Origin of the sequence: Gluconacetobacter tumulisoli (assembly GCF_014174155.1) — a bacterium.
GTDB lineage: Bacteria > Pseudomonadota > Alphaproteobacteria > Acetobacterales > Acetobacteraceae > Gluconacetobacter > Gluconacetobacter tumulisoli.
Genome location: NZ_JABEQM010000006.1, coordinates 170,019 through 227,480 on the forward strand (window position 1 = coordinate 170,019; position 57,462 = coordinate 227,480).

Below are 57,462 nucleotides of genomic sequence, written 5' to 3' on the forward strand. Positions count from 1 at the left end.
GCGGCTCGCGGACCCCGCGCTGTATGCGGCCGGCCGCGCGGACGAGGTCACGTCGATCAATACCCGGCTGGCCGCCATCGGGCGTGAAGAAGCGCAGGCCGAGGAGGAATGGCTGGAGGCCGAGGCCGCGATCGAGGAGAGCGTCGCCGAATAGGCGAAATGCCCCACGGGCGCGCACGCTTCGGCCCCGGCGTTCATCGCGTATGCCTTTTCGTTTACCAATCCGATCCAGGATGCCGTTGCCGGCTGGCGGCGGTCACGTCGTTATATCCGGCACTTATCATCATGTTGTCGGCACAAGGCCGGCACATCGATGGAATCGACGAAGGCCGGCGGATATGCCTACCATCTGCTCCCGCCCCCAATCCGGATGCCTCATGACCCTTTCCCCTGCGACGAATTCCCGGCCTGCCACGCCGCCTCTCCACCCCGAACCGGAGGAAGACGCTCGGGCGGTGCAACTCGGCAGAATTCATCAGCTGTTGCAGATCACCATCCTTCTGACCGTCCTGGTCGTCTCGATCTGGCTGATCGGCGACGTGCTGATGGTCGTGTTCGCCGCGACGCTGATGGCGGTCATCCTGCATAATCTGGCCGCCATCGTCGAACGACGCATGCGCCTGCCGTACTGGCTGGCCCTGAGCCTGGTGGTTGTCGCCCTGCTGGCCGCGATCGGCGGCGTGTTGTGGAGCAGCGGTCCAGCCATCTCCGAACAGGCGACGCGGCTGCGCGTCGCCCTGACGACCCAGGCCCATTCCCTGCGCGATCAGTTGAATGCCAGCTCGCTGGGCAGAACGGTGCTGGACCATCTGCCGCAATCGCTCGGCGGAAACCAGGCCGAAGGCGGCGACAGCGGCATGGGGACGCGGATCGCCGGGTCGATGACGGGCTTCCTGTCATCGGCTTTCGGTGCGGCGGGCACGCTGGCGGTGATCCTGATCGCGGGCCTTTATTTCGCGCTGGCACCGACGCTTTACGTCAATGGCGCGCTACGCCTGATCCCGCCGACGCATCGTCCGCTGGCGCGCACGCTGCTGCTGACGGCCGGGCGGACGCTGTGGGCCTGGACGGCGGGCCAGGCGCTGGACATGCTGGTGGTGGGTATCCTGTCCTCGCTGGGCCTGTGGTTCATCGGCGTACCCCTGGCCCTGGCGCTGGGGATCGTCGCGGGGCTGGCCAATTTCATCCCCTATATCGGCGCGTTCATCGGCGCTGTCCCGGCCATCCTGCTGGGCTTCTCCCAGGGAACGCGCGAAGGGGTGATGGTCGCGGCCCTGTATGGCGCCATCCAGTTCTTCGAAGGCAATGTGATGGCGCCCCTTATCCAGCGGCATGCGGTGCAGATGCCGCCCGGCCTGACCATCCTGTCACAGACGGTCTTCGGCACGATCCTGGGCATGCCCGGACTGATCCTGGCCTCTCCCCTCACCGCCGCGCTGCTGGCCGTCATGGACGAGGCGACGCCCAAGCTGAACGACGAGGACCGGGTATGACCTGTCGCGCCTGAAATTCAGCCCCCGGACGAGGGAAGGAACGGCCGGACGTCCAGGCCGCGCATGCCGGCATGCGCGGCGGCGGCCAGGCCTTCGGTGCTGTCTTCCAGCACCAGGCAGGCGGCGGGGGAAACGCCCAGCCGTCGCGCGGCCTCCATGAACAGGTCGGGCGCGGGTTTCGGCCGGGCCACGTCGTCGATCGTGACCACGGTATCGAACAGCGACAGCAAGCCGGTGCGGGTCAGCGACGCGGTCACGACTTCGCGCGATCCGCTGGAGGCGACCGCCATCGGCAGTACCGTCCGGAAGCGGCGCGCGACATTCGCGACGACCGCGATTTCAGTCAGGCTGCCCATGTCCGCCAGCGCACCGGCACGTGCCGCGCGCACAACGGCCGTGCGGTCGACCGCACGGCCGATCTCGGCCTCCAGCACGTCCAGCACCATCTGTTCCGACAGGCCGCCCCGGCCCCGGAACCAGTCCGGCGCCACGGAATGGCCGACGACCGTGTCGAAGGCGCCCAGCCACGCGCGCAGGTACAACGGCAGCGTATCGACCAGGGTGCCGTCGCAATCGAAGATCAGCGCCCCTGTATCCGAGGGGACGACGATCATGGGAAGGCGGACCGTTCATAGGGCTGCTGGTCCACCATGCGGCGCAGGGTGGCGAAATCGCGGTCCGGGAATTTCTGGATCCGGATCACGCTGCCCGGCCTGTCTTCCAGGAAAACGGTATCGTTCCAGTCCGCGGCGCTGATTCCGGTCCAGAGGGTGATGGTGTACGGCGCCGCCTTGCCGTCCGGCCCGGCCGGGCGATCCGCCGTCAGCACCATCGTCGCGTCGCCGCTGGACGGCGGCGTCTGGCCCAGCGGCCCCCAGCCGCCATGATGATGGTCCAGCCAGTCATTGACCGTCCGGATTTCGTTGGCCGACAGCACGCGCTGGGTCCGCATGGGGCCGACGCTGATGGTGCCCGCCGTCATCCGCGGGAAATTGAGCGGCCGGAAATTCGGAACCGCGAACGACCACAACACCGCCGAGGTACCGACTGTGATCGCCAGGAAGCCCAGCAGATATGCCGTTTCCCGTTTCATGTCTCGTCTCTTTTCTCGTCTTATCCGCGAACGGCCGCAATCACCCTGGCAACGTCCGCGTCCGTCAGTTCGGGGTGGATGGGCAGCGCGAGAATACGGGCTGACAGGTCTTCGGCAACCGGTAAAGACGTACCATCATGATGCGCCTGGTATGCGGGCTGCAGATGCAGCGGGCGCGGGTAATAGATCGCCGAGGGCACGCCGCGCGCGCGCAGGCGGTCCTGAAGGGCCGCGCGCTCGGCCTCGTCCTTCAACAGGATCGCATAGATGGCCCAGGCGCTGCGGGAGTCCGGCACCCGCGCCGGCGTTACCACGGCCCCCTCCAGACCCGAATCGTACGCCGAGGCGATGGCATCGCGACGGTCCAGTTCGTCCTCGAACCCGTCCAGCTTCGCCAGCAGGATGGCGGCTTGCAAAGTATCCAGCCGCCCGTTCATGCCGGTGCGCAGGACCTCGTACCGGGTCTTGCCCTCGCCATGCGTGCGCAGCGACCGGTAGAGATCGGCCCGTTCCGCGTCGTCCGTCAGAATCGCGCCTCCATCGCCATAGCCGCCCAGCGGCTTGGACGGGAAGAAGGACAATGTCGTCGCGGTCGCTTCCCGCCCCAGCTTGCGTCCCGCCAGGGCGCCGCCGAAGGATTGCGCGCAATCGTCCATCAGGAACAGGCCCTCGCGTTCCGCGATCGCACGCAGCGCCTGCCACGGTGCCGGCTGGCCGAACAGGTCGACGCCGATGATCGCGCGCGGACGCAATTCCCCACGTGCGCGGACATCGGCGATCCGACGTTCCAGGCTGGCCGGGTCGATCTGGAATGTCCGAGGGTCGACATCGACAAAAACGGGGGTGGCATTCAGCAGCAACGGCACCTCGGCCGTCGCAGTGTAGGTGAACGCCGGCAGGAACACCGCATCGCCCGGTCCGATTCCCTCGGCCATCAACACGATCTGGATCGCATCGGTACCCGACGACACGCCCACGCAATGGCCCGCCCCGGCATAATCCGCCAGCGCGTGCTCCAGTTCCACGACCTCGGGCCCCATCACGAAACGGCAATGATCCAGGACGGTATCGATCCGCTTGCGGATCGCATCCCCCAGGCGGGCCTGCTGGGCCGGAAGGTCGAGGAAGGCAATGGTGGGCGGGCAGGCGGACGGATCGGGGGCGGTCATGTCGTCATGGTCCTTTCGGCGGCGGTACGCCCGGCAAGGTTATCGCGCACGTCCCCCGACGGGTTATGGGCGAATTCGGGAACGAGGCCTTCGATCAGCGCAAGGATCCGCGTGGTGTCGGCGACGTGGCAGGCGGCTTCCAGCCGGTCGATCACCATCCCCACATCGTGCCGGTCCACCATGCGCGGGGTCGCCATCTTCAGGCCGGGATGGTCCGTGGGAACCGGGGCCTCGCGTCCATGGAACAGTTCCTCGAACAGTTTTTCGCCCGGCCGCAGCCCGGTGAACCGGATCGGCACGTCCTCGTCGGGGCGCAGTCCGGCCAGGCGGATCATCTGGCGGGCCAGGTCGACGATCTTCACCGGCTTGCCCATGTCCAGCACGAAGATCCCGCCCCCGCGCAGTAGCGTATCCGTCCCGCTGCCCTCGCGCAGGCGGATCGTCCCGCGCACGCTGGCCTGCAGGACCAGGCCGACCGCTTCGGACACCGTCATGAAGTAGCGCTGCATGTCGGGATGGGTGACCGTCAGGGGGCCCCCACGTTCCAATTGCCGGCGAAACAGCGGCACCACCGATCCGGTCGAACCCAGCACATTGCCGAAACGGACCGTGACGCATCGCATCGCATCGGGCCGTCCCCCCGCGCGGGCCTCGACATCCAGGGCCTGGCAATACATTTCGGCTGCGCGTTTGGAGGCCCCCATCAGGCTGGACGGATTGACCGCCTTGTCGGTGGAAATCATCACCATCGCCTGCGTGCCATTGCGCGATGCCGCATCGGCGACGATCCGCGTGCCGACCACATTGGTCAGCGTGCCCTCGCACGGGTTGGCCTCGACCATCGGCACATGTTTCAGCGCCGCCGCGTGGAAGACCAGATGGGGACGGTACTGTGCACAGACCTGCTCGATCCGGTCGCGATCACGGATATCGGCCAGGATTGCCTTCCGGCGGATATCCGGCGCGCGTTCCGACAGTTCCAGGTCGATCTGCCACAAGGCGAATTCGCCATGATCCAGCAGGATCAGATGGCCTGGCGCATAATGGGCGATCTGCCGCGCAAGTTCCGAACCGATCGACCCCCCGGCGCCCGTCACCAGCACGGTGCGGCCGCGCAGTAGCGCCGCCATCCCCGCATGGTCCAGCCCGACCTGGGGCCGGTTCAGCAGGTCCTCGATCGCAACCGGACGCAGCTCCAGCCGGTCGGCCGGGGTCAGGTCGGTCAGCACCGGCGTGCGCTGGACCGCGATCATATGGCGTTCGGCGGCCCGCATGACCTCCGCCAGGCCTTCGCCGCGAAAATCGGTGTCGGTCACGATCAGCCGCTCGGGCGCGCCGCCGTCGGCGATCACCCGGTCCAGGATGTCATCGATCGCCTGGACATGGCCCAGGATCGGAATGCCGTGGATACGCCGCCCCGCCTGCTGGCGGCCCTGCGTCAGGATGCCCGTGACCCGAAATCGCGGGGCCGGATCGCGTTCCACGGCCCGAATGAACAGGTCGGCGGACACGTCTGCACCGATCAGGATCACCTGGCTCGACGCTTCGTGCCGGGAGGGGCGGCGGTGGGACAGCCGGTAGACGATTCGCACCCCCCCCATCAGCACCAGAAGGACCAGTGCGTGGATGATGGGGAATGTGGGGCTGGGAATCGGAAAGCCGGTCAGGCGAAGGCCCAGAGTGAACAGGATGGCACTGGCAATCGACGCCCCGGCAATTCCCAACAGATCTCCGACGCCGGAAAACCGCCAGTATTGCAGCGGCACCCGGAAGGGCAGGCCGCTGATCACCAGGGTGATCGCCCCGCCCGCCAGGAACCATAACGGATGCAGAAGCCCGCCATGCGGATCGGCCAGCCAGCGCGCCAATGGCGCCGACAGTGCAGCAAGAGCGCCGTCCAGCAGGATATTGACGGCGATTCGGTTGACCGGACGCAGCCTGTCAGCAGACTGCCGGGTATCAGGGCATTGCGAGGCCATTATCCCGTCCGTATAGCCGAGCCACCTCCATGCTAGAAGCAGCCATCATGACAAATTCCCGCGGCGCATGAACGATCCGTCCCTGCCCCCCTTTATGCCCTTCGCGATTCTTCTGGTCGCGACCTGGATTTCTGCCGCCCTGATGGTCCTGGGCGCGATCCGGCTGAATGTGCTGGACCATCCCGGCCACCGCAGTTCCCATACGCGGCCGACGCCGAAGGGCGGGGGAATCGGCATTACCGCCGCCTTTGTCGTGGCGGTTCCGATCGGGCGGCACCTCGACGGCCTGCCCGTCCTGTCGGTCGCCGCCTTCGGCATGATCGCGGCGACGACCGTCCTGGCCGTCATTTCCTGGCTGGACGACGTGTATCAATGGCGGGCCGCCATCAAGCTGGCCACCCAGTTCGTCGCCGCCGCGATCCTGGTCGTGACGGGAACCCGCCTGTCCGGCGTGGCGGGGCAAGCAGGGGACGTCGTCCTGTCGGTGGTCTGGGTGGTCTATGTGACCAATGCGGTCAATTTCATGGATGGGCTGAACGGCCTGGCGTCCGGGACGATCATGATCGCATGTCTGATCATGGCCTGCGTGGCGCCGATCCCCGCCGTCGCCGTACCCGCCCTGGTGCTGACGGCGGCGATTGCGGGCTTCATTCCCTTCAATTTTCCCTCCGCGCGCATCTTCATGGGCGACGTCGGGAGCCAGAGCTGCGGTGTGCTGATCGGCGCCTTCGGCCTGATGTTCGCCGCCAATGGATCGGAGGCCGGAGTAGCGGTGCCGGGAACCTGGGTGCCCGGAGAGTGGGGGCACGGAGCTTGGGCGAGTGTACCGCTTTTGATGTCGGGCCTGCTCTATGACGTCACCCTGACCTTGTTTCGCCGCTGGCGGGCTGGAGCGCGCCTGACAGAGAGCCACAGGGACCATCTCTATCAACTGGCGACCCAGCGGGGCATGGCCCCTGCCCTGGTGACACTGATCCATTGGGGATTCGTCATATGGGGCGGGGTCCTCATGGTCGCGGTGTTGCAGGGCTGGTGCGGCCCGGGCCCGGCCCTGCTGCTGGTCCTGCCGCCGCAGATCCTGTGGACATGGTTGGTCCTCATCCGGATGCGACGCGGAACGCCTCGAAACGCATGAAGCCGGGCCGGGCCGGGTCGAACGTTACTTGACCAGCGTCAGTTCCAGCCCCTGCGCCGCGCCGGCCAGCCGCGCGCCCTTCGAAACCGTATCGATGCGGATCGTGACGCCGTTGCCGTTGTGCAGCAACGACCCGCCGACCCCGTTGCCCAGAGTCGCCTCGCCATTTCCGGCGACGTAGCTGCCGTTGAAATCATGCAGGTGCTTCAGGTTATAGACCGTGCCCGTCCCTTCGACCGAGGAATAGCCGACCGCGGCGATCGATCCGCCCTTGACCGAGAACCGATAGGTATGGTGCCCGTAGGTCAGGGTCCCGGACCCCCAGGTCCAGCCGACGCCGACATCGGCGGATTTGGCGACCAGCCGGATGTGCCCGGAAGGCGTGCCAAGTTCGTCGGCCGCCAGCGCGGACGCGCCCAGAAGCGGAGTCGCAAGAATAGCCACGGCGGCCAAGCGTGATGCCAGTCGCATGTTCGGATGCCTTGCTTGTTGTCTGGATAAGCGGGCCCGTGCGACGCGCAGACGCGACCGCCGGGCCTTGTTCGTCAGGCTGCCCGGCCCTCGATCGGGCCAGTGGCCATCCGTCCCATGCGTGGGGCGGATGGCCTGTGGCGATGATCAGCCGGCGGCGCGACGCGGTGCGCGTTCTTCGCCCCGGGCGGCCTTGCCGGCGCGACCCGTGGCCGGCACGCCAGCCGCCTCGTTCATGATGGACCGCAGTTCCCGCAGATAGGCCGCGCCCTTCAGCGTCCGCTGCACCAGGACCGACCGGCGATCCATCGGATCGACCTTGCGGCGCGCGAGGTCGAGTTCGCCGAGGCGATCCAGGGCGCGCGTGATCGCGGGCTTGGACACGTTCAGGGCCGAGGCCAGCCCCCGCACCGTGTGGGCCCCTTCCTGCAGGTAGCAGGTCAGGAAGACGCCCAGCTGGCGGGCGGACAGGTCGGGCCCGTCACGACGCACCATGGAAACCACGGTATCGCGGAGCGTGTTGATCAGCTGGTCGGATGTCGTCGATGTCTGTGCCATTGTAAAAAACCTTTCCTGTCGGGCCACCAACAGGCCCTGTCTGTCGTAGATCGGAGCGCCCCCTCGGGCGGCCCTTCATCCTGTCCTGACGGCTATATAGTTTCAGAATGCGGCACATATAAGTCGCTTGGTACGGATTAGTTCGTTCTCCATATCGTTACTTCACTGTTGCTGCCTGTCCGTGACATTAAGAATTCGCAACAATGATGCATACAGGGCCCGCAAGGCAGGTGTTTCACCCCCCTCCGGACGGCCGGAACGGTAATTATCGTTCCACGCATATGTATCGATATGTGCCCAGCGCACGCCTGTTTTGATGAAATTCCGCAAAAAAAGGGCCGCCGTGACCGCCCCGGCCATGGGTTTGGCCGACACATTGTTCAAATCCGCCACCGGACTCCGCAGCCAGTCGGCATATCCATCCCACAGGGGCAGCCGCCACAGGGGATCGTGGCACGCGCGGCCGGCCTCCAGAATCATGTCGGCCACCGAATCATCGTTGCTGAACAGCGCCGGCAGGTCGGGACCAAGCGCCACCCGGGCGGCGCCGGTCAGGGTCGCGGCATCCACCAGCAGGGCCGGCAGGCTCTCGCAGGCTTCGCTCAACAGGTCGCACAGGACCAGGCGTCCCTCGGCATCTGTGTTGCCGATTTCCACCGTCAGGCCGGATCGTGTCGTTACAACATCCGACGGGCGCATCGCCTCGCCCGAAATGCTGTTCTCCACGCAGCCCAGCCGCAGTTCCAGCCGCACGGGCAGGTCGCGTGTCATGATCAGCTGGGCCATCGCCAGCATCAGCGCGGCCCCGCCCATGTCCTTCTTCATGCGCAGCATCGACGATGCGGGCTTGATGTCGTAGCCGCCGGTGTCGAAGCAGACCCCCTTTCCCACCAGGGACAGCAGCGGCGCGTCGTCGCCGGCCTGCGTGCCGCGCCAGTGTGCGACCACAACCTTGGGGGCGCGGGCCGATCCGGCCCCGACATGGGCGATGGTCGGGTAGGCCTGGGCCAGGTCCCGTCCCTTCACGATCCGGACGTCCGCGCCCAGCGGTTCCAGGGCCTGGCGCGCGGCGCGTGCCAGTTCGGACGGCCCCATCAGGTTCGGCGGGGTATTGATCAGGTCCCGGCCCAGCCGGATGGCGCGTGCCACCTCGGCACCAGCCGCGCCACCGGACGGCACGATCAGGCGGGCGACGTCAGGCGTCTCCTCCACTTTCCGGCCGAACGCAGGCATCCGATAGGCGCCGAGACAGAATCCCAGCACGGCGGTGGCTGGCGCCAGCCCGTCGGGAAGCGCGATCGTCCACGGCCCCGGGGGCAATGCGCCGGCCAGGCCGCCGAACAGGAACGGGTCGGTGCGGTCGCCGGCGCCCAGCACCGCCGCCGCCACACCGCCGTTTCCGGGGACGAGGGCCAGTTCCCCTGCCCGCCCGCGGAACCCCGACTCCCGCAGGAACGCCGCCCCGGAGTCGCCGATTCGGGTCGCCAGGTCACCGGCGTCGGCCTGGCGGAGCACATGTACCGTCCGTGTCCGCGCGCGCCTGCCGCGGGTCGCCGGCAGCAGGCACGAAAAATCTTCTACGGACATGACAAACCTCCCGGATCCTTTTGGACGTCCTGTAGGCGCAGCCTGCGTCCATGCAGGCGCCGGCGCAACCATTGGCGGACAATTCCACAGAATGTCGCGGGTTTTGCTTGCATTCCGCCCTGCGTCATCTGAGCATGCGGACATGACGGGTGTACCCATGGGGGCAGGCCCCCTTCGCGCCGCGCGCCGCTCCTCCGGCCCAGCTGTCGCCTCGCGCGTCAGGGCGGTTCTTGGCCCGACCAATACCGGCAAGACGCACCTGGCGATCGAACGGCTGCTGGCCCATTCCAGCGGCATCATCGGTTTTCCCCTGCGCCTGCTGGCCCGCGAGAATTATGAACGGATGGTGGCCGCCAAGGGCACCGGCGCCGTTGCCCTGATCACCGGCGAGGAAAAGATCGTTCCCCCCGGCGCGCGCTGGTTTTCCTGCACCGTCGAGGCCATGCCCCTGGACCGGATGGCGGAATTCGTCGCGGTGGACGAAATCCAGCTCTGCGCCGATCCTGATCGTGGGCATGTCTTCACCGACCGGCTGCTGCATGCGCGCGGCCTGGTGGAGACGATGTTCCTGGGCGCCGAGACGATTCGCCCGTTGCTGCGCCGCCTGGTGCCAGGGGTGGAAATCGAAAGCCGTCCCAGGCTTTCTCAACTGACCCATGTCGGGGCCAGCAAGCTGACCCGCCTGCCCCCCCGTTCGGCAATCGTCGCGTTCTCGGCGACCGAGGTCTATGCCATCGCCGAACTGATCCGCCGACGCCGGGGCGGGTGCGCGGTGGTCATGGGCCAGTTGTCGCCCCGCACGCGCAACGCACAGGTCGCCCTCTATCAGGATCGCGAGGTGGATTACCTGGTCGCGACCGACGCGATCGGCATGGGCCTGAACATGGATGTCAACCATGTCGCCTTCGCCGGCCTGTCGAAGTTCGACGGGTCCCGGGCGCGGGGCCTGACATCGGCCGAAATCGCCCAGATCGCCGGGCGCGCCGGACGCGGGATGCGCGACGGCACCTTCGGCAGCACCGGCACGTGCCCCGCCTTGCCGGACGAGGTGGCCGAGGCGGTTGAAACGCACCGCTTCGACCCGATCGAACGCCTGTTCTGGCGCAACAGCGCCCTCGATTTCTCCAGTCCCGAAGCCCTGCTGGACAGCCTGAACCGTCCCCCGCCAACGTACGGGCTGACCGCCGGCAACGAAGCATCGGACGTGCTGACATTGTCCAGCCTGTCCGCAATTCCGGATATCCGGGCCCTGGCGCGATCCTCCGGCGCCACGCGGCTGTTGTGGGAAGCCTGCCAGATCCCGGATTTCAGGAAACTGGGGGATGAGACCCATACCCGTCTGTGCGCGCGCATCTTCACCCATGTCATCCGCGACGGAGATGTTCCCGCAGCCTGGATGGACTCCCAGATCGCGGCGTTTGCGCGGCCCGAGGGCGATATCGATTCGCTCATGCACCGCCTGTCGGGGATCCGCGTCTGTTCCTATATCGCGGCGCGCAGGGACTGGGTCCGTAATGCCGAGCACTGGCAGGCCCGCGCGCGGGACGTCGAAGATCAATTGTCGGACGCGCTGCATGAACGGCTGACGGCGCGTTTCGTCGACCGTCGCGCCGCCTCGCTGATCCGGCGCCTGGACGAATCCTCGGGCGGGGACGAACTGCTGTCCGCCGTCACGTCCCAGGGTGAGGTCGTGGTCGAGGGGCATCCGGTCGGCAGGGTCGCCGGGCTGGATCTGGCACCGGATCCGGACTGTGAGCATCCTGACCGGCGCCTGTTGCTGCGTGCCGCGCGGCGGGCATTGCGCGCGGAAATTCCGCGCCGCGTGCACAGCCTGACCACCGCGGGGGACGAGGCGTTCGATATCTCGCCCGACGGGCGGTGTCTGCTTTGGGACGGCGCCCCGATTGCCCGGCTGCGCGGTGGCGACGACCTGCTGCGTCCGCGGATCGAGGTGCTCGACAACGCCTTCCTGGACGGCGCGCAGCGCGAGAGGATCCGCGCCCGCCTGGCGGCGTGGCTGGACCGACAGGTCCAGGACGTCATGGCGCCGCTCTTTGCCGCCCGTGCCGCAGTGGAGCACGATCCGGCACTGCGCGGTATCCTGCATCGCCTGATGGAACAGGGGGGGGTCGCGATCGGCGGCGACCCCGTGGCCCCGATCCTGCGCGGGCGGTTGAAGGCGCTGGGGGTCCGGGTCGGGCGTCATGCTGTACTGATGCCTTCCCTGCTGCGTCCCGCCGCCATGCGGCTGCGTGCCGTCCTGATGGCGGCGCGGGCGGGACGGCCACTTCCCGCCATGCCGCCTGCCGGTGCGGTGTCCATACCGGTGGACGAGAATCGGGATCCGATGCTGACCCGCATGGGCTGGATCCTGGCCGGTCCCATACGCCTGCGCCTGGACATCGCCGAAAAATTGTCGGCGGAACTGCGCTGGCGTGCGCGCAACGGCCCCGTTCCCCTGCCCGACGGCCTGCCGTCGCGCCTGGGCGTCCGGCCCGAGGCTGTGGCCGCCATCCTGAAGGCGCTCGACATCCCTGTGCGTGCCGCGCGCCCATTGAAGGAGTGCGAATATGGGCCGGCGGTTCCCCCCATGCTGGCCGCTACGCCCGAGGTCCGGCGGCGTCAACGCCACCAGCATCGCACCGCATCGGCCCCTGCGGCGACGTCCGATATTGTCGAAGCGGCCATGCCGGTGCCGATCGTCGCCCGGTCCCGGCCGGGCAACGATCGACGCGTGCCCACCGTGCCCGATGGCCCGTTCGCCGTCCTCGCGGTGCTGAAGAAGCGCCAGTCGTCGTGAGGCGTGATGCACGCGGGGACGCCAACCCGCAGGAGGCGCAGAGGCTGGACCTGTGGCTGTGGTGCGCGCGCTTCGCCCGCAGCCGTCCCGATTGCGCCCGCATCGCCGAGGCCGGCGCGGTGCGGATCAATCGTCAGCGCACCGAGAAGGCCCATGCCCTGGTGCGGCCGGGGGATATCCTGACCCTGCCCGGCCCCGGCGGACGGGGCGTCGTGGTCCTGAGGATCGTCGCGTTGGCCGCGCGACGCGGGCCGGCCCCCGCGGCCCGCCTGCTGTATGACATCGTGCCGGAACAGGTCCCGCCCCCGTCGGTCGCGGCCGGATAAGGCGAACGCACCGGGTGGCACGGTCTTTGACTTGCCATGGCGTCAAAAGACTTTCATATCTGCGCGCATTGTAGGCGAGGACCAGCATGGCCGGCCCCCTCGCAGGACCCCTATGGCTGGCGACGTCATGCCAGCCTCCAGATGATCGGAGACGAACGATGACCTACGTGGTCACCGAAAACTGCATCCGCTGCAAATTCATGGACTGTGTCGAGGTGTGCCCGGTCGACTGCTTCTATGCCGGCGACAATTTCCTCGTCATCAATCCCGACGAGTGCATCGATTGCGGCGTGTGCGAGCCCGAATGTCCGGCGGAGGCCATCGTCCCCGACAGCGACGACCGCGCGGCGGCCTGGGCCGAGATCAACGCCAGCTATTCCGTCAAATGGCCCAACATCACCCGCAAGGGCACGCCCCCGGCTGACGCCGAGGAGTGGAAGGACAAGCCGAACAAGAAGGACCTGCTGTCCGCCGAGCCGCATAAGGACTGAGGCAGCCCACGACATCCGGATCGGCGGAGGTGCCTCCTCCGCCGATTGCCCCCATCGGGGCCTGCGAACATGGAACATGGAAAAGGGCCGGTGAGGATGATCCTCACCGGCCCTTTTCCATATCCAGCATCCGGACCGCCGAGACGGTCCGGATAACCGGGCCCGCGGTCGCGACCGCGGGCACCGGGGATCAGCGCGACATCATGTTGATCGCGGTGTCATGCATGATGAACAGCGTACCACCGATCAGGATCGCGACGGACATGACGGTGAAGGCAAAGGCCATCACGTTCCAGCGCTGCGCCGACGATCCGTTCATGTGGAGGAAGAACACCAGATGAACGACGACCTGCACGACTGCCAGGACCGCAATCGCGGCAATGGTACCGGCCGGAGAGAAGCTGTGGGCCATGACCAGCCCGAAAGCAGCCGCCGTCAGCAGGACGGCAATCACGAACCCGGTAAGGTAAGACCCTACGCTTCCGTGGCTCTCGCCCGAATGGGCTGTATGTGCATCAGCCATCAGATCACACTCATCAGATAGACAAAGGTGAAGACACAGATCCAGACGATGTCCAGGAAGTGCCAGAACAGGCTCAGGCAGGTGAGCTTGTTCATCATCCGCTCGGACAGGACCGTCTTGCCCGTGGACTGGACCATGAGGACCGCCATCCACAGAAGACCGCACGTGACGTGCAGGCCGTGCGTGCCCACCAGCGTGAAGAACGACGACAGGAACGCGCTGCGATCCGGGCCGTTGCCTTCGGCGACCATGTGGGAAAATTCACGGATTTCCATGAACAGGAAGCCCAGGCCGAGGAGGAACGTGACCGCCAGCCACATCCGCATCGTGCCCAGCTTGTTCTGGTGGGCCGAGATCATGCCGAAACCGTAGGTGATCGAGCTGACCAGCAGGATCGCGGTTTCGATTCCGACACCCGAAAGGTCGAAGAGTTCCTTGCCGGTAGGACCACCGGCAAACTGGTTCCGCATCACCGCGAACACTGCGAACAGCGTTCCGAAGATGAGGCAGTCCGTCATCAGATACAGCCAGAACCCGAACACCACGGGAGATTCGTGGTGTTCGTCGTGGGCATGGGCCGCATCAACTGTCATATCGTGCGCCATTATTCCGCCGCCTGTGCTGCCATGAGGTTACGAGTATGCTCGTTCTCGATACGGGCAACTTCCGACACCGGCACGTAGTAGTCGACATCGTTGTTGCTGCTCCGCGCGATCACCGTCGCGATGACGCCGATCAGGCCGATAGCCGCAAGCCACCAGATATACCAGATCGCAGCAAAGCCGAGGACCAGGCTGAACGCACCGACGAAGAAACCGGCTGAGGTGTTCTTCGGCATGTGGATCGGCTGATAGTCCGCACCGGCCGCGCGCGTGTCGATGCCAGCTTCCTTGTCGTGGGCGAAGGCGTCGAGGTCATGCACCGTCGGGACGACGGCGAAGTTGTAGAACGGCGGCGGCGAAGAGGTCGACCATTCCAGCGTGCGCGCATTCCACGGATCGCCCGTCAGGTCACGGTTTTCCGCCAGGTTCCGGTCACGGATGGAGACATACAGCTGCGTCAGCTGGCAGACGATGCCGCATGCGATCAGCACGGCGCCGAATTCGGCGACCAGCAGCCACGGATACCAGTCCGGATTGTCATAGTGGTTCATGCGACGGGTCATGCCCATGAAGCCGAGGACATAGAGCGGCATGAACGCGAAGTAGAAGCCGATGAACCAGAACCAGAACGCCCGCTTGCCCCAGGCCTCGTTCAGCTTGAAGCCGAAGGCCTTCGGGAACCAGAAGTTCATGGCCGCGACATAGCCGAAATACACACCGCCGATGATCACGTTGTGGAAGTGGGCGATGACGAACAGGCTGTTATGCAGGACGAAGTCGGCGGCCGGGATGGCGAGCATCACGCCGGTCATGCCACCGATGGTGAAGGTGATCATGAAGCCGATCACCCAGTACATGGTCGCGTGGAATTCGACGCGGCCCTTATACATGGTGAACAGCCAGTTGAAAATCTTCACGCCCGTCGGGATCGCGATGATCATCGTCATGATGCCGAAGAACGCGTTGACGTTCGGGCCGGCGCCCATGGTGAAGAAATGGTGGACCCACACGACCAGCGACAGCACCATGATGGAGCAGGTCGCATAGACCATCGTGTTGTAGCCGAACAGCGGCTTGCGCGAGAAGGTCTGCGTGATTTCGGAGAACGCGCCGAAGGCAGGCAGGATCAGGATGTAGACTTCCGGATGGCCCCAGGCCCAGATCACGCTCAGATAGAGCATCTGGTTGCCGCCGCCGTCATTGGTGAAGAAGTGCATGCCCAGATAGCGGTCGAGGCCCAGCAGACCCAGCGCCACCGTCAGGATGGGGAACGCCACCATGATCAGAACTGTCGTGCAGAAGATGGTCCAGGTGAACACCGGCATCTTCATGTAGGTCATGCCCGGCGCGCGCATCTTCACGATGGTGGTGAAGAAGTTGACACCCGTCAGCAGGGTGCCGACACCCGACAGCTGCACCGCCCAGATATAGTAGTCGACACCGACACCGGGGCTGAACTGCGATTCGGACAGCGGGGGATAGGCCAGCCAGCCGCACTGCGAGAACTCACCGATGAACAGCGAGACGTTGATCAGCACGAAGCTGACCGTGGTCATCCAGAAGCTGAGCGAGTTCAGGAACGGGAAGGCCACGTCGCGCGCACCGATCTGCAGCGGGACGATCACGTTCATGAGCCCGGTCATGAACGCCATCGCCATGAAGAAGATCATGATGGTGCCGTGGGCGGAGAAGATCTGGTCGTAGTGATGCGGCGGCAGATAGCCCGGGTTGCCGGCATAGGCCAGCGCGAGCTGCGAGCGCATCATGATGGCGTCCGCGAAGCCGCGGAACAGGGCCACCAGCGCCAGGACGATGTACATCACGCCCAGGCGCTTGTGGTCGACCGAGGTCAGCCACTCTTTCCAGAGGTAGCCCCACTTGCCGTAATAGGTGATGAGGCCGAGCACCGCCAGGCCCGCGATCGCGGCGCCAGCGAATGTTCCAACGAGAATCGGCACATCAAACGGGATGTCCGACCAGCTTAATTTTCCTAACATCTGTCCTATTCCTTCATATTCATGTCGGACATCGCGGACTGCACATGCATCATCTTGCCGGTGCTCTTATCCATGACCATGCCGTTGTTGTACTTGGCCACGATCCCGTCAAAGAGCCCCGGTTCGGCATGTGAGAAATATTCGACCGGGTTCGCCTCGCTCGGCGCCGCCAGCTTCGGATAGTTGGAGCTGTCGAGCTGTTCGGAGGACGCCTTCACCTTCTGGACCCAGGCGGCGTAATCGTCGTTGCTCAGCGCCAGTGCGCGGAAGCGCATGTCGGAGAATCCGCGGCCGCTGAAGTTCGCGGACTCGCCCGCGTAGTTGCCAGCCTCGTTCGAGATCAGGTGAAGCTGCGTCTGCATGCCCGCCATGGCATAGACCATGGAGCCCAGCTGCGGGATGAAGAACGAGTTCATGACCGAGTCCGAGGTGATCCGGAATTCGACCGGGGTGTTCACCGGGAAGGCCATCTGGTTGACGGTGGCAATGCCCTCGTCCGGATAGACAAACAGCCATTTCCAGTCGAGCGCCACGACATCGACATGGATGGGCTTCACGTTCGCCTCTTCATCGATCGGGCGATACGGATCCAGCGACATGCAGGTCTGGTAGGTCAGGACCGCCAGGAACAGGATGATGAGGCTGGGAACGACCCAGATCACGATCTCGATCTTGTTGGAATGCGACCATTTCGGCAGGTATTCGGCGCTCGTGTTCGATTGCCGGTACTGCCAGGCGAACAGCAGCGTCAGGACGATGACCGGCACGACGACCAGCAGCATCGCATAGGTCGAGGTCAGGATCAGGCTCTTTTCCTGAACGCCGATCACGCCTTTGGGGTTGAGGGTATCCCAGTCACATCCCGCCAAGAGGAACGCTGAGGACAAACTTAATAAACTCGATAGTCTTGGCAAGATTTTTTTCTTCATCTCACGCCTCGTTGGTTTCGACATCACCCTTGCTCATATGCTCGCTTCGTCCACGGGCCCAAACAATCACGGTCACGCTTCATGTACGTCACGGGACCGGAGTCCCGGCCCCGACATCCCGCAGTGCCTCACTTCAAGTGACATCCAGCCTTCGTCCACCCTTCATATCGGAATATGAGGTCTTCGTCGGTTCGGTCCCGTCATGAGTATCGTTGTGCCTTCCGGCCATGATCTCGATCAAGGATTCCGATCCGACGGCAGCCTCATACTCCGGCTTCGGATGGGAACGGGTAGCAGTGCCGCCTTGTGGTCTGAAGCGTCTCTCTGCGCAGTTACCCTTTCGTACAGTTCTCTATCTGCCTTATCCGTCCGGAACGACCTCGCAGGCAAGACTTCACGCAATGTTTCTGTTTATTTCATACTGAACTGGTCCAGTTTTTATAAAGTTCTTTATTTCAGTATGTTATACGTGATGATCTTCGATCACATACACGTCATCGCACTTTTTCCGAGGAAGAATAAGTCTTATTTTAGCCTAATTTGCGGCCCCGATTTCCGGGAACGTTTTTGATTTGTTCCCATCCCGCAGCCGAACAAAAAAAGCCCCGCCGAATTGGCGGGGCTCTTCGTTGATTCGCTGCGAATATCGCGGCGGGCAATTGTCCTGGATCAGTTGTCCTGGTTGCTGCGTACGCCCATGAACTGCAGCAGGAACTGGAACAGGTTGATGAAATTCAGATACAGCGCCAGCGCGTCATACACGCTCCGCTTGGCCGCGCCTTCCGGCCCCTCGTAATAGGCGAATTGCTGGTAGCTCAGCTTGATGCGCTGGGTGTCGAACGCGGTAAGGCCGACGAAGATAAAGACGCCGACGATGCTGTAGAGGAACGCCAGGCCCGAGCTGCGCAGGAACATGTTGACGACGCCGGCGATCACCAGGCCGAACAGTCCCATGATCAGGAACGAGCCGAACCGCGTCAGGTCCGTCTTGGTGACGTAACCCCAGATCGACATCGCCGCGAACGTCCCGGCGGTTACAAAGAAGACGCGAACCACCGAAACACCGGTGAAGGTCATGAGAATGCTGGACAGGCTTGCACCCATCACCGCGCAAAACAGCCAGAACAGAGTCTGGACGGTCTGACGCGAAAGGCGGTTCACGCCCAGCGACATCACCAGCACGAAGCCGAGGGGGGCAATCATCGCCAGCATGCCGAGGCCGGTCGGACGCACCGCGACGCCCATCTCGGTCACGACCTCGCTGAAGAACGCCGCGCGTAGCCCCGTGTTGGCAATCAGGAACGCCACGATGCCGGTCAGCACCAGGCCAGACGCCATCCAGTTGTAGACGCGCAGCATATAGGCACGCAGTCCCAGGTCGAGCACCCCGGCGCCTGCACCGGCGCCGGCGGGTCGGGACATTGTCCGAAAATCCGGGCTGAAAGCCATGTCATCCTTCCTTGTCCGGACAGTCCGGACATATTGCTCTTGTGATGTGGGGCCCGAAACGATCAATTCAAGGAAAAAAGGGCCGCCACTCGAATTACCATCTGTAAATCTTGGCGGCTGACGTCGCGCATTACGACCTGACCACCCTACCTCTTGCATTGTATTATATATGCAACGGGCAGGCGAGTGGAGCCTTTCTCCTGCGATATCAGAGGGCAGAGTCGGCCGATGAGACTTTTCGTCGCCTTGGAGATTGTATCCCCCCTGCGTGAGGCCATTGCGGCCCTGCGCGGAAGCCTTCCCGATATCAGGTGGGCCGATCCCGAGACATATCACCTGACCCTGCGCTTCATCGGCGAGGTCCCAAGCCGACCGGCGCAGGAAGACATCCACCATGCGCTGTCGGCCATCCACGCGCGCCCCTGCCCCCTGATCCCCGAACCGCCCGGCCTGTTCGAGCAGAATGGCGGACAGGGCATGCTTTGGGTCGGCATTGCCAGGACCGATCCGCTGCTGCATCTCCAGAAGAAGATCGACACCGCGTTACGGCGCTCGGCCGGGGTGCCAGTCGAACGCCGGCGCTTCCTGCCGCATGTCACGATCGGTGCCGGTCCGCGGCTTCCTGACGGGACGATGTCAGCGTGGCTGGCCCATTATGCGAGGACCCCGCTGCCCACCATGCAAGCGACCCGTTTCACGCTGTTCCAATCCCTGCGCGGTGCCGGGCGTCCCGTTTATGAAGCGATGGCCGAATACCCGTTCGCATCATAACTCCCTTTATTTGATGGGGAATAAACCGCAAATCGAGTCGCCGATTTATGCTTTTCGCGTATATTTCCAATGTGATTAATAAATATTAATTTATATGTAGGCTTAACCTCAATCCGAGCCACCCGCAGTCGACCGCCGTTTATCAGGCGCGTGCCGGGAAACCGGCTGCCAGGCGTTCCCTCCTGGTCATGCAGGATACGCATCCTTCGCATTCGTGTGACACCGGAACACTAAAACGTCAGGAGACGGCCGAAATCGTCACATTATTGTCTGAACAAGCCGGATGCGCCCCATGTCGGGACGGTCCGGGGCCGGAACTATCCGGTTTTTCTTTCTGTCACGAGGACTTCGGACATGATGCGAGCCGTTTTCGGGAAAAGACGCTCTCTGCGAGGAGCGCTTGCCGCCGGAACGATATGCGCGGCACTGCTTTCGGGCCACGCGGTTTCCACACTTGCCGCTGACACCGATTTCGGCGCGACGGGCGAGGCGATCATCCACGCCGACGACCATCCCGGAAACTGGCTGACCTATGGCCGCACCTATTCCGAACAGCGCTACAGCCCGCTGGACCAGATCAACCGGTCGAATGTCGGCAACCTGAAACTGGCATGGTATTACGATCTGGACACCAACCGGGGACAGGAAGGCACCCCCCTGGTGGTCGACGGCGTCATGTACGCGACCACGAACTGGAGCAAGATGAAGGCCCTGGACGCGGCGACGGGCAAGCTGCTGTGGGCCTATGATCCGCGTGTTCCGGGCAACATCGCCGACAAGGGATGCTGCGATACGGTCAATCGCGGTGCCGCGTACTGGAACGGCAAAGTCTATTTCGGAACGTTCGACGGCCGGCTGATCGCGCTGGACGCCAAGACCGGCAAGCTGGTCTGGAGCGTGAACACCATTCCCGCGGACGCAAGCCTGGGCCACCAGCGGTCCTATACCGTCGACGGCGCCCCGCGCATTGCCAAGGGCCGGGTCATCATCGGCAATGGCGGTGCCGAATTCGGGGCACGCGGCTTCGTCTCGGCCTTCGATGCCGAGACCGGGAAGCTCGACTGGCGCTTCTTCACCGTGCCGAATGCGCAGAACAAGCCTGACAACGCGGCGTCGGACAGTGTCCTGATGAACAAGGCCTACCAGACATGGAGCCCGACCGGAGCCTGGACGACCCAGGGCGGCGGCGGAACGGTCTGGGATTCGATCGTCTACGACCCCGTCACCGACCTGGTCTATCTGGGCGTAGGCAACGGATCGCCCTGGAATTACAAGTACCGGTCGGACGGAAAGGGCGACAATTTCTTCCTGGGCAGCATCGTGGCCATCAAGCCCGAGACCGGCGAGTATGTCTGGCACTTCCAGGAAACGCCGATGGACCAGTGGGACTATACCTCGGTCCAGCAGATCATGACGCTTGACCTGCCGATCAACGGGCAGACCCGGCACGTCATCGTCCACGCGCCGAAGAACGGCTTCTTCTACATCATCGACGCGAAGACCGGCGAATTCCTGTCGGGCAAGAACTATGTCTACGTGAACTGGGCCAGCGGGCTGGATCCGAAGACCGGTCGCCCGATCTATAATCCGGACGCGTTGTACACCCTGAACGGCAAGGATTGGTACGGTATTCCCGGCGATCTGGGCGGTCATAATTTCGCGGCGATGGCCTTTAGTCCGCGGACCGGCCTGGTTTATATCCCCGCGCAACAGGTGCCGTTCCTGTACACGAGCCAGGTCGGCGGTTTCAAGGCGCATCCCGACAGCTGGAATCTCGGCCTGGACATGAACAAGGTCGGCATTCCCGACTCGCCGGAAGCCAAGCAGGCCTTCATCAAGGACCTGAAGGGCTGGATCGTCGCCTGGGATCCGGTGAAACAACAGGAAGCCTTCCGCGTAGATCACAAGGGACCGTGGAACGGCGGCATCGTGGCAACGGCGGGCGACCTGCTGTTCCAGGGCCTGGCCAACGGCGAATTCCACGCCTACGACGCGACGAACGGCACCGATCTGTTCCACTTCGCGGCACAGAGCGGCATCATCGCCCCGCCCGTCACTTACCTGGCCAATGGCAAGCAGTATGTTGCGGTCGAGGTCGGCTGGGGCGGCATCTATCCCTTCTTCCTCGGCGGACTGGCACGGACCAGCGGTTGGACGGTCAATCATTCGCGGGTGATCGCCTTCTCGCTGGATGGCAATGCCAAACTGCCGCCGCAAAACGACAAGGGGTTCCTGCCTGTCAAGCCGCCCGCCGATTATGACGGCAAGCGGACCGACAACGGATATTTCCAGTTCCAGACCTATTGCGCAGCCTGCCACGGCGACAATGCCGAGGCCGGGGGCGTGCTGCCCGATCTGCGCTGGTCCGGCGCGATCCGCCATCAGGATGCGTTCTACAATGTGGTCGGGCGCGGTGCCCTGACGGCCTACGGCATGGATCGTTTCGACACTTCGATGACGCCGGAGCAGATCGAGGACATTCGCCAGTTCCTGATCAAGCGCGCCAACGACACCTACCAGAGGGAGGTTGATGCCCGGAAGAACGATGCCGGCGTGCCCCAGCAATGAGGTCCCTCATGCCGGTTTTCCATCTTTTTTGCATCAATGCGACGCATGGTGAACAGAATGCTCAACAGGCTTAAAGTTGCGATCGGCACGACGGCGTTCGGCCTTCTTGCCACGGGGGCGATGGCGCAGGCGCCGGATCAGGCGCTGATCGACAAGGGGGCCTATGTTGCGCGACTGGGCGACTGTGTCGCCTGTCATACGGCCCTGCATGGCCAGGCCTATGCAGGGGGCCTGGAAATCAAGAGCCCGATCGGCACGATCTATTCGACCAACATCACGCCCGACCCGACCTACGGTATCGGACGCTACACGTTCGAGGATTTCGACCAGGCGGTTCGTCACGGCGTACGCAAGGACGGGTCGACGCTCTACCCTGCGATGCCCTATCCTGCCTTCTCGCGCATGAGCAGCGACGACATGCATGCGCTCTATGCGTATTTCATGCACGGGGTGGCGCCCGCGGCGCAGCCGAACAAGCCGGTCCAGATCTCGTGGCCGCTGTCTATGCGCTGGCCTCTGTCGATCTGGCGCATGCTGTTCTCGCCCTCGCCCGCCGAGTTCAAGCCCGCCCCCGGGACTGATCCCGTCGTCGCGCGCGGCGAATATCTGGTTACCGGCCCGGGCCATTGCGGCGCCTGCCACACTCCGCGCGGTTTCGCCATGCAGGAAAAGGCGCTGGATGGCAGCGGCGGAGCGGTGTTCCTGTCGGGTGGGGCCCCGATCGACAATTGGGTCGCGCCCAGCCTGCGCAACGATCCGGCGGTCGGCCTGGGCCGCTGGTCGGAGGATGATATCTATTATTTCCTGAAATCGGGGCGCATCGACCATTCGGCGGTCTTCGGCGGCATGGCCGACGTGGTGGCCTGGAGCACGCAGTATTTCTCCGACGATGATCTGCGTGCGATTGCCAAATACCTCAAGAGCCTTCCGCCTGTGCCGCCGTCGCAGGGTGATTATACCTATGACCCGTCCACCGCCGACATGCTGGCATCGGGCAAGACAGCGAGTTCGCCCGGCGCCGACGTCTATCTGAAGCAATGCACGATCTGCCATCGCAATGACGGCGGCGGCGTGGCCCGCATGTTCCCGCCTCTGGCCGGCAACCCGGTGGTCGTGACGGACAACCCCACGTCCCTGGTCAACGTGATCGTCAACGGCGGCGTGTTGCCCCCGACCAACTGGGCACCCTCCGCCGTGGCCATGCCGGCCTATGGCAAGACATTGTCGCCGCAGCAGATCGCCGATGTCGTCAATTTCATCCGGTCCAGCTGGGGCAATCGCGCGCCGGCCAGCGTCACCGCGGCCGATGTCACCAAGCTGCGCGCCACGGGGGCGCCGGTGTCCAGCAGCGGATGGAACAGTTCCAGCAGCGGGTGGCTGATCTTCCATCCGCAGCCTTACGGTGCCGGATGGACGTTCGCGCCGCAGACCCATTCCGGGGTCGACCAGGCCCAGTAACCGGCACCCGGTCTGTCGTCTTGCCGATTGCCGCCGCGGGGGGAAACCTCCCGCGGCGGTTTTCTTATGCGCTCTTCTTTGGCATAATCGGGACGTCACAATCCGGGCCAGACGGCAGCGACGGAGCGGCAGATCATCCCATGGAACGCATCGTGGTCCTGACCGGGGCCGGCATCAGCAGGGAATCAGGCCTCGATACCTTTCGGGATGCCGACGGGATCTGGAGCCGGTACGACATCGAGGATGTCTGCACGCCTGATGCATTCCGACGCGACCCGGCGCTGGTAGACCGTTTTTACAATGACCGGCGCGCCGAACTACGCCGTGTAGGACCCAATGCCGCTCATCTTGCGCTGGCCCGGCTGGAGGAGGCCGCACGCACGGGGGCATGGCACGGCGAAATTCTGGTCATCACGCAGAATATCGACGACCTGCATGAACGTGCGGGCAACCGGAACGTCTGGCACATGCATGGTGAGTTGCTGCGCGTGCGATGCGCCTCGTGCGGCGGCACGCCCGAATGGCATGCCGATTGCCTTCCCGAGACGCCCTGCCCGCTCTGTGGCCGCCCAAGCCTGCGTCCCGACGTCGTGTGGTTCGGTGAGATTCCACTGCACATGCCGCGGATCGAGGCCGCATTGGGGGCATGCGACTTGTTCGTCTCCATCGGAACGTCCGGCACCGTCTATCCCGCTGCCGGTTTCGCCGCCCTGGTCGAAGGTCACGCCGAGACGCTGGAGATCAATCTTGAGCCATCGGTTGCCTCGGCCCGCTTCGACCGGTTCATGACTGGTCCCGCCACGCGTATGGTGCCCCGTTGGGTCGATGAGGTCCTGGCCGGATGAACGGTCCGCAGCGATGACGGATGGACCTGGGGACAGCGACCTGGAGGATTTCGTCCGCCAGGTCAGGGCCTGCAGGGTCTGCGCGGCCGACCTGCCCCTGGGGCCGCGTCCCATCCTGCATGTGTCGCGGACGGCACGGATCCTGATCGCAAGCCAGGCTCCCGGCACGCGGGTGCATGAGACCGGTATTTCCTTCAACGATGCCTCGGGCGACCGCCTGCGCGGCTGGCTGGGGATCGACCGGGACGTTTTCTACGACACCAGCCGCATCGCTCTCGTACCGATGGGAATGTGCTATCCGGGACGACTTCCGAACGGGGGCGATCGTCCCCCGCGCCCCGAATGCGCGCCCTTGTGGCGCAACCGGATCTTGGCGATGATGCCCGATATCCGGCTGACCCTTCTCGTCGGGTCCTATGCCCAGGCCGCCGTGCTGGGACCCGGGCGCGTCGAGGATCGCGTCCGGAATTTCCGCGACGTCATGCCGCATTATTTTCCCCTGCCCCATCCGTCCTGGCGCACTGGGGCATGGGAACGCCGCACCCCCTGGTTTGCGACCGACGTGCTGCCCGTCCTGCGGGCAGCCATCCGCCCCTTGCTGGAGCGGGACGGCGCGTCAGGATGAGGCTGCGTGGACGATCGTCAAGGTCAGGCCTTCGATCCCCGCCGACAGGATCTGCACCCCGATGCACAGCAGGATCAATGCCGCCAGACGGGACACGATCCGCGCGCCGGTCACACCCAGGAACGTCATCAGCCGGTCGGCATAGGCATAGGCCAGCCAGATCGTGGCGGCCACGACCACGGCGGCCAGCGAAAGCGCGACATAGAACAGGATGCTGCCGGCCGAGGCCGGTCGCGCGGCGCTCAGTGCGATGGCGACCGAAATGGTGCCGGGACCGACGGTGAACGGCATCGTCATCGGGAAAAACGCCATTTCCGTCCAGCTCGGCGCCGCAAGGGTGCGGCCGTCCTGCCGGGCCTGCTTCTCTTTCCGGGCCGCCGCTTCCTCGGGCGCCTGCAGCAGCGCCCATGCGCGGACCGCGACGACTAGCCCGCCGGCGATCCGCAGCGAATCGATCGTGATTCCGAAGAAAGCCAGGATGGCACTGCCGATCCAGATCGAGGCGATCAGCAGGCATGCGGAATAAAATGCAACGGCGCGGGCCAGCGCCAGGCATTCGGACCGCGTTCGTCCGGCCGTCACCTGCGTGAAGATCAGCGCGGCACCAAGCGGATTTACGATGGAAAACAATGCCGGAAACGCCAGCAGGAACGTATCGGCCACGACGGCAAAATCGCCTGCCCCGCCCTGGGGCAAGACGGCGTGAAGGCTTGGCGACATCATCTTCGTCCCCGGGGGGCAATGGCGCCGGATGGCGCCACGCGGGATCAGTGCTACCGTTTTTCCGAAGCCCGGCTGTCCGTCAAGGCTTGTCGGTGATGCGGGCGACGACCGACAGCGAATGTCCGCCATCCGCCGGCTGCATGATCGCCCGGACGGTCGCCACGCTCTGCGGAACGCAGCACAGATAGGTCGTGGGCTCCCCGACCCCGCCCTCCAGAGGCCACGAGGTCAGGCCCAGATCGTTGTACACGTCCAACATAGACGTTCCGACCCGCCAGAAGACCGGCTGCCGCCCCTCCTGTACCGCCAGATCGCGCAGCCACCAGATGGCCGAGGCACAATCGTCCCATGCCCCCGCCGGATCGCCCACGCCGATCAGGAAGCCATCGATTCGAAGAAACGGCAGCATCGCACTTCCGGCGGCGCCCGGAATCAGGCCGGCGGGCGTGCCGGGGCCCGGATCGTCCACGGCATGGTCCAGCGCGCGATATTGGGCCTGTCCGTCATCGTTCCATGGCAGGACGACAATCTGGCCAGGACGGACCAGGCGCCCGATCATGACCAGGCCCAGGACGACGGCCAGCCCCATGGTCCATTGCGCCACGCCATGGGTCGAAGTGAAGAGCATGACCTCCCACCAGCTTCCGCCGACCTCGTCGCGCGGGCCGGAACAGACCAGCACCAGGACGCAGCCGATCAGCAAGACCAGCGACAGGATCGTGCGGAACGCCAGGGGTTCGCTGAGGATACGCGCGTGACGATAATAGGAACTGCGGAACGGGGCGATCAGGATCGCCACCAGGCCCAGGATTCCCGGAACGGCAAGCGATGCCCCGCGCAGCAGCGTCAGGGCGACGGCGCAGACCAGAAGGCCCAACGTTACCTTCCACGCCAGGGTCACGCGCTGCGACAGGCCGACCGCCAAGCCGATCAGCGCCACGCCGATCAACGACAGCAGGTAATCGCCCGCCACCCCGACCAGATGGTGCAGTCCGCCCGCATTCGTCCAGGATGCGGGGTCCAGGATCGTCAGCGCGACCAGCAGCGCACCACAGATCGATACGGCGCCGGTGGCTACGACGACCGAGAAGTCGGCCTCGCTCTCGCGGATGACATGGCTGGGACGGGTTTCGCGCGGGCCGCGGCGCGGGGCCTGCGGCGCGGCCTTGCGGGCCAGGGCGGCATCCCCGCGCAGGAACAGTTCATGGCCCGCGAACATGGCCCCGGCCAGAAACAGCGGGATGATGTAATAGAACAGGCGGAAGACAAGGATCGTGCTGATGATTTGTGTGGCCTGCAGATACGGGCTCAATGCCAGCATCATCGCCCCGTCGAACACACCCAGCCCGCCCGGCACGCTGGCCATCAGCCCGGCCGTATAGGACGCGATGTAGATCGCCAGGAAGACGCCGTATCCCAGGCCGGTGCCCGGCGGCAGGAAAGTATAGGCGATGCCGGCCGTCGCCGCGACCTCGGCCGCCGCGACGAGCGTCTGGGCCACCGCCATGCCGGGCGAGGGAAAGGTGATCGTATGGCGCCAGAGCCGCACTTCCGACAGCCGAAGGCCCAGCAGGATATAGGTGGCCACCCCCAGCCACATCAGCAGCCCTGCGCCCGACAGCAGGGCATGCGGCAGGTGCCGCCCGACGATCGGCACGGCGCCGGGTTCGATCAGCAGCACCGCGCCGACCAGCGCCCCCGCGCCCAGCAGATAGGTTGCGGAACAGAAGGCGATGATCTGGGCGATGGCGAAGGGGCCCAGGCCCCAGTTCCCATACAGCCTGAACCGCACGGCGGCCCCCGAAATCGCCGCGAATCCCAGATTGTGCGACAGCACGTAGGAACAGAAGGACGCGAACGCCGTGCGCCGGAACGACATGCGGCATCCGACCTGCACGACCGCCAGGCAGTCGTAGAAGGACAGGATAAAATAGGACAGGACGGTGCAGCCCACCCCTGCGGCAAGGGTCGAGGCCGGAATCGTCTTCAATGCCGCGCGGATGTCGTTCCAATGCAGGTCCCGGACCTCGTGCTGGACCACCACGATCGCGGCGATCATCAGCACCAGGCCGATCGCGTGGGGCACATGGCGCAGCATCCGCTGCCAGCCACGCGGCGGGGGTGTCGGCACGTCAGGCATGATGTTCCGGTTCACGGGCATGACGAGTCCGGGAACGTCATGTCACGATCCGCCGGGGGTCTCAGACCACGCCGGCGCCTGTCGACGCGCCGATGGATGGGCGGGCCAGCGCCGCCTCGATCAGTTCGATCGTTTCCGATACGCCGTACAGCCCGATGAAAATCCCGAAGCGCGGTCCTTCCTTCTGGCCCAAGAGGACCTCATACAGGCATCCGAACCAGTCGCGCAGCGGTTCGAACCCGTGGCGCTTGCCGATCTCGAAGACCAGGTTCTGCAACGTGTCCGGCTCGGCGGGGTTGTCCGCCAGGCCGCGCAGATTGTCGGCCAGGTCCGCAAGTGCCGCGCGTTCCCGCGCGTCGGGCTGGCGATAGGTTTTCGCCGGCCGCACGAAATCGGCGTAATAGACGATCGCATGGTCCACCAGACGGGCCAGCATCGGGCAGGCCGCCGGCGACGCCGCCGAATCATAGCGGCGGATGAACCGCCACAGCACGTCCGGGGTTTCAGCGTTTGCGACGCTGGCCAGGTTCAGCAGCATGCCGAAGGTCAACGGGCTGCCGGCGTCCGGGCCGATCCGCCCTGCATGGATGAACCAGGCCGGGTTCGCCGGCAGCGCCGGGTCGTCATCGGACATGGCGGCGGCGCGGCCGACATTGGCCAGGTACTCGTCTGCCGCTTTGGGGATCACGTCGAAAAACAGGCGCTTTGCCCGCTGCGGCGCATTGAACATGTATTGGGACAGGCTTTCGGGCGGCGCGTAACGCAGCCATTCCTCGACCGAAATCCCGTTGCCCTTGGATTTGGAGATCTTCTGCCCGTTTTCGTCCAGGAAAAGCTCGTAGGTCAGGCCCGCCGGAGGGTCGCCGCCCAGGATCCGGCAGATCTTGCCCGACAGCTTCACGCTGTCGATCAGATCCTTGCCGGACATTTCGTAATCGACGCCCAGGGCGAACCAGCGCATGGCCCAATCGGCCTTCCACTGCATCTTGGCGCCGCCGCCGGTCACCGGGGTCTCGAACACCGTGCCGTCCTCGTCCGTCCAGCGTACGGTTCCGGCATCGGCGTCGATCGCGTCCATGCGCACCTGCATCACCAGGCCGGTGCGCGGGTGGATGGGCAGCACGGGGGAATAGGTCGCGCGGCGATCCGGCCCCAGGGTCGGCGCGATGACGGACACGATTTCGTCATGGACCTCGAGCACCCGGCGCAGCGCGGCGTCGAACCGGCCACCGGTATAATAGTCGGTCGAGGACGCGAATTCGTAATCGAAGCCGAATCCGTCCAGGAATGACCGCAGGCGTGCATTGTTATGCGCGGCAAAGGAGTCATGGGTGCCGAAGGGGTCGGGAACCCGCGACAGGGGCTTGCCCAGGTGCTGGCGCAGCATGTCGCCGTTCGGCACATTGTCCGGCACCTTGCGCAAGGCGTCCATGTCGTCCGAAAAGGCCAGAAGGCGCGTAGGACGTCCCGTCAGGCGCGTATAGGCGTGGCGCACCCAGGACGTCCGCGCCACCTCGCCGAACGTGCCGATATGGGGCAGGCCCGACGGGCCGTATCCGGTTTCCAGCAATGCGGGCCTGTCGTCGGCCCCCGTCCGTTTTTCGACATGCGCGGCCAGCCTCGCGGCTTCCTCGAAGGGCCAGGCCTTGGGCAGGGGAGCGGGATCGGGGCGGTTCTGTTCGGACATGATGCGCGGAAGCTATGAACTGGAACGACACGGGTCAATCCAAACCATACATCATCTTCACAGCGGAATAAGCGACGATGACGTCCGTAACGGGCGACAGGCGGCCATATGTGCCCTATATGTTCCTGTGATGGCCGCTTCGCTTCCCCCTTCGGACATGCCGCCCGCCCTGGTCGCACGCCATGGTTCGTGTTCGATCCTGACGCCGGACGGCGAGGTCCTGACCCTGTCGTCCGAAGACGCGGTGCGGGAGCTGCGCCAATGGCCGGCGCCGCTGGTGGTTCATGCACCGCTGACCGCGCGACGGCTTGGCCTGCCGCAACCGGTGCAGCCCACGCCGTGGCTGGACCTGCTGGAACTGTTCGTCTTCGCCCTGCCCGGACGAACGATGCCCCCCACGGTGCGTGGTCTGGCGCAAGCGCTGGAACTGGACGACGGGCAGATCGGATCGGCCGAGGCCGACTTGCTGCCCGAGCTTGCGGATATCCTGCTGGACCGGATCGCCGCCCTGCGCGCTACCCCGGCGGGCGAGGAAATGGCGGCCCTGGCCGTCAGGATGGAACGTGCGGGTTGGGCCTGGGGCCGCAGCGTGCTGGCGGCGCTGGGCGCCGGGACGTCCCTGCCCCCCGAGGCCCTGCAACCGGGCGATGCGATCCGCGTGTGGCGCCGCCTGCCGAAATGGGAGGACGCGGCCCCCCGGCCCCCGCCGGCCAACCAGCCCGTATCGTCCGCCGATGCCCGCCGCCGGCTGGGCGATATCCTGGGTCCCCATGCGGAAACCCGCGTCGGACAGGCCGATTTCGCCGGCGCGGCGTCCGCCGCCTTCGCGCCGCGTCTGGTCCGGGGCGACCCGCACATGGTGCTGGCCGAGGCCGGAACGGGCACCGGCAAGACCCTGGGCTATATCGCGCCAGCCAGCCTGTGGGCGGAACGCAATGGCGGCGCAGTCTGGATCAGCACCTACACCCGTCATCTGCAACGACAGATCGAGGCCGAGCTGGGCCGGCTCTATCCCGATGCGGCGGAACGGCGCCGGCATGTCGTCCTGCGCAAGGGGCGGGAAAACTACCTGTGCCTCCTGAACATGGAGGAAGCGGTGAATATGGCCGGCGCGCGCGGCGATGCGTCCGGGGGCCTGATCGCCTTGTCGCTGGTCGCGCGCTGGGCGGGGGCCACGGCGGATGGCGACCTGATGGGGGGCGATCTGCCGGGCTGGTTCGGCGACCTGTTCGGGCGCGGGCTTCTGGCCGGCATCGCCGACCGGCGAGGCGAGTGCATCCATGGCGCCTGCCCGCATTACCAGCGTTGCTTCGTCGAACATTCCATCCGCCGGGCGCGGGACGCCGACCTGGTGATCGCCAACCATGCCCTGGTGATGAGCCAGGCAGCATGGCATGCCATGGACGGCGATGAGGCGGCGAACGAGGACAATATTCCCACCCGCTATGTCTTCGACGAGGGCCATCACGTGATGGACGCCGCCGACAGCGCGTTTTCCGCCGAACTGTCGGGGCTGGAGGCCGCCGAGCTGCGCCGCTGGCTGCTTGGTGCCGAGGGCGCGCGATCCCGCGCGCGGGGGTTGAAGCGGCGGCTGGATGATCTGGTCGTGGGATATCCCCGCCTGGAAGCGCCCCTGGAGGCCACGTTGCAGGCCGCCCATGCCCTGCCCGCCCCCGGCTGGTCCGGACGGTTGGCAGCCGCGTGGCAATCAACGATCGAGGCGGCGGCCGACACGCCGGCGGAAACGTCGGCGGAGATGCTGATGAACGCTGCGGAATCGTCCCCTTCCCCACCCCTCCTCGCACCGCTCGGTCCTGATGATGTCGCCTTGCCGAACCCGACGGAATGGCTGCTGCATCTTCTGGGACAGCAGGCGCTGGCCCGGTCCACGACCCGCGATTCCCCGGGCGGGCGTCGTCCCGGCGCGATCGAATGCGACCTGCATCCCGTTCCCGAGGAGGTCCTGCCCGCCGCCGCCAGCCTGGCGCGTGCGCTGGACCGCCTGGCCGCGGCCCTGCGCACGCTGGTGGAACGCCTGCTGGAACGGCTGGAGGACGATACGGGCGAACTCGATTCGGCTACCCGCGAGCGAATCGAGGCCGGCGTGCGGACGATTCGCCGTCGGGCATTGAGCAGGGTTGAGGGATGGACCTCCATGCTCCGCGCCCTTGGCGAGCCCGCGGCCGATGGCACGACACCGCAGCATATCGATTTCATACGGCTGGACCGGCGCGACGGGCAGCGTCCCGGCGAGCATGATGTCGGGCTGCATCGCCATTGGCTCGATCCCACGATTCCCTTTGCGACCGTCCTGGCGGCACCCGCCCATGGAATCCTGGTGACATCGGCGACCTTGCGCGACGAGAACGGACAAACCGACGGTGACGAGACCGAACGGGCATGGGAGGCCGCCGAGTCCCGGACCGGCGCCAGCCACCTGCCCTCACCCGCGCTCCGGGCGTCGCTGGCCAGTCCGTTCGATTATCAGCGGCAGAGCCGCGCCTTCATCGTGAACGACATTCCCCACGACGATATCGGCGCGCTGGCCGCTGCCTACCGGACGCTGTTCCTGGCGGCTGGCGGCGGGGGCCTGGGCCTGTTCACCGCGATTTCACGCCTGCGGGCCGTCCACCAGCGTCTGTCGCGGCCGCTGGAGGAGGCGGGCATTCCCCTTTACGCGCAGCATGTCGACGGCATGGACAATGCGACGCTGGTCGACATCTTCCGCTCGGAAGCCAATTCCTGCCTGCTGGGGACGGATGCGATGCGTGACGGGGTGGACGTGCCCGGCCGGTCGCTGCGCCTGGTGGTGTTCGAACGCGTGCCCTGGCCGCGCCCGGACATCCTGCATCGGGAGCGGCGCCTGCATCTGTCGGGCGGCGCGCCCGGCGAATATGACGACCGGATCGCGCGCCTGCGCCTGCGCCAGGCGTTCGGCCGCCTGATCCGGAGCGGCGGGGATCGCGGGGTCTTCGTCCTGCTGGATCGACGCGCCCCGTCGCGCCTGCTGTCGGCCTTCCCCGAGGGCGTGGCCGTGCGCCGCGCGGGGTTGCGGGACGTTGCGCGGGACCTTGCGGCCTTCCTGCGGGAACATGAAAACGGGGAGGACGGCATCCCGTCCTCCCCGCTTGCACTATCCTGACGCATTCAGAAAAAGGAACTGAACGCGTTAAGCTTGGAATGCCGGATCAGAGCGGCTTCAGGTTCGATGCCGCCGCCTTGCCGCGCTCGGTCACCACGTCGTAGCTGACGCGCTGGTTCTCATTCAGTCCGCGCAGACCGGCGGCCTGGACGGCGGTGATGTGAACGAACACATCCTTGCCGCCATCCTCGGGCATGATGAAGCCGAAGCCCTTCGTCGCGTTGAACCATTTCACAGTTCCGGTAGCCATAGTCGTATTTCCTTATTCGCCTTGTCCGGCCTCTGGCCCGACATCCGGGTTCTCGGACCATCGACGCTCAGAGGACCGGAAGCCGGGTTTCACCCGTTCCGTGTCCACACGCCGATCATGCCAGCCTCCATGGGCGCATGGATCGTGGTGTCTTGTCAATTCGCCTGACGGGCAAGCGCGGAATCCAAGGTCGGCAAGAAAAAAAAGGCCGTCCACGCATGGACGGCCCCCTTTTTTGTCGGTTTGTCGGGATGCCACCCCGATGGCGGTCCGCGGACCGCCATCGGAGGGGGCTACGCGGATCAGAAATCCATGTCGCCCATGCCGCCCATGCCACCGCCCGGCGCGGGCGGGGCCTTCTTCTCCGGCTTCTCGGCCACCATCGCCTCGGTGGTGATCAGCAGGCCGGCAACCGACGCCGCATCCTGCAGCGCGGTACGGACGACCTTGGTCGGATCGATGATGCCGGCCACGACCAGGTCCTTGTAGTCGCCGAGCTGGGCGTCGAAGCCGAAATTGTAGTCGCTGCTCTCCAGCACCTTGCCGGCGATGACCGCACCGTCCTCACCCGCGTTGTGGGCGATCTGGCGCAGCGGAGCCTGCAGGGCCTTGCGGATGATTTCCGCACCGACGCGCTGGTCGTCGTTGTGGAATTCCAGGTGGCCCAGGGCGGCCGACGCACGGGCCAGGGCCGTGCCGCCACCCGGAACGATGCCTTCCTCGACAGCGGCGCGGGTCGCATGCAGCGCGTCGTCGACGCGGTCCTTGCGCTCCTTCACCTCGACCTCGGTCGAACCGCCGACGCGGATGACGGCGACGCCGCCTGCCAGCTTCGCCAGACGCTCCTGCAGCTTCTCGCGGTCGTAGTCCGAGGTGGTTTCCTCGACCTGCGCACGGATCTGGCTGCAACGGCCCTTGATATCCTCGGACTCGCCGGCGCCTTCGACGATCGTGGTGTTTTCCTTCTCGATCCGCACCTTCTTGGCGCGGCCCAGCATCGGAAGCGTCACGGTCTCGAGCTTGATGCCGAGGTCTTCGCTGATGACCTGGCCACCGGTCAGGATCGCGATGTCTTCCAGCATCGCCTTGCGACGATCGCCGAAGCCCGGCGCCTTGACGGCGGCGATCTTCAGGCCGCCACGCAGCTTGTTGACGACCAGAGTCGCCAGCGCCTCGCCATCGACGTCCTCGGCGATGATCAGCAGCGGACGGCCGGACTGCACGACGCTCTCGAGCAGCGGCAGCATCGGCTGCAGCGACGACAGCTTCTTCTCGTGGATCAGGATATAGGGGTTATCCAGATCGGCGATCATCTTCTCCGCGTTCGTGATGAAGTACGGGGAGATGTAGCCGCGATCAAACTGCATGCCTTCGACGACGTCGAGTTCGGTGTGAAGGCCCTTGGCCTCCTCGACCGTGATGACGCCCTCGCTGCCGACCTTCTGCATGGCCTGCGAGATCATCTCGCCGATTTCATGCTCGCCGTTGGCGGAGATCGTGCCGACCTGCGCCGTCTCGGCCGGGGTCGTGATCTTCTTGGTGTTCTTCTTCAGTTCCTCGACGACCGCAACGACGGCCTTGTCGATGCCACGCTTCAGGTCCATCGGGTTCATGCCGGCCGCAACGGCCTTCGCGCCCTCACGGACGATCGCCTGCGCCAGAACGGTCGCGGTCGTGGTGCCGTCGCCGGCCACGTCGTTGGTCTTCGACGCGACTTCGCGCAGCATCTGCGCGCCCATGTTCTCGAACTTGTCGGCCAGCTCGATTTCCTTGGCGACCGACACGCCGTCCTTCGTGATGCGCGGTGCGCCGAAGCTCTTGTCGAGTACGACGTTCCGGCCTTTCGGACCCAGCGTGACCTTCACCGCGTCGGCCAGAATGTCCACGCCACGCAGCATGCGCTGGCGTGCGTCACCGCCGAACTTTACGTCCTTGGCTGCCATATCAGAATTCTCCTGTAGGAAACTTGTCGATCAGAGGGAAAGGAACAGGGACCTCAGGCGATCACGCCCATGATGTCGCTTTCCTTCATGATCAGCAGCTCCTCGCCATTGATCTTCACTTCGGTGCCGGACCATTTGCCGAACAGCACCTTGTCGCCCGCCTTGACGTCCAGGGCCACGATCTGTCCCTGCTCGTTCCGCGCGCCGGGGCCGACCGAGATGACCTCGCCCTCCATCGGCTTTTCCTTGGCGGTGTCGGGAATGATGATCCCGCCAGCCGTCTTTTCCTCGCCAGTCAGGCGACGGACGACCACGCGGTCATGCAGGGGCCGAAAATTCGTCATTATGGATCGCTCCACATCAAAAAAAGGTAACGCCCTTGAATAAGCGACGTCACCGGATTGGCGCGCGCGCCAGGCCACATCGCTTTGGCACTCTCCGCACGAGAGTGCCAACAACAAGTAGGATCACCCCCCGTTCCTGTCAAGGATCGGCAGCACTTTCTTTCCCAGGCTGCCAAGGTTTTGGGAATAAAAGAATTTTTGTTGAATATGCGGCGGGGTTTCCGCAGGCTGGAATCCTCAGCAATCGTCGATCATGCAGCGAGGTGTCCATGACCCTTCGGCTTCAACTCCGCGACTATCGCCTGACCACGGCCGAAATCCTGTATCACCTGCCCGATCATCCGGCCCTTCTGCAATCCTATGTCTGGCAGGACATGGACCTTGCCCCGTCCTATCCCGAATTGCGACGTTTCCTCGATTTCTGGACACGCTCGATCGAGGGACGACTGCATACCGTCCGCGTGGCGTCGCAGACGCTGATCACGCCGCCCTCGGTCACCTGCGCGCGGACCTGCCTCACGCTGCATTGACCTGGCCGCATCGCCGCCGGACCTCAGAATCCGTTGGAAAACGCCTTTTGCCGAACGAGAGCGGCCGGCGTGGGTTTCCGAGCGTGGGAGCGGAGCGGCCTCGATGGCCGCCCGCCGTGAAGCACGGGAAACGCGCGTCGGATCGCCAGCGAAAGACGTTGTCGAAAGGATTCTCAGCCCGGCTCGGGGTCCGGTGCGCGTTCCACACGCGCGCCGTCCAGCGTCCGCATGGCGCGGGATTCTTCCTGGGACTGCCGGTCGCGTTCGGCACGGGTGCGACCGTGCAGGGCCCGGTTTCCGGCCGCGATCTGTGCCTGCTCGGCGCGCGCCTTGCGTTTTCGGACCTGCCGCAGATTGACGATTTCGGCCATGGTTTCACCCTCTTTCACGCAACAGGAGGACCCAGCCCATGGGCACGACCACGACCCTGACCGCGTCGGACGGTCACACCCTGTCGGCCTATATGGCCGGCGCGCCGGACGCGCCGCGCGCCCTTGTGGTGATGCAGGAAATTTTTGGTGTCAATCATCACATTCGCGCGGTGTGCGACGGCTTCGCGGCAGATGGCTATCGCGTCGTGGCCCCGGCGCTGTTCGACCGGGCGGAACGCGATGTCGAACTGGCGTACGACGCGCAGGGCGTCCAGACCGGCCTGCGGCTTCGCGCGGCCATCCCGGCCGACAGGACCCTGCTGGACGTGGTGGCGGCCGCCGACGCGCTGGGCGGCGGCAAGGTGGGCATCATCGGCTATTGCTGGGGCGGGACCGTGGCCTGGATGGCGGCCGCGCAAACGTCGGCCTTCGCCGCGGCCATCGGATGGTATGGCGGCGGCATCGCGGCGCAGAACGCGCTGGTTCCGCGATGCCCGGTGCAACTGCATTTCGGCGAGACCGATGGATCGATCCCGCTGTCCGACATCGCGGCCATCCGCGCTGCACATCCCGACGTGGAAATCCTGACCTATCCGAACGCCGGCCATGGATTCGGCTGTTCCGAGCGTGACAGCTTCAACGCCGCCGCCACGCAACTGGCGCGCATCCGCAGCCTGGCGTTCCTGGGCCGCCATCTGTAGGCGGCCCTGTCCAGGTCAGGTCAGGCGCATCTCAGCACCCGCCCGGCGACGGCATCCAGCTTGGCCAGCAAGGTTGGGTCACGACGGTCCGGCGCGGTGATCAGCGCGTGTTCCAACGCACGGTCGCAGCCGGCACGGCATGGCCCGCGCGGCTTGCCCAGGGCCGGAATGACCGATGCGACCAGCGCCCGCGCCCGGTCGGCATTGGACTGCATGACCTTCACCACCGCGTCGACCGTCACGCTGTCATGGTCGGCGTGCCAGCAATCGTAGTCGGTCACCATCGCCACCGTCGCGTAGCAGATCTCGGCTTCGCGGGCGAGCTTGGCCTCGGGCATGTTGGTCATGCCGACGACCGAGCAGCCCCAGGATCGGTACAGGTTGCTTTCCGCACGGGTGGAGAACTGCGGCCCCTCCATCACCAGGTAGGTCCCGCCCCGGGTCACGCCCAAACCAAGCCCCCGTGCCTTCTCCTCCAGCACGTCGCCGATGCGCGGGCAGAGCGGGTCGGCCATCGAGACATGTGCGACGCAGCCGGTGTCGAAGAAGCTCTTTTCCCGGGCGAAGGATCGGTCGATGAACTGGTCGATGATCACGAAATGGCCGGGCGGCAGTTCCTCCTTCAACGAACCCACGGCCGACAGCGACACGATGTCGGTCACGCCCGACCGCTTCAGCGCGTCGATATTCGCGCGATAATTCAGGCGCGACGGCGGGATCGGATGTCCGCGTCCATGACGCGGCAGGAATACGCACCGGACGCCGGCCAGGCGCCCGAACAGCAACTGGTCGGATGGCATGCCCCACGGGGTTTCCACCGTGCGCCACTCCTTGTCCTCCAGCCCGTCGATATCATAGAGGCCGGACCCGCCGATCAGCCCGACCACAGGTTCGATCGCATGCGGGTGGGACGAATGGGATTTAGTGGACATCGGACCAGACTTTCCGTTTGAGAATGAACGCCAGGACGGCGAGGAACAGAAGATAGAGCGTGACCTGAACGCCCAGGCGGTGCCGTTCGGCCAGATGCGGTTGCGCTGCCCAGGCCAGGAAAGTCGTGACGTCGCGCGCTTCCTGCGCCGTGGTGGCGGTCGTGCCGTCGGCGTACTCCACCTGCCCGTCATGCAGCGGCGGCGGCATGGTGATTTCGGAATTGCTGGCGTACGGGTTGTAGAACGCGCCGGCATTGGTCGGCACGAAACCCGGCGGGGCCGGTCGGTAGCCGGTCAGCAGCGCATAGATCCGGTCAGGGCCGCCGGGATAGACCAGCGCCAGCCGCGACTGATCCGGCGGCGGGGTACCGTTGTTGGCGGCAGCGGCGGCCTCGACGCTGGCGAAAGGCTGGCGGAAATGATCGGCCGCGGTGGCCGGGCGCGTGACCGGCGCCCCCCGCGCGTCCATGCCGCCCGGCACATGCTGGCTGGCGGCGATCTGGCGCACCTGTTCGTCCGTCAGCCCGATGGATGCCAGGTCTCCGTAAGTCATGCCGTTCATGGAATGGCAGGCCGAGCACACTTGGGCATAGACCGCATATCCGCGCTGGACCGCCGCCATGTCGAAACGGCCGAGCGGGCCGGCGAAGCTCCACGTCTGCGGCGTCGCGACCGCATGGCGGCGTTCCTGGCCGTGGGCGGCCCCACCAGGCGCCGCCATCAGGAGTGCGCCGGCTGCGACCGACGCCAGAATTGCGGCCCTCATGCGCCCGCATCCATGCCGGAGGCGATGCTGTCGGGCAGGATGATCCCGCGCTCCAGCCGTTTTGAAAGCGGCAGCAGCACCAGGAAATGCGCGAAATAATAGGCCAGCGCCACGCGCCCCACGATCATCCACCCGCCTTCGGCATGATGCCGCCCGACCAGTCCCAGCAGGATGAAGGACACGACCAGCGCCCCCATGCCCACGCGATAGACCGGGCGATACCGCGCCGAGCGGACCGGCGAGGTATCCAGCCACGGCACCAGGAACAGGACCAGGATCGACCCCACCGCGGCCAGCAGGCCGCCGAACTTGGACGGCACGGATTGCAGCATTCCGTAGAACGGCAGGAAATACCACTCTGGCTCGATGTCCGCGGGGGTGTGGAGCGGATTGGCGGGGCGAAAATTCTCCGCCTCGAACATCAGGCCCGGCAGGAAGAAGACCAGGACGGCGAACAGCAGCGCGAACAGGATCAGCCCGACCGCGTCCTTGCTTGTATAATAAGGATGGAAGGTCAGCGTGTCGCGCGGGCCCTTCGGCTCGACCCCCATGGGGTTGTTCGATCCCGTGACGTGCAGGGCGGCGACATGCAGGACGACCACGCCCAGCACCGCGAACGCCAGCACGAAATGCAGGACGAAGAAACGATGCAGCGACACGTCGCCGGGCGCGTCCCCGCCCTGGAGGAAATGCTCCAGCCACGGGCCGATCGCGGGAATGGCGTCCACAGCTTTGCCCGCGACGTCGGCACCCCAGTACGACATCTGCCCCCACGGCAGGACGTAGCCCGCGAACGCGGTGAACATCACCATGACCAGCAGCAGCAGTCCCGTCAGCCACAGCACCTCGCGCGGGCGCTTGTACGATCCGTAATACAGGCCGCGAAACAGATGGACGTAGAGCGCCGCCAGGAACAGGCTGGCGCCCGTGACATGGATGGAACGCAACAGCCAGCCGCTGGGCAACTGGCGTTCGATCGCCTCGACCGAGGCAAAGGCGCCGCCGGCGGTTGGCGTATAGTTCACCGCCAGGAAGATGCCGGTCGCCAGCATCACCAGCAGCACGACCGTCAGGATCGCGCCGAAATTCCACAGCCCGTTCAGGTTTCTGGGCGTGGGATAGTCGATATATTCCTGCCGGAAGCCCGATACGACCGGAAGGCGGGCATCCAGCCACGCGGCCGCCCCCCCGCCCTTTCCGTCCGTCACGTCACCGGAACCCGCGTCCGTCATCCATCCATCCTTCCGTGCCGTTCCCGCGCTTGCGGGCCGGCGCGTTTACCCATCCGCCCGGCGGTCGCCCGGGCGGCCGGCCGCCTTCGCCCTCCTTACCGGCGAGGCACCCCTTCTTGCAATCGTCCGCGCAAACAGGCACCCGTAGGGCCACCGACCGACGCAGACGCAGAAGATGGCCCGACGATGACAGCACCCCGCGCGCCCGTACCCCATGATGGCCTGAAGGACGAGGCCCGGGCCTGGTTCGAAAGCCTGCGCGACCGGATCTGTTCCGCCTTCGAACGAATCGAGGACGACGCCGGCGACGTCCAGACGCTGCCGCGCCGGATGCAGGCCGGCCGCTTCGAACGCCAGGCCTGGGATCGGACGAACGATGACGGAACGCCGGGCGGCGGCGGCGTCATCAGCCTGATGCGCGGGCGGGTGTTCGAAAAGGTCGGCGTCAACGTATCGACCGTATCGGGTGTCTTCAGCCCCGAATTCCGCGCCACCATCCCCGGCGCCGCAGACGATCCGCGCTTCTTCGCGACAGGCATCAGTCTTGTCGCCCATATGTGCAGTCCGCTGGTGCCGGCCGCGCATTTCAATACCCGCATGATCATCACGACCCGGGGCTGGTTCGGCGGCGGCGGCGACATTACCCCCATGTTCCCCGACAGCGCCGCGGCCCAGGCCGACGCCGCACGGTTCCATGACGGGTTCCGCCTGGCCTGCGACCGCCATGACCCGACCTATTACCCACGTTTCAAGGAGTGGTGTGACCGCTATTTCTTCCTGCCGCATCGCGGCGAGGCGCGCGGCCTGGGCGGCATCTTCTACGACCGGCTGGACAGCGGGGATGTCGGGACCGATTTCGCCTTCACCCGCGATGTGGGGCTGGCGTTCCTCCAGACCTATCCGGCCATCGTGCGCAAACGCATGGCCGAACGCTGGACGCCCGAGCAGCGCGAGGCGCAACTGGTGCGGCGTGGACGATACGTGGAATTCAACCTGATCCATGATCGCGGGACGCTGTTCGGCCTGAAGACCGGCGGAAACACCGAGGCGATCCTCATGAGTCTTCCCCCCGAAGTCCGCTGGCCGTAAAGTCCGCGCCAGCGCCACCGTGCGGGCCCGACGCCTGCCATAGACTTGCCCCATTCCGGCGCCAGACAGGCGGCCGGACCGGCCCTTGCCACGGAGTTCCCGATTTTGCCGTCTGCCCGACCCGCCGACTTCGTTTTCAAACTGTCCGGCCGGGCATAGATGACATTGCGCCGTCGACATTTCCTGGCCTCCGCCGGACTGGCGCTCGCCACGGGCATGCCCCGGGCGCATGCGTTCGAACGGATGGTGCAGATCGCCAGCGTGATGCCCGCCGGCAATACCATTCCCGACCCGACCCTGCTGGTGGCCGGCAATGCCGAAAGCACGGCCGGCAGATGGAGCGCCGTGCTGTCCCCCGCCCTGATGCAGGGGCTGGAGGCTCCGGCGCCGCTGACGATCCACATGACCAGCGGGCAGGACGGCGTCACCGGCGCCAATCTTTTCGATACCCAGACCGTTCCGGACGGGACGACGGCCCTGCTGGTGCCCGGCGCGGCCCTGGTGGCGTCTCTGGCCGGCGATCCGCGCGTCCATTTCGATTTCGGACGCTGGGTTCCCCTGATGCTCAGCCTAGTGTCGCCCGTCGTCGTGGGACGCGCGGACCTGCATCGCAGCTTCCGCGACCTGGTGCGCGACAGGCCCGTGCGCGTCGCCGTATCGTCCTATACCGGGATCGAACTGGCCAGCCTGCTGGCCATGGCGGTCTTCGGCCTGCGCCCTGTTCCCGTCGCGGGATTCGCCAACCGGACGGACGCGCTGGCCGCCTTGCGCGACGGCAAGGTCGACGTCGTCCAGGTTTCCGATCCCCTGTCGCCGGACGATCTGGCCGCGCTGTTCGACGGCCTGGGACAGGACGGGATGGCGCCCCTCTTTACCCTGTCGGACACCGTGCGCGTCACCCGCCACGGCCAGGCGGTCCCCACCCTGGCCGAACGCTTCGTCCAGGAACGCGGACACGCTCCGACCAGCATGGTCTATGACGCGTGGAAAGTCGTCGCGGCTGCCGCCTCGCTGGATGTCGCGCTGGTGCTTCCGATGCTGACCCCGCCGGCGCAGGTCGCGGGATGGCGGCATGCCGCCGACGTCGCCACCGCCAGCAGCGCCGTGGAGGCCCTGGTAGACGGCCGCGGGCGCAAACTGGTCAGCGGACCGGATTGCGGACCTCATTTGCGGGAAATGACTGGTGAGATCCAGGCCATCCTGACCCTGCGCCGCTGGCTGGCAACTCATTCCCCGGAATGGCGGCTGGGATAGCCAGCCCCCAGCGGTCCTCTTTCCCGCCCGTCATTTCTGCCGTCGGTAACCTGCAGGGGTTAAGCCGGTCGGTACGGTTGCCTATACATCTCCATACAGATAATCTCCTGATCGGAATGATCGCGACAGGATCGCAGCCGCCGTTGGGCCGCCGCAGATGCATGAGGATTTCGACATGATGCACCCGATCATGCAGGCTCCATCGTCATGAAAATCTACCGATCGTCGGACTACCGCCGGATGAAATGGAAGAATGGCGGCGGAGAAACCGCGGAAATCGCGGTGTTCCCCGCGCATGCGACAATGGATGATTTCGCCTGGCGCATCAGCATGGCGACCGTTTCATCGAACGGTCCGTTTTCTATTTTTGCCGATTGTGACAGGACATTGTCGATCCTGTCCGGAGAGGGCATGACCCTGGCATGTGCCGATCGGGCCGCGACATACCTGACGACCGATAGCGCGCCGTACGCGTTTCCCGCCGATGCTGCCACGACGGCGACGCTGGCGGATGACCGGGTGACCGACCTGAATGTCATGACCCGCCGTACGGTCATGTCCCATTCCGTGACGCGCATGACCGTTGACGGCGAAATCGACATACAGGCGGCGGATGGATCCGTCGTCCTGTTCTGCCATGATGGCCGGATGGCCGTAACGGTCGACGGTACCGTCGCCAGCCTCGCCCCGCAGGATTGCGCAGTTGTCGACGACATGGGCCGACGTCCCCTGGTTCTATCCGGAAAAGCATCGTTTTTCGTGATAAGATTTAACGAAATTTCATAATAAAGGTATTTTTCGGCCGGCAGTTGCGGGTCGAGGCATCGTGACGGATTGTGTTTCCACAGGGGCACCGCAATAGTGACGGCCGGCGCTCATGCCCCCTGTCGGAAATACGGAAATTCGATGGTCCTTACATCGTTGACGCGCGGGTCGCGGCGTTATCGCTTTCTTGTCATCGGGCTTCTGGTCTGTGCGGGTTGCATCGCCTATGTCGACCGGACGGCGCTGTCGATCGCCAATCTGGAAATCGCCCACGATTTCGGATTGTCCTATTCCACGCTGGGTCTTTTGCTGTCGTCCATCGCCTGGGTCTACATGATCGCGCAGATCCCGGCGGGGATGCTGGCCGATCGTCTGCCGGCGCGGTGGCTGCTGTTCGTCAGTCTTCTGTCATGGGGGGCGGCCCAGGCCCTGTGCGGCGCCGCGGGCGGCGTCACGGGGCTGCTGATCGGCCGTTGCGCCCTCGGCATTGGCGAGGCGCCGCTGTTCCTGGCGGGAACGCGGGTCATCACGCAATGGTTCGACGAATCCGAGCGTGCGACACCCATCGGGCTGTTCAACGCCTCGGCCGCATTCGGGCAGACCATTTCCCCTGCCATTCTCAGCTTCATCATGGTGCGTTGGGGATGGCATGCGATGTTCATGTCGATCGGCGTGGCCAGCGCCATCATGGGCGTCATCTGGGTGGTGTTCTATCGCGATCCGGAAGCGGCAGGATCGCCATCACCTGGATCGGCCTCGGACGTCACGCCGGCTCCGCATGGCGTGACGTTCTATCTGCGGCACCTGCTGGCGCAGCCCACGGCATGGGCCATGGCGGTGGGGTTCATGGGGGTCATCTACCTGATGTGGCTGTATTCGGCGTGGCTACCGACCTATCTGCGGACGGTGCAGCATTTCTCGACCGAGGAAGCGGGCTACCTGTCCACTATTCCGCAACTTTGTGGTTTTATCGGGGGATTGTGCGGAGGCGTCGTCGTCGATGGGCTAGCCCGCCGTGGGCTGTCACCCATCCTGTCCTGCCGCCGCCCGCTGGTCTGGTCGCTGTACGTCGCCGCGGTCGCGACGATGGTCGCCGGGATCACCGGCAATCCCTGGCTGTCGCTGGCCGTCATGTCCGTGGCCCTGTTCGCGGTCGGGCTGGCCATGACCTGCGGCTGGACGCTGGGTACCGTCGTGGTGACAGAGGACGCTGTAGCGACGATGGAAGCCTTCCAGAATGTTGGCGGATCGGTCGGCGGAGCCATGGCGCCGATCATCACCGGTGTCGCGGTCCAAGCCACCGGGTCCTTCCTGTGCGCCCTGCTGATCGCGGGCGCGATCGCAGCGGGATGCGCCCTGGTTTATATCCTGGGGGTGCGCCGGCCGATCGATTTTGACGACGGCGCGGTCTGATACCAACGGCCATAGGCATTGACCTGTGATGTGATCGACACCGTCAAAGACGGTGTTGGACAGCCAGTTGGCCCATAGGAACTGCCAGATATTCTCGACCGGATTCAGTTCGGGAGCGCGGGACGGCAGGAAGATCAGGCTGACGTTGCGCAGCATTTTGAGCTTGGGCGCGGTATGCTACCCGGCGCGATCGGGCAGGACGACGGCGTGGGCACCGCAGGCGACGCAGCGCGAGATTTCCTCGACGTGGAGTTGCATGCTGGCGGTGCCAATGAACGGCAGCGCCAGGGCGGCGGCCTTGCCGCGCGCAGGGCAGATGCCCCGAACAGCCAGGCATTCTCATAGCGCTGATCGGCCGGTTGGCGTGGCCGCGTGCCGCGCCTGGCCCATTGTCGGACGATGCCGTTCTTCTGGTCCGCCTCGACCAAGGCCTTCAATTCGGTCTGCTGTGCGACAGTCAGACGGCAGGCTGGCCCCATATGCTGATGGTCGCGCAGACCATCGGGTCCTTCGGCGTTGAAGCGGTGAACCCAGTCTCGCAATGTCTGGCGGTCCATACCACCTACACGGGCCGCATCCGTCCGGCTGGACCCGTCACGGATCGCCGCCAGGGCCGGAAGCGGAAGCCGAATAGCCATCCCGGAGCTTAACCGCTCTCGTCACCAGCCAGATCCTCTCCAAATCAAGAGAATCAGAGCAGGCGCCGCTCGTCACTTCACACACGAGTCAGTGGCTACGTCCTTTGGTATGAGCGACGGATCGGGGCGTGGTGAACGTTCCCGCCTGTCAGCCTCGTGCAAAGGACAAACGCGCGTCGCTCTGGCGCAGGGCACGGGCTATGGCGGGCATGCAGGCCGGAACCAGCATGATGCAGGACAGGACTCCGGCAAAACCCAGCATGTGATAGGATCCGTGATCCACGATCAGGCCGCCGATCGGCGCGCCGATCGCATAGGCGATCCGATCGCACCCACCGCCCAGCGTGCCGACGCGGCCGCCGCGATCCAGCACCGCCGCCGCGCCCAGCAGGTAGGCATAGGCAATCATGACGAAGATCCAGTACAATACCACCCCCGCGCAATAGCTTGCGGTATTCCACGCCAGGGCCGTCAGCATGCATGACAGGCCCGTCCCCAGGATGCCCGCCACCAGCGGCACGACGCGGTTGACCCGGCCGGCGATGGCCGCCCCGAGCATGTTCGCAAAGAACCCCAGCACGATCCCTACCGAGGACAAGGTGACGATGACGCCTTCGGGGACATGGATCGCGCGGCCGATATTATCGGCGAACGACCAGACGATGCTGGAACCGACGGAATATCCCGTCCACATCGCCAAAAGCAGGAACGCCCCCCACCCCAGGCTGTCCCTTCCCCCCGCGGCCTCGCGGAACGAGGGGGGGACCGTATCCCCCAGATAGGACAGGAACGGCGCCAGCAGGCAGGATACAGCGGCGATGCTCAGGAACGGTCCCAGCGGTCCGAACAAGGCGGCCCCCCACGGCAGCGTCATTATCGTGCCAACCAGAACGATCAGGCCGCCCCCACAGGCCAGGGAATAGACGCGATCGGGATTGTCGGCACCCGATGCGCCGGCGATGAAGGCGGAAAAGATGATCCCATATCCCGTCCCGCCAACGATGGCGCATCCCCACAGCCACGGCAGCCAGGGCGGGCCGACATAGATCAGCACATGCCCGATGCTGATCAGTGCCGCCCCCAGGACCGCCCGACGTCCGTAGGACAGGCGCCGCAGCAGCGGCAGCATGGCCACCATCGCGATCGACAGCGACAGGATCTCGAAAAACCCGAACATGCCGGCGCTGCTGGCCGAAATGTGGAACCGGTCGATCAGCGCGCTGATCTGGAACGGCATGGTCGAGGACCCCAGATGCGACACGCCGGACGCGATGCAGGCACCGATCACCAGCCGCAGGTCGGTCGGGGTGGCGACGGCGGCCTGGTCCAGTACGGCGAAGTCCGGTGTCTCGATTTCCATTGTCGTTCCCATCATGAAGACCGCCCTGATGACGGACCGGCTGCCCGGATTGCGATCGTTCGTCGTGCCCCCGGTCAGCGAGGGACGAGGTCATCCACCGCAATCAAGATCGCCGTGTCCGGCTGGATACCGGGCGACAGGACGGCACCGTCATCCAGGCGCGACAGGAACGCCACCGTCTGCGGCAGGTAGCGGTCCAGCCCCTTGTAGGCCACCAGGGCCGGGTCCAGGTCCCGCAGCACCCGGTGCAGCCGCGACCGCCATTTCGGCACCCGTGCGATCGCGCCGACCGGCAGCAGATAGCAGCGGACCGAAAACAGGATCGCGTTCGATCGCGGCAGGCGGAAGAGGCTCTGCAGTTCCACCCGCAGATGTACCTTGTCGGCGACGTTGTCCGCCGTGACGCTTCCCCGGTCGCCGCCCCAGATCGTGAAATTCTCGGGCGAGGTGTCCAGGCGCGGATTGATCGTCATCGTCCAGTTCAGGCGCCGCACCGGATGACCGTGCCGCAGCATCAGCAGGAAGCGCAGCGCGCGATCGAAAATGCCCATCTGCGGCGCCTTGGGCACTGGCGCGTGCCATTGGCCGAACGACATGCCCAAGTCGAATTTCAACGACCAGTCGGCCTGCGACGTCACCATGCCGCCATCCATCCACAGGTCGCCGTCACGCTGATCCTGCAATGTGAAATCGCCCTGCATCTGGCGCGCCATGTATTCGAACGGGCCGCAGGGCAGCGTGCCCGCATTGCCGAATACGAAATCCTGCGTGATCTCCAGCGGGCGGTTCGTCCAGCGCCACCGATCGCCGTCGCGATCCAGCGCGAACAGGTCGGGATAGTCGCGCGACAGGCTGTCCATCGCCAACTCGACGAAATCCCATTCGGCCTGCCGCATATGCGGCAGAACCAGGCATCGTTCGGGATCCTCGGCCAGAATCCGCGCCTTTTCCCGGCATTCCGACACATAATGTTCGTCGATGTCGAAGGCATGATGCAGGGACGCGACGGGGCCCGCCGGCACATGCGGTTCGACATTCATCGAGTACATGTAGGAATCTTCGGGAAACGGAAACGGAAAGCGCAGGATCGCCGCGTCGCTGTTCCGGACCGCGTAGGGAAAACGATAGCTTTCGTCGGTATTGAACCGGCCGTCCATGGTCCGCCTCTTCGCGTCTTACAGGTCCAGTGTCAGCGTCGCCGTTCGCGCGCGCGACACACATGTCAGGATACAGTCCCCGGCCGCGCGCTCGGCCTCGGCCAGGACATGGTCGCGATGATCTGGCACGCCCGACAGGACCGCAACCCGGCAGGCCCCGCAGGCCCCGCCGCGACACAGGCAGGGGGCCTCGATCCCCGCGGCCTCCAGCGCGTCGAGCAACGTGTCCTCCGGTCCGACGCTGACGGACAGCCCGCTGCGCGCCAGATCGACGCGGAAGGCGGCGCCGCCCTCGGGGGCCGAAAACCGTTCCGAATGGATCTTGCCTGGCGAGAACCCCACGTCGCGTGCCACGGCGCCGACCCAGTTCATGAAACCGTCGGGACCACACATCGACAGGCGCGACGATACAGGTTCCGCCGCCAGGATCTCCGAGAGCCGCCCGGTGTCCGGATCGTCATGCAGGACCACCCGCCCGGGGTCGCGGTCCGCCAGCAGGGCGTGGAACGCCTGGCGTTCCTCGGGCCGGCAATAATGATGCAGGCAATACGCCAGGCCCATGCCGTCCATGGCATCCATGTAGGACAGGAATGGCGTTATCCCGACCCCCGCCGACAGCAGGATATGGCGTCGGGCCTTACGAACCACGGGAAAGAGGTTGGCGATCCCCAGCACCGTGATTTCCAGCCCCGGCCGTCCCTGGCCGTGCAGGAACGCCGATCCGCCCCGGGAACCCTGGGCCAGCCGCACGATGATCCGCAGCATCGATCCATCGTCCGACCGCGCGACGATCGAATACGGATTCTTCCAGGTCCGCACGGCATCGCCGAACGCGAACACGCCGTGGCTGCCCGCCGAAACCGGCGGAAATGGCTGGGCGGTGGCACGGATGTCGAACCGGCGCAGCGTCGGCGTGACCGGCGCCACGTCCGCGATGACGGCCGGATATCCCGTGGAACGCGGCATCATCATCGGCCTGTCTCCTCGGTTCCGACCGGCGGCGCACTCTCGGCCACGCCCATATAGGCCCCGATCCTGCGCGAATAATGCGACCGCACGGACAGGACCGCGCCGCATCCCGCGCAGCTCAGCCCCTCGTCCGCGACATCGTCATGCATGGTGGAACAATGGATGCAGATGACGCGCCGGCCGCCCTGGACCGGCGGGGCCAGGTACATTTCTTCCCCTGTCATGCCCGCCGCGTCGCCCGTCAGGGCCACGGCGGACAGGAACGTGTCGTCCCCTGCCGCATACAGGCGCAACCCCACGCGCTCGGTCGCCAGGCGCCAGGCCAGGCGGTCCAGCAGGTGGGCCGCCGACCGGAAGAATTGCTCGTGTTCCGAAGGGTCCGGCAGGACGCGGCTGTCGCCGCCCACCGTCCATGTCGTCATCGCCGTCGGGACCGGCCCCGACGGCACAGACAATTGCGGCGCCTGTCGCACGAACAGATGCCGGCGACCGCCCTCGTCGAAACGCAACGGCCCCACGGGCAGCAGGCTGGACGCGTTCAGCACAGGGGACTTCCTTCTGGTATTGGCCCGATTCCCGCCGTCTCAGTCGCGGGCGGTGCGCTTCTTCTTGTCCGGATCGTCGAACGGCAGGGAATGGGTGACGCCCCCCGTCACCTGCCCGTCGATGGTAACGGCGACACGATGGCCATCGGCGGCATAGGGCGGCGACAGGCGCGCCAGCGCCATGGACCGACCGGCCAGGCTGGAATACATGCCGCAGGTCACGACACCGATCTTCTCGCCACCCGCGAACACCGCATCGCCCGGTTGCGCGGCCTGGTCGCCATCCAGCAGCAGGCCGTAGATACGAAACCGCTCGCGGCCCTTCAGGGCGTAATGCGCCTCCGCCCCGCGAAAGCCGGTCTTGCCGGGGCTGACGGTGAAATCCAGGCCCAGTTCCCACAACGTGTCGCCCGCCGGTTCGTCGTCGAAGGGATACATTTCCGAATTGTCATAGGGGTAGAACAGCAGGTAGCTTTCCACCCGCAGCAAATCGAGCGCCGTGAAACTGGTGGCGACGATCCCGTCCCCTTTGCCCTGCTCCAGGATGGTATCCCACAGCATCGGCGCGTCGACCCCCTTGCAGAAGATCTCGTATCCCCGTTCGCCGGTGTACCCGGTGCGCGAGATCATGACCGGCGCACCGAACAGCGTCGTCTGGACGTGGTGGAAATAGCGCAGATTCCGAAGGCCAGGCACATGACGGTCGAGGAAATCGACGGCGACCGGCCCCTGCAGCGACAGGTCATGCAGATCGTCGTCGAACAGCAGCGCCGCGTTCCGTCCCACGACTGCCGGCGCCAGAATTTCATGCATCGCGCCCGCGCCATGCACCACCATCCAGGCGTTCGGCCCGGTCCGGTAGAGAATGCAGTCGTCGATGAACTTGCCCTGGTCGTTCAGGACCGTCGCGTAGGCCGAGCGGCCGGGCGTGATCTTCTGCACGTTGCGCGTGGTCGCACGGTCGAGGATGGCGGAGGCATGGGGACCGACCAGATGCATCTTCTTCAGGCCGGACACGTCCATCAGCCCCGCGCGGGTCCGGATCGCGACGTAATCGTCCTGCACGTCCGAACGATAGGTCCAGGGCGTGCCCATGCCGTTCCAGTCCTCCAGCGCGGACCCGAGCGCACGATGACGGTCGCCCAGGACCGTCGAACGCCAGCTATTGACCATCTTTCATACTCTCCATTGTTGGCCACGCATGTCGGGGGATCAGCAATCGAGCGTCATCTGACGCTCCCACTCCGTCAGGTGGGCGCAATAGGCATTCCATTCCACGGTCTTCATCTTCACGTAGGGCGAGACCATGTCGTCCCCCAGGACCTCCCGCAGCGCCGTAGAGGCGTCGAGCGCGCGAATGGCGTCCAGCAGGTTCAGCGGCAGTTTCTTGGCATCGGTGACCCGATGTCCGTCGGTATACATGTTGATGTCCAGCGGCGGCCCCGGATCCCGCTGTGCCGCGATACCGTCGATGCCCGCCGCGACGATCGCGGCCTGCAGCAGGTACGGATTGGCCGCTCCGTCGGGCAGCCGCATTTCGAACCGGCCCTTGCCCGGAACGCGGATCATGTGCGTCCGGTTGTCGCCCGAATAGGTCACGGTATTGGGCGACCATGTGGCGCCCGATACCGTACGGGGGGCATTGATCCGCTTGTAGGAATTGACCGTGGGATTCATCAGCGCGCACAGGGCGTCGGCATGCGCGATCAGGCCGCCGACGAAATGGTAGCCGGCCTGCGACAGGCCCAGCGCATCATCTTCGGCATGGCAGACATTGCGCGCGCCGTCCCACAGCGACACATGGGCGTGGCAGCCGCTTCCCGTCAGGGACATGAAGGGCTTGGGCATGAAGGTCGCGCGCAGACCGTGCTTTTCCGCGATCGAGCGCGCCAGGAACTTGAAGAACACATGGCGGTCGGCCGTGATCAGCGCATCGTCGAACATCCAGTTGATCTCGAACTGGCCGTTCGCGTCCTCATGATCGTTCTGGTAGGGCTGCCAGCCCAGACCGGCGATCGAATCGCAGATCTCGGCGATCACGTCATAGCGCCGCATCAGCGCCGAGGCGTCGTAGCACGGCTTGGCCGCGTCGTCGTGGGTGTCGGCGATGGCCTTGCCGTCCGGCGTCACCAGGAAGAATTCGCACTCCACCCCGGTCTTGACCGAAAAGCCCATGTCCGCCGCGCGCGCCAAAACCCGGCGCAGCGTGTTGCGCGGCCCCTGCTGCACCGGCCGGCCGTGCATCCACAGGTCCGACGCCAGCCAGCCGACCTCGGGCTTCCAGGGCAGTTGGACCAGGCTGGAGGGATCGGGCATGGCGACCAGGTCCGGGTCGGAGGGCGACAGATCGAAATAGGCCGCGAAGCCTGCGAACCCCGCCCCGTTCTTCTGCATGCCCGCAATCGCCGAGGCCGGAACCAGCTTGGCGCGCTGCACGCCCATGAGGTCCGTAAAGGAAATCAGGAAATACCGGATGCCGCGTCGCCTCGCCTCGTCCGCGAGATCGATTGCCGGTTGCCGGATTGTCTGCCCGTCTGAAGCCATCGCCTGTGTTTCCGTCCCGGAACGCCGCCGGGTTAATGAAGTGGGGGCGGCGTCGCGTCGGTGCCGCCCCGATCGAATGCCCGCGAACAGCCGGGCCTAGAATCCGCCCTTGCCGGGGTACCATTCGGTGCCGGCCAGCGGGATCCGCGTCATCGCGGCCGCTTCCATCGTCAGCGCCACCATGTCTTCGGGCTCGAGATTATGCAGGTGGCTCTTGCCGCAGGCCCGCGCGATGGCCTGCGCCTCCATCGTCATGACCGACAGGTAGTTGGCGATGCGCCGGCCACCCAGAACCGGATCCAGCCGCGCGGCCAGGACCGGGTCCTGCGTGGTGATCCCCGCGGGGTCGCGGCCATCCTGCCAGTCGTCGTAGGCGCCCGGCACGGTGCCCAGCTTCGCATATTCGTCGGCCAGGTCAGGGCTGTTGTCACCCAGTGCGATCAGGGCGGCCGTGCCGATGGCCACCGCGTCGGCGCCCAGGGCCAGCGCCTTGGCCATGTCCGCACCGGTGCGGATGCCGCCGGATACGATCAGTTGTACCTTGCGGTGCAGGCCCAGGTCCTGCAGCGCCTGCACGGCCGGGCGGATGGCCGCCAGGATCGGCAGGCCCACATGTTCGATGAACACTTCCTGCGTCGCGGCGGTGCCACCCTGCATGCCGTCCAGCACCACCACGTCCGCCCCGGACTTCACCGCCAGCGACACATCGTAATAGGGTCGGCTGGCACCGACCTTCACATAGATGGGCTTTTCCCAGTTCGTGATCTCGCGCAGTTCCTCGATCTTGATTTCCAGATCGTCCGGGCCTGTCCAATCGGGATGGCGGCAGGCCGAGCGCTGGTCGATCCCTTCGGGCAGGTCGCGCATCTTCGCAACCCGGGCCGAGATCTTCTGGCCCAGCAGCATGCCGCCACCGCCGGGCTTCGCCCCCTGCCCGACCACGATTTCGATCGCGTCGGCGCGGCGCAGGTCGTCGGGGTTCATGCCATAGCGCGACGGCAGGTACTGGTACACCAGCGTCGCGGAATGCCCCCGCTCCTCCGGCGTCATGCCGCCATCGCCGGTGGTGGTCGAGGTCCCGACCGCGCTGGCGCCACGGCCCAGTGCTTCCTTGGCCTGCGCGGACAGCGCGCCGAAGGACATGCCCGCGATGGTGACGGGGGTCTTCAGCACGATGGGCTTCTTCGCAAAGCGCGTGCCCAGAACGACATCGGTATCGCAGCGTTCGCGATAGCCTTCCAGCGGGTAGCGCGACACCGACGCGCCGAGGAACAGCAGGTCGTCGAAATGCGGCAGCTTGCGCTTCGTGCCGCCGCCGCGAATGTCATAGATACCGGTCGCTGCCGCGCGCTGGATCTCGGAAATCGTACCCCGATCGAAGGTCGCCGAAAATCGGGGCTGGGTACGGGGGATGTTCTTGCTGTCGGACGTCATGACGATCCTCAGTACGCGCTCGCGTTGTCGACATGGAAATGATAGAGCCGCCGGGCCGAGCCATAGAGTGTGAACGCGCCGACCGGCACGTCGCTCATCCCCGCACGTTCCAGAAGCGATTGCAGAAGATCCCGGTCCGCAACCGTCATCTCTTTCTTTTCGCAGTCCGCGCCGAGGCTTTTCACCGTTCCGCGCACGAACACCCGGGCCTCGTACAGGCTGTCGCCCAGGGCCTCCCCCGCGTCGCCGCAGACGACCAAATTGCCCGACTGCGCCATGAAGCCGCTCATGTGCCCGACGGAGCCGCGCACCACGATGTCGATCCCTTTCATCGAGATCCCGCATCGCGCGCCCGCGTCGCCGTCGATCACCAGCAGGCCGCCATGGCCCGTGGCGCCCGCCGCCATGCTGGCATTGCCCTTCACATGGACTCGGCCGCTCATCATGTTTTCGGCGACGCCCGGGCCCGCGTTGCCGTCGATCGTCACGATCGCGCGCTGGTTCATGCCGGCGGCGTAATAGCCGGCATGACCGGCGATCGTCACCTCGACGGGGTTGGTCATGCCGACGGCGATCGCATGCCGTCCACGCGGATTGACGATTGTCCAGGCATCGTCGGACCCTTCGGCAGCCCCCTGAAGGGCGGCGTTCAGGTCCCGCAGGCTGGTGGATGCCAGGTCGATCTGGCGGATGTTGGGCCGGGTGGTCACGCCTGATGCTCCCAGTAATAGACGCGCTGCGGTTCGGGTTCGAACACCGTGGCGGTATCGATGCCCGGCAGTTCGGCGAAAGCCCGGTATTCCGAGGCGAAGGCGACATAATCGTCGGTTTCCGCCATCACCGCCGGCTTGCACGCCACCGGATCGCGCAGCACCGCGAAACCCGAGCGCGTGCCGACCACGAACGTGTAGAATCCGTCCAGGTCGGACAGCGCGGCGCCCAGTGCCTCGTCCAGGCGGGCGCCCTGCGCCATCCGCCAGGACAGGTAGCCCGCCGCGACTTCGGAATCGTTTTCGGTATCGAAGGTCTGACCTTCACGGACCAGCATGCGCCGCAAGGCGTTATGGTTCGACAGCGACCCGTTATGCACCAGGCACTGGTCCGTGCCCGTCGAGAACGGATGTGCCCCCGCCACGGTCACCGCCGATTCGGTCGCCATGCGCGTGTGCCCGATCGCATGCGTCCCGCCCATGCCGGAAAGGCCGATGCGCCCGGCGACGTCTTCCGGCAGGCCCACGCCCTTGTACAGCTCAATCGCATGACCCGACGACGCGACGACCGCACCCGGTGCCAGCGTGGCCAGAAGGGCCCGCACCGCGCCCTCGGTCGCGGCCGGGATCGCCAGGACGGCATGGTCGTCATGCCGGGCGAATTCAACGTCGCCCCCCAGCACGCCGAGCAGCTGCAGCGCCAGCGCCGACAGGTCGATGTCGGCGACACCGCGCAGGGTCAGTTTCACATGGCCCGACGGGGCGCTGCCATAGACCGCGAAGCCCGCGCTATCGGGTCCACGCTCGGTCATCACGCGAAGCATCCGCGACGTCATGTATCCGAGACGCGGCTGAAATTCAGGATTTTTCAGAAACAGGCCAACGATGCCGCACATCGCACTTCTCCGCCCCCTGCAAGATATGGCCCGAGCTTAAGGTCGGTCGCGTGAAGAGTCAACCGAAAAGAATATAAGTTTCTCTTCAGGAAAACTGTTCGGGCCGCATGACGGAAAGGGGCCCCAGGTCAGGCACCGTCCTCGGTACGACGGGCCACGACGTGCATCTGCCCGACGAAATCGGGAAAGACCGAGGCCAGGCGTGGAACGACGTCGTCGCGCAACGTCCGGCGCAAGGTTGCCGCCAGGTCGGCGGGCAGGCGCCCGAGTTCCCTGCGGCGGGCGACGATCGTCAGGCCCCGCCCCATCGTCGGCCCGGGCAGTTTTCCCCAGCGCAGCCCGTCCAGCGCCAGGTCGCATTCCAGCAGGCAGAGCGGCGTCGTGATGGCCATCCCGCCCTGCCGGCAGGCCGCCGTCACGCCGTAAGGGGAATCGAATTCCTGCCCTGCCGGCAGGTCCAGCCGCAGGCGGCGCAGATAGCGTTCGATCTCCTGCCCGGTCCGGGACCGGGCGGAAAACCGGATAAAGGGAATCCGCCGGCTCATGGCCAGCAGGTCCTGTGGCGTCCCGGGAATTTTTTCCCCCGCGGGGCAGAGGAACAGATAGGGCTCCTCCATCAGCGGCCATCGCTCCAGCCCGGCGATGTCCTCGAAATCATTGACGCCGATGATCAGGTCGAGCTGGCGGGTGAACAAGGCCGTGGCATGGGTTTCCGTAAGGCCGGAATGGATGACCGCCTGGTCGACGCGCGTCCGCAGAAATGCCGAAAGCTGGCCCATCACGGCGCGCGACAGGCTGTCGACACTGCCGACGCGAACCAGATTGATCCGGCCGGCCTGGGTTTCGCGCAACCGGATGGCGATGCGCCGGGCCTCGGTCGTCAGCGACATGGCATGCTGGCGCAGTACCATGCCGCTGGCCGTCAGCGCCATCGGACGCACGCTGCGATCGAACAGGATGGTGCCCGACCGGCTTTCGATATCGCCGATGATCTGGGAAACCGCGGGCTGACTGACGCCGATCTGGCGCGCGGCGGCCGCCATCCCGCCGCTTTCGCACACAGCAAGAAAGACCTCCAGCGCCTGGAGGTCGAACGGCAGCGTGGTTTCGTTCGTCACGGGTGCTGCCTGGGATGCACGTCCTGATCCGGCCTGGAAAACACGCTACCCACCCTTGTCCTATCGGAACGTCCTGGGCAGGAGGTATGGCCTGCGCGACGCGAACCGCCACGATGATAAGTCATTCTTATGGAGGTTCAATCGCAAACGCGATCATGCAACGGTCACGGCCTGCACATGGCGCCGGCGGCCGGACGAGGGATCGCCGGGTCGGAATCCTCAGTCCGCGTCGCCGGCCCGCGCCAGCGGCAGGATGCGAACCAGAACGGCTGCCAGCAGGAACATCGCGCCATTGACCAGGAAGATCGCGATGATCCCGGTCCGGTATGCCGTCACCAGGGAGGCATCGCCACCCGCGGCCAGGCTGTCGATGCCCATCGCCCCGGCCCCGCGCGGCAACCATGCCACCAGAAGGCGGCCGCACAACGCAATTCCGGCCGAAGCGCCCAGCCAGCGCAGATACATCATCAGCGAGGTGGCCCGTGTCAGCTGGTGATGCAGCGCCGCATTCTGCGTGATCCCGGCGATGCAGGGAAAACTGAGTCCGAAGGCGGCGCCAAGCAGGATCATGCAGGCCGACAGGTCCAGCATTCCGGGGGCGAAGCGGATGCACACGCCAATCGCCAGCGTGGCGCCCGCGGCGGCCAGTTGCGTGCCCACCAGGATCGGCCGGATCCGGTCCCCTTCGCGCAGGATCCGGCCGCTGACCATGGATGCCACGATCATCGCGGCGGTCTGCGGAACCAGCATCACCCCCGACCGTGCAGCCCCCATCCCCATCTCGAGCTGGAAGAACAGCGGCAGCGTGACCCCGACGGCGGATACCGCCGCCACCTGCAGTGTCACGATCGCCAGCGAAATGCTGATGGTCCGGTTCCGGAACAGGTCGACCGCCAGGATCGGGGTCGTCGTGGTCTGCACTTCCCATCCCACGGCCGCCACGCCCAGCACCAGCGTGGCGGCCAGCAGGCCCAGCTGCGTGCCCGCGCCACTGCGGTTATCCAGGGAAAACAGGATCAGCAGCGCCGTCGTGGCCAGCGCCATCAGCACCGCCCCCATCCAGTCGAACCGCTCGGCACGACGGGTGTCGCGCGGCAGCATCGCGACTAGGCCCAGCGCGATGATGCCGACGGGCAGGTTGATGTAGAACGTCCAGCGCCAGGACAGGATCGTGGTGATCAGGCCGCCCAGGAACGGTCCCGCGATGCCGCATACCCCCATGACCGCTGAAAACATGCCCTGCACCTGCCCGCGCCGGTTGCGCGGCACCAGATCCACGACAATGCTCAATGCCAGCGCGATCAGGCCGCCGGAGCCCAGGCCCTGCACGGCACGGAACAGGATCAGCGCATTCATGGACCACGCCGCCCCGCACAGCATCGATCCGCCCGTGAACAGCGCCAGGGACGTCATCAGCATCCGCCGCCGACCCATGCTGTCGCCCAGCGCGCCATAGACCGGGGTGGTCACCGTCGAGGTCAGCATGAAGGCCGTGACGATCCACGACAGATGCGGCAACGCGGAGAAGCCGCTGGCGATCCGGGGCAACGCGGTATTGACGATGCCTTGGTCCAGCGACCCGATCGCCACGGATAGCAGCGCGCCCGCCATCATCAGGCGCATGCGCCCCGGCACGATCGTCGCGGGCAATTGGGTCACGGAACATTCCAGGTTGCAGGTCGGCGCAAGGGCGGATTTTGTCCGGCGCGCGGGCGGACCTTATGCCCAGAACCGGTACGGTCGGTAAGGGGGGAAAACGCACGTTCGATCATTTTCCCCCGGACAGGGGAATATCGTCGCGTGTCAGGTCCCCGGATTCACGAGGGTGTAGCCATAATCGTGCGTCTTGCCCCCGTTCAGGACGGGCTGTGTGTCCTGGTTGAAAAGATGCCCGTCGAAGATCGCCGCGTAGTCATGATCCTGCAGAAGCGTGTCTGGCA

At 65.6% G+C, this 57,462-nt stretch carries 52 protein-coding genes and 1 pseudogene (2 of these 53 running past the window's edge); 18 read left to right on the forward strand and 35 right to left on the reverse strand.

Annotation, left to right across the window (positions count from 1 at the left end):
• On the forward strand, nt 1-154 hold the final stretch of the coding sequence (locus tag HLH28_RS09345) for an ATP-binding cassette domain-containing protein (RefSeq protein WP_182958084.1). The gene continues 1,727 nt to the left of window position 1, outside the view; the window shows 154 of its 1,881 coding nt (coding positions 1,728-1,881); the start codon falls outside the window, past its left edge; the stop codon is at nt 152-154.
• Between the two features lie 223 nt (nt 155-377).
• Nucleotides 378-1,493: an AI-2E family transporter gene (locus HLH28_RS09350; protein ID WP_182958088.1), complete on the forward strand. Its 1,116-nt coding sequence runs from the start codon at nt 378-380 to the stop codon at nt 1,491-1,493.
• A gap of 17 nt (nt 1,494-1,510) precedes the next feature.
• Here the strand turns inward: HLH28_RS09350 and HLH28_RS09355 are convergent, their stop codons facing one another.
• Genes HLH28_RS09355 through HLH28_RS09370 form a run of 4 tightly spaced genes read right to left on the reverse strand, consistent with a single transcriptional unit; the run spans nt 1,511 to nt 5,734 of the window.
• Nucleotides 1,511-2,107: an HAD family hydrolase gene (locus HLH28_RS09355; RefSeq protein ID WP_182958091.1), complete on the reverse strand. Its 597-nt coding sequence runs from the start codon at nt 2,105-2,107 to the stop codon at nt 1,511-1,513.
• Entirely contained in the window at nt 2,104-2,586 is a 483-nt protein-coding gene (locus HLH28_RS09360; protein WP_182958094.1) for a hypothetical protein, read from the reverse strand. Before HLH28_RS09360 ends, HLH28_RS09355 begins: the two co-directional genes overlap by 4 nt.
• 20 nt (nt 2,587-2,606) lie before the next feature.
• A complete protein-coding gene (locus HLH28_RS09365) occupies nt 2,607-3,755 on the reverse strand; it encodes a DegT/DnrJ/EryC1/StrS family aminotransferase (RefSeq protein WP_182958096.1) in 1,149 nt (382 codons plus the stop codon).
• Nucleotides 3,752-5,734: a polysaccharide biosynthesis protein gene (locus tag HLH28_RS09370; protein WP_182958099.1), complete on the reverse strand. Its 1,983-nt coding sequence runs from the start codon at nt 5,732-5,734 to the stop codon at nt 3,752-3,754. Before HLH28_RS09370 ends, HLH28_RS09365 begins: the two co-directional genes overlap by 4 nt.
• A gap of 67 nt (nt 5,735-5,801) precedes the next feature.
• Between HLH28_RS09370 and HLH28_RS09375 the strand changes: the two genes are divergently transcribed.
• Nucleotides 5,802-6,869: a glycosyltransferase family 4 protein gene (locus tag HLH28_RS09375; protein WP_182958101.1), complete on the forward strand. Its 1,068-nt coding sequence runs from the start codon at nt 5,802-5,804 to the stop codon at nt 6,867-6,869.
• Between the two features lie 24 nt (nt 6,870-6,893).
• On the opposite strand, the gene HLH28_RS09380 is transcribed toward HLH28_RS09375, so the two are convergent.
• From HLH28_RS09380 to HLH28_RS09390, 3 genes are all read right to left on the reverse strand, one after another.
• On the reverse strand, nt 6,894-7,340 hold the full coding sequence (locus HLH28_RS09380; RefSeq protein WP_182958103.1) for a hypothetical protein: 447 nt from the start codon (nt 7,338-7,340) through the stop codon (nt 6,894-6,896).
• Nucleotides 7,341-7,487: 147 nt separating this feature from the next.
• On the reverse strand, nt 7,488-7,898 hold the full coding sequence (locus HLH28_RS09385; RefSeq protein WP_182958104.1) for a MarR family transcriptional regulator: 411 nt from the start codon (nt 7,896-7,898) through the stop codon (nt 7,488-7,490).
• A 162-nt stretch (nt 7,899-8,060) separates the two neighbouring features.
• Nucleotides 8,061-9,485, reverse strand: a complete 1,425-nt coding sequence (locus HLH28_RS09390; RefSeq protein ID WP_246395883.1) for a leucyl aminopeptidase family protein — start codon at nt 9,483-9,485, stop codon at nt 8,061-8,063.
• 142 nt (nt 9,486-9,627) lie between these two features.
• Between HLH28_RS09390 and HLH28_RS09395 the strand changes: the two genes are divergently transcribed.
• From HLH28_RS09395 to fdxA, 3 genes are all read left to right on the forward strand, one after another.
• On the forward strand, nt 9,628-12,285 hold the full coding sequence (locus HLH28_RS09395) for a helicase-related protein (protein ID WP_182958108.1): 2,658 nt from the start codon (nt 9,628-9,630) through the stop codon (nt 12,283-12,285).
• Nucleotides 12,282-12,611 carry a S4 domain-containing protein gene (locus tag HLH28_RS09400; RefSeq protein WP_182958110.1) on the forward strand — a complete coding sequence of 110 codons (330 nt, stop codon included), beginning with the start codon at nt 12,282-12,284 and terminating at the stop codon, nt 12,609-12,611. The genes HLH28_RS09395 and HLH28_RS09400 overlap by 4 nt, the downstream gene beginning before the upstream one ends.
• A 158-nt stretch (nt 12,612-12,769) precedes the next feature.
• On the forward strand, nt 12,770-13,102 hold the full coding sequence (gene fdxA, locus HLH28_RS09405) for a ferredoxin FdxA (protein WP_182958112.1): 333 nt from the start codon (nt 12,770-12,772) through the stop codon (nt 13,100-13,102).
• A 190-nt stretch (nt 13,103-13,292) separates the two neighbouring features.
• On the opposite strand, the gene cyoD is transcribed toward fdxA, so the two are convergent.
• The 5 genes from cyoD to HLH28_RS09430 all read right to left on the reverse strand — a co-directional run bounded on the left by cyoD (nt 13,293) and on the right by HLH28_RS09430 (nt 18,602).
• Nucleotides 13,293-13,625, reverse strand: a complete 333-nt coding sequence (cyoD, locus tag HLH28_RS09410; RefSeq protein WP_182958113.1) for a cytochrome o ubiquinol oxidase subunit IV — start codon at nt 13,623-13,625, stop codon at nt 13,293-13,295.
• Nucleotides 13,625-14,230: a cytochrome o ubiquinol oxidase subunit III gene (gene cyoC, locus HLH28_RS09415; RefSeq protein WP_182958116.1), complete on the reverse strand. Its 606-nt coding sequence runs from the start codon at nt 14,228-14,230 to the stop codon at nt 13,625-13,627. Before cyoC ends, cyoD begins: the two co-directional genes overlap by 1 nt.
• On the reverse strand, nt 14,230-16,224 hold the full coding sequence (gene cyoB / locus HLH28_RS09420; RefSeq protein ID WP_182958119.1) for a cytochrome o ubiquinol oxidase subunit I: 1,995 nt from the start codon (nt 16,222-16,224) through the stop codon (nt 14,230-14,232). Before cyoB ends, cyoC begins: the two co-directional genes overlap by 1 nt.
• Before the next feature lie 5 nt (nt 16,225-16,229).
• Entirely contained in the window at nt 16,230-17,153 is a 924-nt protein-coding gene (gene cyoA, locus HLH28_RS09425) for a ubiquinol oxidase subunit II (RefSeq protein ID WP_182958122.1), read from the reverse strand.
• Nucleotides 17,154-17,822: 669 nt separating this feature from the next.
• Complete coding sequence (locus tag HLH28_RS09430; protein WP_182958124.1) at nt 17,823-18,602, reverse strand: Bax inhibitor-1/YccA family protein; 780 nt, start codon at nt 18,600-18,602, stop codon at nt 17,823-17,825.
• A gap of 228 nt (nt 18,603-18,830) precedes the next feature.
• On the opposite strand from HLH28_RS09430, the gene thpR reads away from it, so the two are divergent.
• The 5 genes from thpR (at nt 18,831) to HLH28_RS09455 (ending at nt 24,869) form a co-directional block, all read left to right on the forward strand.
• Nucleotides 18,831-19,373: an RNA 2',3'-cyclic phosphodiesterase gene (thpR, locus tag HLH28_RS09435; protein ID WP_182958127.1), complete on the forward strand. Its 543-nt coding sequence runs from the start codon at nt 18,831-18,833 to the stop codon at nt 19,371-19,373.
• A 354-nt stretch (nt 19,374-19,727) separates the two neighbouring features.
• Nucleotides 19,728-21,941, forward strand: a complete 2,214-nt coding sequence (locus HLH28_RS09440) for a PQQ-dependent dehydrogenase, methanol/ethanol family (RefSeq protein ID WP_182958129.1) — start codon at nt 19,728-19,730, stop codon at nt 21,939-21,941.
• A 57-nt stretch (nt 21,942-21,998) separates the two neighbouring features.
• The gene (locus HLH28_RS09445) at nt 21,999-23,399 is read left to right on the forward strand and encodes a c-type cytochrome (protein ID WP_182958132.1); all 1,401 of its coding nucleotides are present in this window, start codon (nt 21,999-22,001) and stop codon (nt 23,397-23,399) included.
• Nucleotides 23,400-23,539: 140 nt separating this feature from the next.
• Nucleotides 23,540-24,244, forward strand: coding sequence for an NAD-dependent deacylase (locus HLH28_RS09450; RefSeq protein WP_182958135.1), 705 nt, complete (start codon nt 23,540-23,542; stop codon nt 24,242-24,244).
• Between the two features lie 13 nt (nt 24,245-24,257).
• On the forward strand, nt 24,258-24,869 hold the full coding sequence (locus HLH28_RS09455; protein WP_182958138.1) for a uracil-DNA glycosylase family protein: 612 nt from the start codon (nt 24,258-24,260) through the stop codon (nt 24,867-24,869).
• Here the strand turns inward: HLH28_RS09455 and HLH28_RS09460 are convergent.
• The 3 genes from HLH28_RS09460 to HLH28_RS09470 form a co-directional block, all read right to left on the reverse strand.
• The gene (locus HLH28_RS09460) at nt 24,861-25,589 is read right to left on the reverse strand and encodes a MarC family protein (protein WP_182958252.1); all 729 of its coding nucleotides are present in this window, start codon (nt 25,587-25,589) and stop codon (nt 24,861-24,863) included. The genes HLH28_RS09455 and HLH28_RS09460 overlap by 9 nt on opposite strands.
• An 82-nt stretch (nt 25,590-25,671) precedes the next feature.
• Nucleotides 25,672-27,753, reverse strand: coding sequence for a lysylphosphatidylglycerol synthase domain-containing protein (locus tag HLH28_RS09465; RefSeq protein ID WP_220790008.1), 2,082 nt, complete (start codon nt 27,751-27,753; stop codon nt 25,672-25,674).
• Nucleotides 27,754-27,793: 40 nt separating this feature from the next.
• Entirely contained in the window at nt 27,794-29,419 is a 1,626-nt protein-coding gene (locus HLH28_RS09470) for a lysine--tRNA ligase (RefSeq protein WP_182958143.1), read from the reverse strand.
• Between the two features lie 130 nt (nt 29,420-29,549).
• On the opposite strand from HLH28_RS09470, the gene HLH28_RS09475 reads away from it, so the two are divergent.
• A complete protein-coding gene (locus HLH28_RS09475) occupies nt 29,550-32,561 on the forward strand; it encodes an ATP-dependent DNA helicase (protein ID WP_182958146.1) in 3,012 nt (1,003 codons plus the stop codon).
• 46 nt (nt 32,562-32,607) lie between these two features.
• Here HLH28_RS09475 and HLH28_RS09480 read toward each other — a convergent pair whose 3' ends face one another.
• From HLH28_RS09480 to HLH28_RS09490, 3 genes are all read right to left on the reverse strand, one after another.
• Nucleotides 32,608-32,811, reverse strand: coding sequence for a cold-shock protein (locus HLH28_RS09480; RefSeq protein WP_012225746.1), 204 nt, complete (start codon nt 32,809-32,811; stop codon nt 32,608-32,610).
• 302 nt (nt 32,812-33,113) lie between these two features.
• Nucleotides 33,114-34,754: a chaperonin GroEL gene (gene groL, locus HLH28_RS09485; RefSeq protein ID WP_182958149.1), complete on the reverse strand. Its 1,641-nt coding sequence runs from the start codon at nt 34,752-34,754 to the stop codon at nt 33,114-33,116.
• Between the two features lie 53 nt (nt 34,755-34,807).
• The gene (locus HLH28_RS09490; protein WP_114726807.1) at nt 34,808-35,098 is read right to left on the reverse strand and encodes a co-chaperone GroES; all 291 of its coding nucleotides are present in this window, start codon (nt 35,096-35,098) and stop codon (nt 34,808-34,810) included.
• A 269-nt stretch (nt 35,099-35,367) separates the two neighbouring features.
• On the opposite strand from HLH28_RS09490, the gene HLH28_RS09495 reads away from it, so the two are divergent.
• Nucleotides 35,368-35,628, forward strand: a complete 261-nt coding sequence (locus HLH28_RS09495) for an usg protein (RefSeq protein ID WP_182958151.1) — start codon at nt 35,368-35,370, stop codon at nt 35,626-35,628.
• A 173-nt stretch (nt 35,629-35,801) separates the two neighbouring features.
• Here HLH28_RS09495 and HLH28_RS09500 read toward each other — a convergent pair whose 3' ends face one another.
• A complete protein-coding gene (locus HLH28_RS09500) occupies nt 35,802-35,999 on the reverse strand; it encodes a DUF4169 family protein (RefSeq protein ID WP_182958154.1) in 198 nt (65 codons plus the stop codon).
• Between the two features lie 38 nt (nt 36,000-36,037).
• Here HLH28_RS09500 and HLH28_RS09505 point away from each other — a divergent pair, with 38 nt between their 5' ends.
• Nucleotides 36,038-36,700 carry a dienelactone hydrolase family protein gene (locus HLH28_RS09505; RefSeq protein ID WP_182958157.1) on the forward strand — a complete coding sequence of 221 codons (663 nt, stop codon included), beginning with the start codon at nt 36,038-36,040 and terminating at the stop codon, nt 36,698-36,700.
• Nucleotides 36,701-36,720: 20 nt separating this feature from the next.
• On the opposite strand, the gene HLH28_RS09510 is transcribed toward HLH28_RS09505, so the two are convergent.
• The 3 genes from HLH28_RS09510 to HLH28_RS09520 are packed head-to-tail and all read right to left on the reverse strand — an operon-like array spanning nt 36,721 to nt 39,630.
• Nucleotides 36,721-37,632, reverse strand: a complete 912-nt coding sequence (locus tag HLH28_RS09510; protein ID WP_182958160.1) for an S-methyl-5'-thioadenosine phosphorylase — start codon at nt 37,630-37,632, stop codon at nt 36,721-36,723.
• Nucleotides 37,622-38,398, reverse strand: coding sequence for a cytochrome c1 (locus tag HLH28_RS09515; protein WP_182958162.1), 777 nt, complete (start codon nt 38,396-38,398; stop codon nt 37,622-37,624). The genes HLH28_RS09510 and HLH28_RS09515 overlap by 11 nt, the downstream gene beginning before the upstream one ends.
• On the reverse strand, nt 38,395-39,630 hold the full coding sequence (locus HLH28_RS09520) for a cytochrome b (RefSeq protein ID WP_182958165.1): 1,236 nt from the start codon (nt 39,628-39,630) through the stop codon (nt 38,395-38,397). Before HLH28_RS09520 ends, HLH28_RS09515 begins: the two co-directional genes overlap by 4 nt.
• A gap of 186 nt (nt 39,631-39,816) precedes the next feature.
• Here HLH28_RS09520 and hemF point away from each other — a divergent pair, with 186 nt between their 5' ends.
• From hemF to HLH28_RS09540, 4 genes are all read left to right on the forward strand, one after another.
• Nucleotides 39,817-40,719 carry an oxygen-dependent coproporphyrinogen oxidase gene (gene hemF, locus HLH28_RS09525; RefSeq protein ID WP_182958167.1) on the forward strand — a complete coding sequence of 301 codons (903 nt, stop codon included), beginning with the start codon at nt 39,817-39,819 and terminating at the stop codon, nt 40,717-40,719.
• Between the two features lie 159 nt (nt 40,720-40,878).
• Entirely contained in the window at nt 40,879-41,973 is a 1,095-nt protein-coding gene (locus tag HLH28_RS09530; protein WP_182958169.1) for a hypothetical protein, read from the forward strand.
• 207 nt (nt 41,974-42,180) lie between these two features.
• Entirely contained in the window at nt 42,181-42,759 is a 579-nt protein-coding gene (locus HLH28_RS09535; RefSeq protein ID WP_182958171.1) for a HutD/Ves family protein, read from the forward strand.
• 120 nt (nt 42,760-42,879) lie between these two features.
• Entirely contained in the window at nt 42,880-44,151 is a 1,272-nt protein-coding gene (locus HLH28_RS09540) for an MFS transporter (RefSeq protein ID WP_182958173.1), read from the forward strand.
• A gap of 27 nt (nt 44,152-44,178) precedes the next feature.
• Here the strand turns inward: HLH28_RS09540 and HLH28_RS09545 are convergent.
• From HLH28_RS09545 to HLH28_RS09605, 13 genes and pseudogenes are all read right to left on the reverse strand, one after another.
• Nucleotides 44,179-44,814 (reverse strand): annotated as a pseudogene (locus tag HLH28_RS09545) (transposase); the annotation flags it as partial.
• Nucleotides 44,815-44,937: 123 nt separating this feature from the next.
• Nucleotides 44,938-46,164: an MFS transporter gene (locus HLH28_RS09550; RefSeq protein ID WP_182958175.1), complete on the reverse strand. Its 1,227-nt coding sequence runs from the start codon at nt 46,162-46,164 to the stop codon at nt 44,938-44,940.
• Between the two features lie 59 nt (nt 46,165-46,223).
• On the reverse strand, nt 46,224-47,306 hold the full coding sequence (locus HLH28_RS09555; protein WP_182958177.1) for a heme-dependent oxidative N-demethylase family protein: 1,083 nt from the start codon (nt 47,304-47,306) through the stop codon (nt 46,224-46,226).
• Between the two features lie 18 nt (nt 47,307-47,324).
• Nucleotides 47,325-48,278 carry a PDR/VanB family oxidoreductase gene (locus tag HLH28_RS09560; protein WP_246395888.1) on the reverse strand — a complete coding sequence of 318 codons (954 nt, stop codon included), beginning with the start codon at nt 48,276-48,278 and terminating at the stop codon, nt 47,325-47,327.
• Nucleotides 48,275-48,820, reverse strand: coding sequence for a dimethylamine monooxygenase subunit DmmA family protein (locus tag HLH28_RS09565; RefSeq protein WP_182958179.1), 546 nt, complete (start codon nt 48,818-48,820; stop codon nt 48,275-48,277). Before HLH28_RS09565 ends, HLH28_RS09560 begins: the two co-directional genes overlap by 4 nt.
• 39 nt (nt 48,821-48,859) lie before the next feature.
• On the reverse strand, nt 48,860-49,993 hold the full coding sequence (locus HLH28_RS09570) for an aminomethyltransferase family protein (RefSeq protein WP_182958181.1): 1,134 nt from the start codon (nt 49,991-49,993) through the stop codon (nt 48,860-48,862).
• A 39-nt stretch (nt 49,994-50,032) separates the two neighbouring features.
• A complete protein-coding gene (gene glnT, locus HLH28_RS09575; protein ID WP_182958184.1) occupies nt 50,033-51,364 on the reverse strand; it encodes a type III glutamate--ammonia ligase in 1,332 nt (443 codons plus the stop codon).
• Between the two features lie 96 nt (nt 51,365-51,460).
• Nucleotides 51,461-52,798 (reverse strand): FMN-binding glutamate synthase family protein, encoded by a 1,338-nt coding sequence (locus tag HLH28_RS09580; RefSeq protein WP_182958187.1) that lies wholly within the window; start codon nt 52,796-52,798, stop codon nt 51,461-51,463.
• 8 nt (nt 52,799-52,806) lie between these two features.
• Nucleotides 52,807-53,508, reverse strand: coding sequence for a GltB/FmdC/FwdC-like GXGXG domain-containing protein (locus HLH28_RS09585; RefSeq protein WP_338029697.1), 702 nt, complete (start codon nt 53,506-53,508; stop codon nt 52,807-52,809).
• The gene (locus tag HLH28_RS09590; protein ID WP_338029698.1) at nt 53,505-54,320 is read right to left on the reverse strand and encodes a glutamine amidotransferase; all 816 of its coding nucleotides are present in this window, start codon (nt 54,318-54,320) and stop codon (nt 53,505-53,507) included. Before HLH28_RS09590 ends, HLH28_RS09585 begins: the two co-directional genes overlap by 4 nt.
• Before the next feature lie 212 nt (nt 54,321-54,532).
• Nucleotides 54,533-55,522, reverse strand: a complete 990-nt coding sequence (locus HLH28_RS09595; RefSeq protein ID WP_338029699.1) for a LysR family transcriptional regulator — start codon at nt 55,520-55,522, stop codon at nt 54,533-54,535.
• 219 nt (nt 55,523-55,741) lie between these two features.
• Nucleotides 55,742-57,181 (reverse strand): MFS transporter, encoded by a 1,440-nt coding sequence (locus HLH28_RS09600; RefSeq protein WP_182958192.1) that lies wholly within the window; start codon nt 57,179-57,181, stop codon nt 55,742-55,744.
• Between the two features lie 144 nt (nt 57,182-57,325).
• Nucleotides 57,326-57,462, reverse strand: the end of a protein-coding gene (locus tag HLH28_RS09605) for a phytanoyl-CoA dioxygenase family protein (RefSeq protein ID WP_182958195.1). It continues 757 nt past the right edge of the window; the window shows 137 of its 894 coding nt (coding positions 758-894); its start codon lies off the right edge, out of view; the stop codon is at nt 57,326-57,328.

Bases quoted from the DNA above. Each gene is read 5' to 3' on its own strand.
- HLH28_RS09350 (WP_182958088.1), top strand. From the start codon at position 378: ATGACCCTTTCCCCTGCGACGAATTCCCGGCCTGCCACGCCGCCTCTC.
- HLH28_RS09355 (WP_182958091.1), bottom strand. From the start codon at position 2,107: ATGATCGTCGTCCCCTCGGATACAGGGGCGCTGATCTTCGATTGCGAC.
- HLH28_RS09360 (WP_182958094.1), bottom strand. From the start codon at position 2,586: ATGAAACGGGAAACGGCATATCTGCTGGGCTTCCTGGCGATCACAGTC.
- HLH28_RS09365 (WP_182958096.1), bottom strand. From the start codon at position 3,755: ATGACCGCCCCCGATCCGTCCGCCTGCCCGCCCACCATTGCCTTCCTC.
- HLH28_RS09370 (WP_182958099.1), bottom strand. From the start codon at position 5,734: ATGGCCTCGCAATGCCCTGATACCCGGCAGTCTGCTGACAGGCTGCGT.
- HLH28_RS09375 (WP_182958101.1), top strand. From the start codon at position 5,802: ATGAACGATCCGTCCCTGCCCCCCTTTATGCCCTTCGCGATTCTTCTG.
- HLH28_RS09380 (WP_182958103.1), bottom strand. From the start codon at position 7,340: ATGCGACTGGCATCACGCTTGGCCGCCGTGGCTATTCTTGCGACTCCG.
- HLH28_RS09385 (WP_182958104.1), bottom strand. From the start codon at position 7,898: ATGGCACAGACATCGACGACATCCGACCAGCTGATCAACACGCTCCGC.
- HLH28_RS09390 (WP_246395883.1), bottom strand. From the start codon at position 9,485: ATGTCCGTAGAAGATTTTTCGTGCCTGCTGCCGGCGACCCGCGGCAGG.
- HLH28_RS09395 (WP_182958108.1), top strand. From the start codon at position 9,628: ATGACGGGTGTACCCATGGGGGCAGGCCCCCTTCGCGCCGCGCGCCGC.
- fdxA (WP_182958112.1), top strand. From the start codon at position 12,770: ATGACCTACGTGGTCACCGAAAACTGCATCCGCTGCAAATTCATGGAC.
- cyoD (WP_182958113.1), bottom strand. From the start codon at position 13,625: ATGGCTGATGCACATACAGCCCATTCGGGCGAGAGCCACGGAAGCGTA.
- cyoC (WP_182958116.1), bottom strand. From the start codon at position 14,230: ATGGCGCACGATATGACAGTTGATGCGGCCCATGCCCACGACGAACAC.
- cyoB (WP_182958119.1), bottom strand. From the start codon at position 16,224: ATGTTAGGAAAATTAAGCTGGTCGGACATCCCGTTTGATGTGCCGATT.
- cyoA (WP_182958122.1), bottom strand. From the start codon at position 17,153: ATGAAGAAAAAAATCTTGCCAAGACTATCGAGTTTATTAAGTTTGTCC.
- HLH28_RS09430 (WP_182958124.1), bottom strand. From the start codon at position 18,602: ATGGCTTTCAGCCCGGATTTTCGGACAATGTCCCGACCCGCCGGCGCC.
- thpR (WP_182958127.1), top strand. From the start codon at position 18,831: ATGAGACTTTTCGTCGCCTTGGAGATTGTATCCCCCCTGCGTGAGGCC.
- HLH28_RS09440 (WP_182958129.1), top strand. From the start codon at position 19,728: ATGATGCGAGCCGTTTTCGGGAAAAGACGCTCTCTGCGAGGAGCGCTT.
- HLH28_RS09445 (WP_182958132.1), top strand. From the start codon at position 21,999: ATGCTCAACAGGCTTAAAGTTGCGATCGGCACGACGGCGTTCGGCCTT.
- HLH28_RS09450 (WP_182958135.1), top strand. From the start codon at position 23,540: ATGGAACGCATCGTGGTCCTGACCGGGGCCGGCATCAGCAGGGAATCA.
- HLH28_RS09455 (WP_182958138.1), top strand. From the start codon at position 24,258: ATGACGGATGGACCTGGGGACAGCGACCTGGAGGATTTCGTCCGCCAG.
- HLH28_RS09460 (WP_182958252.1), bottom strand. From the start codon at position 25,589: ATGTCGCCAAGCCTTCACGCCGTCTTGCCCCAGGGCGGGGCAGGCGAT.
- HLH28_RS09465 (WP_220790008.1), bottom strand. From the start codon at position 27,753: ATGCCCGTGAACCGGAACATCATGCCTGACGTGCCGACACCCCCGCCG.
- HLH28_RS09470 (WP_182958143.1), bottom strand. From the start codon at position 29,419: ATGTCCGAACAGAACCGCCCCGATCCCGCTCCCCTGCCCAAGGCCTGG.
- HLH28_RS09475 (WP_182958146.1), top strand. From the start codon at position 29,550: ATGGCCGCTTCGCTTCCCCCTTCGGACATGCCGCCCGCCCTGGTCGCA.
- HLH28_RS09480 (WP_012225746.1), bottom strand. From the start codon at position 32,811: ATGGCTACCGGAACTGTGAAATGGTTCAACGCGACGAAGGGCTTCGGC.
- groL (WP_182958149.1), bottom strand. From the start codon at position 34,754: ATGGCAGCCAAGGACGTAAAGTTCGGCGGTGACGCACGCCAGCGCATG.
- HLH28_RS09490 (WP_114726807.1), bottom strand. From the start codon at position 35,098: ATGACGAATTTTCGGCCCCTGCATGACCGCGTGGTCGTCCGTCGCCTG.
- HLH28_RS09495 (WP_182958151.1), top strand. From the start codon at position 35,368: ATGACCCTTCGGCTTCAACTCCGCGACTATCGCCTGACCACGGCCGAA.
- HLH28_RS09500 (WP_182958154.1), bottom strand. From the start codon at position 35,999: ATGGCCGAAATCGTCAATCTGCGGCAGGTCCGAAAACGCAAGGCGCGC.
- HLH28_RS09505 (WP_182958157.1), top strand. From the start codon at position 36,038: ATGGGCACGACCACGACCCTGACCGCGTCGGACGGTCACACCCTGTCG.
- HLH28_RS09510 (WP_182958160.1), bottom strand. From the start codon at position 37,632: ATGTCCACTAAATCCCATTCGTCCCACCCGCATGCGATCGAACCTGTG.
- HLH28_RS09515 (WP_182958162.1), bottom strand. From the start codon at position 38,398: ATGAGGGCCGCAATTCTGGCGTCGGTCGCAGCCGGCGCACTCCTGATG.
- HLH28_RS09520 (WP_182958165.1), bottom strand. From the start codon at position 39,630: ATGACGGACGCGGGTTCCGGTGACGTGACGGACGGAAAGGGCGGGGGG.
- hemF (WP_182958167.1), top strand. From the start codon at position 39,817: ATGACAGCACCCCGCGCGCCCGTACCCCATGATGGCCTGAAGGACGAG.
- HLH28_RS09530 (WP_182958169.1), top strand. From the start codon at position 40,879: ATGACATTGCGCCGTCGACATTTCCTGGCCTCCGCCGGACTGGCGCTC.
- HLH28_RS09535 (WP_182958171.1), top strand. From the start codon at position 42,181: ATGAAAATCTACCGATCGTCGGACTACCGCCGGATGAAATGGAAGAAT.
- HLH28_RS09540 (WP_182958173.1), top strand. From the start codon at position 42,880: ATGGTCCTTACATCGTTGACGCGCGGGTCGCGGCGTTATCGCTTTCTT.
- HLH28_RS09550 (WP_182958175.1), bottom strand. From the start codon at position 46,164: ATGATGGGAACGACAATGGAAATCGAGACACCGGACTTCGCCGTACTG.
- HLH28_RS09555 (WP_182958177.1), bottom strand. From the start codon at position 47,306: ATGGACGGCCGGTTCAATACCGACGAAAGCTATCGTTTTCCCTACGCG.
- HLH28_RS09560 (WP_246395888.1), bottom strand. From the start codon at position 48,278: ATGATGATGCCGCGTTCCACGGGATATCCGGCCGTCATCGCGGACGTG.
- HLH28_RS09570 (WP_182958181.1), bottom strand. From the start codon at position 49,993: ATGGTCAATAGCTGGCGTTCGACGGTCCTGGGCGACCGTCATCGTGCG.
- glnT (WP_182958184.1), bottom strand. From the start codon at position 51,364: ATGGCTTCAGACGGGCAGACAATCCGGCAACCGGCAATCGATCTCGCG.
- HLH28_RS09580 (WP_182958187.1), bottom strand. From the start codon at position 52,798: ATGACGTCCGACAGCAAGAACATCCCCCGTACCCAGCCCCGATTTTCG.
- HLH28_RS09590 (WP_338029698.1), bottom strand. From the start codon at position 54,320: ATGACCGAGCGTGGACCCGATAGCGCGGGCTTCGCGGTCTATGGCAGC.